Genomic DNA, 57,671 nt, shown 5'->3' on the forward strand with positions numbered 1-57,671 from the left:
CTAAGCTGCTCTCTTATCCATACACTTCTATTTTCAAGCGTATCCGTATCCTAGATTCAACTGCATTTCAACTTCCAGATCCTTTTTCATTTGTTTATCCAGGTGCAGGAGGATGCAGTCATACAGCTGGAATAAAGATTCAGCTTGAATATGATTTATTAAGTGGACAATTCCTTCATATTCATACAGGTTCAGGTAAACAACATGATCGAACCTTTGGTTCCCTGTGTGTCCCAACTGTAACAGCGAATGATTTATGTATACGAGATTTAGGTTATTTTCATTTGAAAGATCTTCAACATATACAAGATAAAAAGGCTTATTATATCTCACGTATCAAATCGAATACACGTATTTATCAAAAAAATCCTAACCCTGATTATTTTCAAGATGGCCGAATCAAGAAAGGTACAGAGTATATCCAGATAGATATGGAGATTGTAATGAACTCTCTTCAACCAGGACAAACATGTGAAATATCCAACGCTTATGTAGGAATGACTGATAAAGTACCAACTCGTGTGATTGTTCATCGACTTACAGAAGAACAACAAAAAAAACGTCTACAAGATCAAGCTGTTCGAGAGAAAAAGAAAGGAATGAAGTATTCCTCTCGTAGTAAACGCCTTAGTGGTATCAATGTATATATGACAAACACTCCTACAGATATTGTCCCAATGGGACAAGTACATGATTGGTATTCTTTACGTTGGCAAATCGAGATTTTGTTTAAAACATGGAAATCATTCTTTCATATTCATCATTGTAAAAAGATAAAACGAGAACGATTGGAATGCCATTTGTATGGACAACTGATTGCCATTCTACTCTGTTCTTCTACCATGTTTCAAATGCGGCAATTACTTCTTATGAAGAAGAAACGAGAACTGAGTGAATATAAGGCTATATATATGATTAAAGATTATTTTCTTCTTCTTTTCCAAGCTATACAGAAAGACACCCAAGAGCTATCAAAGATTTTAATTCGCCTGTTCAACCTCTTACAGCAAAACGGGAGAAAATCTCATCGATATGAGAAGAAAACAGTCTATGATATATTAGGTGTCGTTTACAATTGTACCATGTCTGATAATCAAGCCGCTTAATTCAAAAAGTGAAACCCGTTAGGGTTTATTTCGTATGCACATCTTTCAATCATCTACATTTGCCCTTTAGAAAAAAGAAACAATCTCACCTAAAATTGACTTTGCATAAGCTTAGCTTGATAGTGATGTGGTGCTACCCCAATAAAGATAAACGCTTTTTGATAGGAAATGTGTTGGTTTACGTAGACCGAATTTCATCTCTCAGCTAAAATTGGTGTTTTACACCTTCACATTTTTAAGGAAGGAGTCTTCTGTCGGAAAATGATGAAATAAAATGCAAAAAAACCATCGTACTTTTCTCTACGATGGTTTTCTAAACGGATGAAAGCCCTAGTTAATTAGTAATGAAGAAGTTATTGTAACATATGTTTTGTATTACGTAAAATATACAAGTTTTATTAATAAAAATGGATGAGTTGATACTACTCAAATTGCCTTCTTTCTAATCGTTCAATCGCCTCACGTTTCTTCTCATTATTGATGTTCATATAGATACTAGTAACTTCAACAGAACTGTGTCACAGTTGATCTCGTAGTAACACAAGGCCTTTATTCTCCTTATAATGATTTGTTGCATATGTGTGCCGTAGTTTATGAGGGCTACGCTTCTCATCAAATGCACTTGGATATTTATCACTTAACTTCTGTATAGCTCTAACAGTTAACTGCGTATATTTCCCTTTATAATTTGTTACGAAAAGTAAGTCCTCATCTTGAGGACAGTTATATTTACTAGTTCGAACCTTAATATATTCCTGAACATCATCTAAGCAAGAGCGAGTGGCTAATATAGAAGATCTTTTATTACCTTTTTGTCATTAAATATGATGTTTGCAATATCATATGCTCTTACAGTTGTAGAAGTTTTTATAGAGAAGGAGATAGAAAAAACTTAAATTTCCGACATAGTACAATTGGCTGGCATCGCTCAAGGTACTCTTTACCTATATTTTCCCTCTAAGTTATCAGTTATGCCTGCTATAGCAGAGGTCATGATTGAGAGGATGATACAAACAGTTAAAGGGAGGGTACAATAAAACTCCTTTTTATAGAAAAGCTGTCACAAGTAATAGATGCTATTTTTAATTTTATTAAGGAGTATCTTGAAATTCAAGCAATTATGTATGCTGGTCTTGCATCAACTGAACATATAAAGGAATGTGAAACAGTATATCAATCTATTTATATGTTAAAAGTAAAGATGATGAAGCTATGCTTCAAAAAGCAGAGGGGTTAAATTTTATATCAAATGCATTAATTTCTAAATAATAGAAATTATAGGTGTGTTTAAATCTCGCGATTCTTGTATACCACTTTAAAAATATATTTAAAGATATTTGGCATATAAGATTCGTGAATTAAAGTATTGAATTTAATTAGGAACTGTTATCCCAAGCTAATATGAATGATAGTATAATAATTTTAAGCGATATGCGATGGTTAAATAGTTTGATTTCCTTACAAAATTGTAATGTTAGTGTCATGTTATGAAATTTTTATGCTTTGATAAATAAGTTACAATTATAAGATGAGCTAAGCATTATAAGTGCTTTAGTCTAATAATAACGTATAAAAAGAAGCAAAAGGTAAGTTGTTTAAATGAGTTTTTAATTTATATTTAATAAAAATCAAAATATTATTCCTCATATAATATTTCTGGTGTGTTTTTAGGGGGATTTGAGATATTGCTGATTACAAGTTTCCCTAAAAAAACATAAAAAAGGAATGAATTGAAAATGTTAGGAACAAAATTTACAAGTTTTATGGGTAGACCACGTGTTTGGAATGTCTCTAGTGATGTAATGGGAGCCTCTAAAATGGGGAGTACAGAAAAAGGCGAGTTTGAAATCAAAAATAAAACTTACACAAATGAAAAAGATGAACTTTTAAAAGATAGACAAGTATATATAAATTTAAAATCAGAATTCAACTCTTTTTCACAAACCCTTAATGAAATGGCCTCTTTTAAAGGAGAAGAGAAAAAAGTAACAACATCACAGGATGGATATATTAAAGTGAAAGCAAACCGTGATGCAATTGAGGGAACATTCAATATGATGGTTACACAACTTGCAGAGCATCATCAAATTGTTTCAAATACCATTAATGTTGATGAAAAATTGAATATAAATGATGTATTGAAAATTGGGGATAAAGAATTAAAAGTAACCAGTGATATGACGTATAAGGATTTAATTAATCTAATTAATGATGGGGATTATGGAGTATCTGCTTACACACAGGGCGAGAAAATTTTTATGCATGCTAAAAAAGTTGGTGAATCAAATAAAATTGAATTAAAAGACGGTACATCAGATTTGTTTAAAAAGATGTTTTATATCCCAGTGAAACGTAGTCATATAGATGAATCTGATAAGAACGCACCAAATTTTGTACTTAATACCATTAACACAGCGAAAGATGCAAAATATATCCTTAATGATATTGAAGGATCAAGTACAAGTAACACAGTAAAACCACTCCCTGGTGTAGAGATTGAATTACTAAAAGAGACAGAAATAAATACAGAAAATATAAACGCGAAAGGGAAAGAAATAAAATTTACAGTAAGTAATTCTGGTGTGTCAGATGCAACTAAACTAATAAAAAAGATGGTTGCAGATTATAATAATATTGCTTCGTCCTATGAGGAGTTTGTTAGGCCGATGGTAAGTTTACAAGGTAACGCAATAATGGCAGATATCTATCGTGAGATGAATAATATAGTTAGATTTTCACAAGGTGGTAATTACTTATCTACATTTGGTATTCAACTTACAGATGATGGAATAATGAGAGTAAATGATACGAAACTAACAAAGGCTTTGGAAGAGCATTCAGGGGCTGCAAAACAATTCTTCTTTAGTTCCGAGGGATTAGGTAAAACGATAGGAAAGTCATTTGAGGAAATATTTGGTGATGATAGTATTATTAGTAATCGAATCAAAAATATAAATTCTCGCGTAAATGATTTAGATAAAAAAATTAGCTATATTGATTTTTATAATAAAGAAAAACAGGATGAAAATGTTGATAAATATCAAAGATTAGAAACTGCATCTTTATTGCTTAATAATCAGATGAATATGATGAGATCAATGATTAGATAAAGAAGAGAATTTATCTAATTTATAATTTTAACTATTATATAAATATATAATAATATTAGGTTTTGTTATGAGGGAGTGATTAAAAATGAATGAGAAAGTCTATGAAGAGTTTGTAAGTTCTATTTATGAACTTGGTGACTTAAAATTATCAGAAGAAATGTTTCAAAAGAAACAAGATAAATTCAATCACTGGCTTATATCTTTGGAGGAAGAGAAAAAACAAGAAGTAATAGAAAAGATTATGCCTATAATTATGAAAGTTTCAGAACGTATTCAATATAAACAGCAAGCTTTTAAAGAAATAATATTGGAGAATGAAGGAATAATAAAAGCAAATTCACATTATGATAAGTTTTAGTTAAAATAATATTTGACGGATCGTAGTCTAGATATATTTGAGATAAACAAATATGGATAAAGGAAATTTCTTAATACTTTAAAGTGTATATTGAAAAATACAAAAATAGATAACAATGATAAAATAGTAGTTCTTCATGGGTTTCAAAAACTCAAACGAAGAACTACTATGTTCGTTTTAACAAGATGTAATAATAATTTAGTACCTTACTACCAGTAATCTAAATGATAAGTAATTCAAGCATGCTTATCTTCATGTATAGCACATAAGCCAATCAATATTACAGTTGTTTGCTTCTTGGTTATCATAAGGATATGGTTTGGTATTCAACACACCGTTTGGTTTCAATTTGTGTTAGGAATGTGAACAATAGAGGAGGGAGTGTTGATGGTTTAATAAATTAAATAAATTTAGAAAGGAGAAGCAAAGTGAGCATAAAGTGTTTCGAAAATTACCTTTATGGACTACTCTACTATCGTTAAGACAGAGTCCATAGCTTGTGTTTGGAGGCAAATAGTATGACTTTTGGCAGTCTGCATTTAAAAATGTTAATCGTAATTTAAAACCTTATTTTGTAAATAACACGGTTTCTATATCTATATTTTTTTATTTGCTATATATTTATTTCATCTTGAATTAGATGCTTCCTCAAATCTATTATTCGTAGCACTAATGATCATTTCAAAAATAATCATTTTGGTATTTTCATTCTTTTTATCATTTTATTCTATTGGTACTTTTTTAAAAGAAAGAATAAAACATTTTGAGGTCGTGGATATTTTAAGTATATCAGAAAGGCAAATAAAAAGCTTATTTTAATTGAAAATATGTCAATTGGTATAATTTCTATCATTTTTGGTATTCAATTTGGACTTGTATTTTTACAATTTTTCTTATTAGTCATAGCCAAAATAACACATTCTTCATTATTGAAATTGTATTGGCCAAATTAAGTCCTCTACTTGCTAACATCAATCTAAATGAATTTTATTGGTGTATAACCAATAAATGGGAAGGGCGTTTCTATTAAGAACTAAAGGTCATCGTCAAAAAAGAAGGGCATGTAGACAAATATAATCGATATAAAAAACTCAGGAGAACAACAGTGCTGAAAGAAATGTATATTGTCCGCTATGCAGATGAATTTAAAAGTGCGAGACGTTCGTCTCAAAAGTTAGCCTAATAAGCTAGCGGGAAGAGACGCACTAATCGAAAGGTGCAAACCAAAGATATAGGAGAACTTTATTGATGAAGAAAGGAATGAAGGGGTAACGCCTCGAAACTTTCTCGCTTAAATTCCCTACACCTAGCCTTTAGAAAAAAGAAACAACCTCTACTATAATTGACGTTTTATGATCTTAGCTTGATAGCGATGTGGTTCTACCCCGATTAGAAAAATATAGTATAAAAGTAAATGCGGCTAGTTTATGTGTTTCAGAAGATAGCCGATATACGATTGAATAAGATAATGAAAAAAGTTCCCTAAAAAGGGAACTTTTTTGCACCAGAGCTGGAACGACGTCTGTTTTCTGATAATTTTTGATGAATAGCATATGACTCATGACCGTCACTTTGTCAAAGCAGTTTAGAATAAGCACAATTTTTCCTTCATTAGCGTGAGCATTGTTTGACTCAAAACAGTGAGTGAGGTATCTCTAGAACAAATCAGCCACAAAAAAGTTTGGAGAATCTCAGGATCATTTTCGATAGGTATCAGCTTTATCCGCTGATTGTCTTGTGAAAAAGCTTGAGACAAAAGATAATAAGGCCCAAAAGTAACTACCATATTTTCACAAACAGACTTCACAATGGTATTCATATTGTTCGTTGTAAAAAGAACATTTGCGGAATTATTAGCCTTGTTCTCCATATGGCTTACAAAATTGACCATAAAGTTATCAGGGTAAACAGCTAAGGGCTGCTGAATTACCTGTTTGTAAGTTAGCACATCATGAATAACAAGAGGAGATTGCCGGTTTACTGCAAAGTAAAAGGCTCCACCAATAAGTTTTGTTAAATTATAAGACAAGTGGTAATTAGTTAATGAATCAGTAAATCCCATGCAAGCATAATCTAATTTTTCTTCTCTCAGTTCTTTCAACAAGTCTTGTGTATTAAATTCTCTTATGTCGACCTCCAGAAATGGAAAGTTCTGCTGTAGTGTGGGAAGGAGATCAACAAATTGATTGACCATCCCCGGAATCGATCCGATTTTTATTTTTAAAGATCTCACGTGACGCTTATCCTGTATATATTCATACATCTCCCGTTGTTTTTGAAGAATAACGTGTGCTTTCCGTATCATGTATTGTCCGTCTGTTGTGGGATAGGTAGATAGTCGTGTGCGGTGAAACAATGTCACCCCCAATTCTTTTTCTAGATTAGTAATGGACTGGCTTACCGCTGACGGTGTTATATATAGCTTTTTTGCCGTTTTAGAAAATTGCCTTTCTTGTGCTAACGAGATTAATATTTTTAATTGATCAAAATTCATAATGAACGACTCCTTGATTAAGTTTTACTTAAACTTAAGATAACTAACATTAAATTTACTTAATTATGGGTGATATGTAAACTGTAGATACAACCATAAAAAGGAGTGAATCTTCATGTGTACAAGTTTGACATTACAAACAAAAAATTGCCAACATCTTTTTGCAAGAACAATGGATTTCACAGTGGATCTCAATCAAGAAGTGATGATAATTCCACGCCGTTATCAATGGAAGAATATAACTGGTGAAACCATCAAGGCAAAACAATCTGTTGTCGGGATGGGAATTAACCATCAAGGAAGAGTCGTCATGGCGGACGGGCTAAATGAAGCAGGTATGACTTGTGCAGCGCTCTATTTTCCAGGATTCGCTGCTTATAGTAAAAGTATAGATGATAACAAAACCAATTTAGCACCATTTGATTTTGTTGTTTGGAGTCTCACGCAATTCGAATCGGTTGAAGCTTTAAAACAAGCCGTTGATAGTATTTCTTTCTCCGATGTTCCATTCCCTGTTTTAGGGATTACCCCTCCACTACATTGGATTATATCCGATAAGTGGGGGGAATGTATTGTACTTGAACCAACAACTGAAGGCATAAAAATGTATGACAATCCGCTAGGAGTGATGACCAACAGCCCTGAGTTTAACTGGCATCTACAAAATTTACGACAATATATTGGACTTCAGTCACAGCAAATCACTCCTATGCAATGGGGGGATTTATCGTTAAGTGCTTTTAGTCAGGGTTCAGGCTCAATGGGGCTTCCTGGTGATTTTACTCCACCATCACGATTTGTGCGAGCGGCATTCGGAAAACAAAATATCCAGGGTGTGGATAATGAAGAAGAAGGTGTATCGGCCGCTTTTCATATTTTGTCAACTTGTGAACTACCTAAAGGTGAAGTGATTACGCCTGAAGACACAGTAGACTATACCGTCTATACAAGTGCAATGTGCATGGAATCCGGTACTTATTATTATCATACCTACGATTATCGACAAATTACAGCTATCAATTTGTTCCGTGAAAATTTAAATACAAATGAAATCAAAACCTATCCGATTCAACGAAAGCAGCGGATTTTTCACGAAAATTAATCAGAGACTGTAGCAACGTATAAAAAAACGGTTTTGTTGCAAAGTTAAAAAAGCAGAAACAGGTATTGATAAATAAGGGGAACCTTTTAGTAAGTGATTAATAATTCGTTTAATTCCTTGTACGTTGAAAAAACGCAGTTTATATATAAAATCCTGCGGATTAAAACCGTCGTTTGATATGTCTATAATCCTGTTCGATGAAATTATTGATATGTTTAACGATGCAATGTGTCGTATGCATATAAAAATCGTTATTTTTCAGTTTTTTGAACGCACAAAATAGGGCAGAAGCATTATCAGCCCGATATGATTTGGTTAACGGTAAAATAGTACCTACGGTACTTACTACCTCAGTTTTCGTGATGTAGTGGAAATGATGGAGGAACAAGGCTTATCCATTTCTCATACAACGATTATGCGTTGGGTTCATCAGTACGGTCCTGAATTGGACAAACGAATGACTCCTGGAGAGTTGATGAAACATATATCAAAGTAAAAGGTCAATGGATGTACCTGTATCGTGCTGTTGATTCGAAAGGAAATAAGGGGTTATGTAGCAATGGAACCAAATCACATAATAAGCATTAGTGGACATTAGAAATGATAAAACTGTCATTTTTTTTATAAAAACGGCTTGATTTTAGATACTTTTTCATTCACCTGAAACAGCAAAATACGATTTTGTGAAAATGATCAAGAACATATTTCACTAGGAATATCCTATAAGTATCATTAGCGGACATCATACTACTCGAATGGGGTCTTTTATGTCCGCTAACATACGAAATAGCCCTTAAAATGAATGTCTGCTAATACTTAACATGGGTTTCTTTGCCCATCCCCCGAAAACAGGGAATAAAACAGAACTTATCAAACAAGTTGCAGAACGAGCATCCTTATCACAAAAAGATGCTACCGCATCTGTACAAGCTGTTATGGATCAAATCACACATTCTCTTCGAAAGAGAGAATCTGTACAATTAATTGGATTCGGTACATTTGAAGTGCGTGAACGTTCTGCCCGTACAGGACGCAATCCTCAAACGGGAGAAGAACAGGAGGTAAAGTGCCTGGATTTAAAGCGGGGAAAGGTATAAAAGAGGCTGTAAAATAAGCGTTAGATTATATATGTGAAAAAGGAAGGGGGGATAAAAATCCTCCTTCCTTTTTCATATCAATCATGGATGTTTTTTCCTATCCCCCGAAAAGTGGGATTAATACAAAAGATTCCAAATTATATCTAGATTAAACTTTAAAATATGCATTTCAAATCTTCTACAATTGTATGGACATGTCTTAAATATAGATAAGTTGTATTTTTGAAATGAAAAATTCTACATTTTTAGCTATGTTACAAAGTACACTTTTTTGACATTATGTTTAAATTTTGTATGAAGTAAACTGATTCCCCTCTATATTGAATGAACAATCCTCTCATTATAATACTCTAATTAATGTCACATTTTCTTTTTTGATATGATGAGACCAAATAGTGAGTGCTGTACAACATCTGATATTGATCCGTCCATATTACCTTCCTTATTAAATTCCAACTATACTAAATGAATATGGAGTTCATCCTTGTTTTTGAATTTGTCCATAAAAAAGACCAACCTCATTTTAATTATTTTTTGACAATTCCTTTCATAACGTAGAAATCAACGTTATATTAAAAAAAGGGATCATAGTATCTATATATTTATAATGAGGAGCGAATGCACAATGGGAAATGTACAGGTAAAAGTAGCCGATAAAGAAGGACTCATTCAAGAATCTACAGGAGACTTTGTATTAGCTATCAATGTCAAAGAAGAGCAAAGCCAAGTAATTGTACAAGGGGAGTTTAATATTGAAAATTACATTAAACTGGTTCAAGCAACCATTAAAGCATTAGTACAAGTAGGGCATTCCAATCATGTCCCTCCAATTATGCTAGACACAATGATTCAAGAATCTTTTCGATTAGCTGTAAAAGATATATTACTTGAAAATGGTTATGATGAATTAGATATAGAAGAAATTGAAAAGAGAACCGACAGAATGTATGAAGAGGAAACTGAAGAAATATCTGAGGAGCATAAGGGATTTGATCTAGATTCCTATTTAGAACGATTTGATTTATTAAAAGATGACATTCGCTTAAAAGCATTTCGCAAGTTGTGTTCAAGCTACCATGTTTCAATGGGGCGTGTTGAAATACAAAAACAATTTGAGATAAATATTTTACCAAGGGCAAAAGAGATTATATCTATCATTTCTCCTGATCTTTTGGAATCAGATTTATTTATTAACCGTATAATAGAGTATGGAGTACAAACCATTGAATTAGAGACTATGTTAGAAGAAATGAAGGAAACACTAGTAATGATTCATGAATTGTCTATTGTTCTAGAGGTTTCTACATTGGCAGACGTTCTAACAATCCAAAAAGAATATCATAATGCTAGAAGTAGATAACATATATAGGCTTGCTTGATTACATAGTGAAGTGAAATGTAAAGAAGATATGTTATAAGAATACAAGAAGCCCACCTTATGATCTCGCCGGCGGAAGCGTAAAAAAGGCGTACATTCTTCTCTAAGCAAGAGTGTGCGCTTTTTCACGTATATTTTGACCAATGCATCATAAAAATCGATAGTATTTACGTCGCAAGCGTTTTCATCCAACTTGAATTGAGATGCTTTTTTAGATTACTTCGGTGCCATTTGATTAAAGAAGCTCATAATGAGGTTCAGCAAAGATATATGTGAATTTGGGTCACGTGATGTATTTTAATAATAATGTTACGTATTATTTTTGATACAGTATTTTGTTACAGCTACTTCAACGGTTAAGATACTTTATATTTTTAAATACAAAATGTAACAGAAACGAACGTTTATGTTACAAATCCGATTAGCCCAGTTAATCCTTCAAATGGATTAAGACCTCTTGCTATTATAATAAACAAGGTTGTTTTACCAGTACCAATTTGTCTAATTTCCCCAATAGCATTGAATTTTTAGGTGGGAGTCTTACTGCCCGTTAATGCGGGATAAATATATATCGTGAATATTGTATCTCTGTGACCTGATTTTACGCGTATCTCGGCTGAACCCCATTATAAATTATATAAAGAAAAGACACCCAAAGGAGCCTTCCTCCGACTTGAACTATCTTAATTTTAATAATATGCATTGGACTCCTATCCAAATATTATTTTTCTCAATGAATAATTGGAATATTTTGGGGATATTTTCGCTATTTTTATGTTAAGATATTTTAATGTTATTTGGATTATTTTGGGGGGTTGGAAGATTTGCTTAGGGCGTTTCATATGGACTTTATTTTCTATACAGAAAGTATAAAAGTTTTAGAGTTATTAGGGAATCCTAATCGATTATCAATTGTTTGTAATTTGATTACATATGGATCTTTATCAGTTTCTGATTTAAGTAAGAAAACAAGAATTTCGGAAAGTGTAATTTTACAGCATTTACGAAAATTAGTTCAAGGTAATATTGTGATAAGTGAACGTAAAGGCAAAAGATTATATTGTAGATTAGAAGATAATAAAATAGTTGAGATGGTTAAGGTGTTGGGGTTAGTAAGTTAATTCATTCATATTGGTGAGTTTGTCTAAGTGTGATAGAATAAGAACAACTGTATATTGTAGGGTGGGAGGTTATGACTGTCCTTTTCTCATTTGATGGGGAAAGGAGGTGTATCCGAATGGAGATTCTTTTACTGATCTTATTATAAATCATAAAGACTATTGCTAGAGAAGTAGTGGTCTTTATGATTAAGAAATTGTACCGTAGGTACCATCTTACTGTTTGCAAAATAATATCATGATGATAATGCTTACACTTGAATAAATTTCGCTTTTCCATACTGATCACGCACCTTTTTTAGAGTAATAGTATCAGTATGTCCAAGATTTAGGGATTACCTGCAATTATCTTGAAGTTTTCGCACCAGAACCCTAATTATTTAGACTTACATGTTCTTTATTTAATGACAAAAAATATTAACTTGATGAATGTACGATGTATAGTTGTCAAACTAATAAAAGAGTCGTATAAACAACCACTATTTATCTAAGACATTAAAAAATGTGAGAGTAGTTTTTAAATATTATAAGAGAGGGGGAGTTATGAAACTGAAAATTATTTTCATCCTATTAATAGCAAATATTAACTTTACATTAAATCCGTGTTTAATTGATAATTGTACTTGTGATAAAATTGGTGTATAATAACAATGGTAAAATTCATGTTCATTCTCAATAGTATAGATATTGATATTGATATTAATTTTAATGATGTGTAACTGAATATTATAAAATAAACTTAAATAAATGAGGTTCTCTATGTCAAAAGCCATAATAAAAAAAGGTTATTGGGATCATTTCGTTATGTTTGAAGCGTTTAAACATAACGATCCTCGAAAAGCACTTAATAAATATGAAGATTTAATTAATAAATTAATACAATCCGGATTAATCATTTCTGCAGAAACCCCGGATAAGAAAGTATCATTTAACAAAAAATTCGAAGATGAGCTAGCAAAGAGACGCGATTTATACCTGCAAGCCATCGGAAATAATAAAATAGTGCCCGCCCATTTACGCGGAGATATAAAAAAGGTGGCAGAGACATCAACAGTTTTTGTTGGGTCAGATGACCAATCTTTTACAATTGATGTTGAAGATAATATTGTCGATGAGTTAAGTGTTTCTCAATCGAATGCTTTATACCAATTAACTGGTTTGTATAACTTAGAGCATCAACAAACAGGATTTCTACATACATCTTTTAAAAATAGATTTCTATTAATGCCAGTAAAAGTAGTGATTGATGAGAAAACTTTCTTTATAAATGTAATTTTAACGCTATTTAAGCACGGTTATTGTATGCTTCATTTTTCGATTAATGTAGCAAATGTTGATATAGATGTTCTAAATACAAGTATATGGAATATGCATTTTGATAAAATAATGTTGCCCGAAAGAATGATAAATGATGGCATATCTTTGGAATATAAAAAGAAAGCTAGATGTAACAATGTGAATGACATTACATCAGTATTCTTAGATTACGTATCAAAGCACTTCGGCATACAAGAACAGTCCAATATTACAAAATATAATCATTTAAACTTAATTGATTATGCATTTAGGCCCAAAAACTTTGAAGATAAAGATATTTCAAAGCCGTTGAAGGCCAACCTTTTCCAACTATTATTTGCTCCAGTTTCAGAGTTTACTATGAATAGCGATAAAAATATAGATACATTGTTGGATAGCAAGAAATACGATTTAAATTTGTATTTTCGTTCTTATGCAAATCACAATCGTTTAGTTAATATATATAGCAGTCGAATTGATCAACCATTTAAGTCTATTAGTGAAGATCCATTTTCAGAAATTTCACTTCATAACACTGCAATTGGTGGTTCTATAAATTCGATAGAATTACTTATGCAAAAAAACTTCAAAATGATAAAACAACCTTTTTAAACCTTAATTCTACAATGACAATAAATGATCTAATTAAAATTAAAACAAATAATAACCTTGAATATTTCCATGAATTTTCACAGTACTATTATTCATATGCTTCGGTAAATGCTTTTACAGATTATCTTGAAAATGCTTGCGATGATTATTTGAAAAATGAAATGGTAATTGAAAGAAATAAAAGAATGGAAGAACTAATTACTTTAAGGAAAGAAAAATATGTTTCGAAGTTTACTGCCTTAAGCCCAATATTAACAATTACTATTACCTTGCTATTTTCTTTACCAACTTTAGATCAATTATTAAAATTGTTAAATTTTCAAGGATATCTTCTGCCTATATATACTATAAGTAATTTTATCTTTATTATTTTTATCTGTATTCTATATCGCGAACTAATTAAAGAGAAATCAATAAATCTTTTCAATTATATTAAAAGAAATTTATCCCTAATATATAAATACGCAAGAGAAAGACTTTTAAAGGTAAAAGATTATACCGTTGTAAAATATGACGAATTATATCTTTTCTTGAAAAGTAAAATATATAAGTTACAAAAGAAAGTGTCTGCAATATTTGATTATTTTAAGCGTCGAAAAAAATGATTATATTACTTAATACAATTTTTTCTGTAAATTTGATCCACATTCATACATTCATGCTTTTCTTGTTCAATTAAAATAGTAGGAGCTCTACCCTCTATATTTCAATTGAAAATAGTACATATCTAGGAATTTTAGATTAAAATTGTATTTAATGTAAAATTAGACAAATTTAGACAAAATAGTACATTGATTATAAAAAATCAATGTACTATTTTAAAGTTTGAGGTGAAAAAATTGAGCAATAGAGAAAAACAAGTGTATCAAGTACGTGTAGAACGTCATAAAGAAAAAATGCCCTGGTATATCATTGAATATATTGAAGAGAAAACAAACCTTTCCCCTGCTACCTTGTATGGATATTTAATTGAATACGAAATGTTTTTACAATGGTTGATCTCCTCTCGTCTTGCTGTCGTAGATGGAGAAGTTGTAACGAAAATACATGAGGTGCCAATTGAAACGTTGGAACACCTTCCTCTTAAACAAGTAAAAAGGTTTAAAAGTTATTTAGAGAGACAAGGTAATAAAACTAAGGCAGTAATACGAACATTTTCAGCTCTAAAGTCATTATTTAACTACCTAACAAGCAATACTGAAGATGATAATGGAGAATGTTACTTTTATAGAAATGTTATGGCCAAAATGGAAATTCATAAGGAAAAAATTGACGCTGCAGCGAGAGCAAAAGAAATTTCTGAAGTTATTTTCCACAATAATGATGACATTAAATTTATGCGCTTTTTATCCAATGAATATGAGCAAATGCTGCAAGAAACTGCTCCTGGTAAACTAAGATTCTTTAGACGTGATAGAGAGCGTGATATTGCTATTTTAAGTTTAATCTTAGGTACAGGCCTCCGGGTATCAGAAGCAGCTAGTTTAACTATTTCTAGTATTAATTTTCGTACTCGTTACATCAAGGTTATACGTAAAGGAGATAAAAAATCATCTATTTTGGCTACACAAACGGCTCTAGATGATGTTCAAGAGTACCTTAAAGTACGTACTAATCGTTATAAGTGTCCTGATGATGAAAATATTCTATTTGTAACGAATTATAAAGGCTCATACGCGCAAATTTCTGTTAATGCAATACAAAAGCTTACAGAGAAATATACTAGAGCATTTGACGAAAAAAAGAGCCCTCACAAGTTGCGGCATACATACGCAACGAATCATTATAATGAAAATAAAGATCTGGTTTTATTAGCAAATCAAATGGGACATAATTCGATGGAAACAACATCTTTATATACAAATATCGATGATTCTAAACGCCGTGAAGCAATTGAACGATTAGAAAAGCGTCAATTTGAAGGGGAAAGATGATTTTATGTATAAGAGATTTGTTTAAATTGAGGGATTAGAACATTTGATATTAAGCTAAAATAGCGAATGGGCTTTTAACTAAAGTCCATTCGCTATTTTAATATTTTTCTCTTTGCAAGACGGTTATTCAAGAGGTATTCTAAATCTTGTTGAAATAGGTTTATGCTACAATTCATTTGTAAAATTTTTAGAGTGCATAATATGAAGTCTTCGTCCACCATTATTTCTTTATATACATCATATATTTTACTAATTAAACATATTTTTTCTTCAGATATATTTATTTGTAGCCTTTTGTCAGTTATCATCAGTAAGTAGAGGGTACTTGGATAACTATTAGGTGTTTTCATAAGTTTCCTCCTAAAAAGAAGATTGGCTATCCATTTTTAATTTAATTGTACGGTTTCTGCTACGATAACTATGAGGTAATTCGAGGCAAATAATCTGTTCGTTAGAAATTCTATTAAGCATTCTATCAATTTCTCTAGATTCAAACTTTTTATTTAATTCATTGGGATGGAAGTTGGAAGTGAAAATAGTACTCCTTCCTTGTCTAGAGTTAAGGACATTATAGATGATTTCCGCCCTCCATTCATTTATACTTCCTACTCCTAAATCATCTAAGATTAACATCTCTGATTCATAAATCGCTCTGTATAAATCAGACTCAGAAAAAGGAGTTGCTTTGTCATAAGATTGTTTGAAAAGGCTAAACATAGTGGGGAAATTTATGAATAAAGATGAGATGCCCCTCTCCAATAATAGATGGTGTGCAGCACTTGCTAAATGACTCTTTCCACGTCCTACTTGCCCATATAAGTAAAAAGAATCTCCCCTTTTAAAACTTGTAACCAATTCAATAAATTTAGCGGCAGGCTCTCCATAAGTTTTTATATCTCCTTGATAAAAATCAAATGAATCTATAGTTGCATCTTTAAGTTCATCATTAATAATAGAAAATTTATTAATAGCTAACAATCGAGCTTTTTGATCGTTCTCTCGAACTTGTTTAATTAGCTGGCAATTGCAATCTTGTTTAATTTCTTGAATTGTTCCTTGTTTAAATACCCCAAAATCTCTAGTATAAGTGAGCCTAACATTTTTTATTTCTCCACCACATTTTAAACAGCTTCTATAATCAAGAAATTCACTTATAGCTACATTTTGGAAAAAACTCATATCACCAATCTTTTTCATATTCTGCTCTTCCCTTCTCTAAAATCTTGCACAAACTTAAGGGCTTGTTCTTTTAATTTTCTTTTTTGGATTTGTTGACGTAGTAATTCGTCTTCTATTTTTTGCTCTTTTTCTTTTTCTAAGATATCAACTAAATTATTGGGGAAATATAACCAGCCAGCAGTGTTAACGATGGCGGTTGATACAATTTTAGAAAGCTCTTCCTCTGTAAAATGATCTTCGTATACAGGAAGTATCCTGTTTACACAACTTCGTATATATGCTTCTCCTTTACCAAACCTAGCAAACTTTTTCCCGTGAAATTTTATGGCATTTTCAACAGTCTTTATATTCATCATATTTCTCCTTTAATTTGTTTTTTGAAAAATCTCATGAAATATATGTAATCCATTGTTTCGAGGAATATAAATGAATTTCAATAAAGCTATAATATAGTTCGTCTTTGTTCTATTGATGACACATTGCATTTGTTTATATCTGTCTATTATGTATCGATAAGAAGGTAATATTAATCTTTCCAATACATAAAATAGTGAATTAGATAACTATTTGCGCTAAGTATAATTTAAATTTTAGCATATAAAGGGGTAGTGACAGGGTTGCTGTCATAGACCGCAAAGTAACTTTTTGAAATATAAAATTTAAAGCCTGAAAGAAGGCTTTTTTTATTACTAATTTTTCCTTACACTAAATATAAACAGACAAATAAAGTAAGGAGAAAAATGATGAAAAGAAACTGGACTGACGATGAGCTCATTGAATATTTTATTTTAGTTCCAATGGAACGACAGTTAATTGGTAATAAAACAGGTGCTAGCCGCCTAGGTTTTGCGGTCCTTTTAAAGTATTTTCAACATGAAGCTAGATTTCCGATTAAAAAACAGGATATTCCTAAAGTAGTGATTGCATATATTGCAAAACAATTAGATCTTTCGCCAGATTTATTCGATAGTTACCGTTGGGGTGCGGAAGAACGAAATTTTACCTATCATCGCAAGCAAATAAGGGAATCTTTTGGTTTTCATGAATTCACGGCCAATGATATGCCTATATTCCAAAAATGGTTAGTAGACCAAGTGAACTTTACTCATGACACAGATTATTTAAGAGCAAAAGCATATGAACAATTTCGCAATTGGAAAATAGAACCTCCTACTCTCGGTCGCTTGAATCGAATGATTGATTCAGCAATTAACACCTACGAGGTCAACTTCTTTGAATCAACATGTCACAACTTATCAGAATCCACACGATCTAGAATCGATTCTTTTCTTGAATCATCTATTGATATAAATAACGACGAACAGTTAGAAGAAAATGAACTGTTAACATTTCGTGATTTACTTGCTGATCCAGGTCGTGCCAGTTTAAAAACCCTTCATCAAGAAATACAAAAATTATTGGCCATTCGCCATCTTCAAATACCATTAGATTTATTTCAACATATACCTTCCAAACTATTAAAAAAATATCGATTGAGGGCTGCGACAGAAACGTTAACTGATTTACGTGCCCATCCTGAGCCAATTCGGTACACCCTGTTATCTATATTATTTTGGTGCCGACAATCAGAAGTGACAGACCATTTAGCTGATTTACTTATCGATATTACTCATAAAATCGGTAAAAGGGCTACTAAACAAACAGATAAAGAAATTATTGAAGAAATGAAAAAGGTCCAAGGCAAGAATAAATATATTATTAATCTATTAGAAGCTATGATTGAGCATCCCGACGGGATTATTAACGAAATTTTATATTCTGTAGCGGATCCTCAAACTCTTCAAGATATTTTACAAGAACTGAAACGGAATAAACGTATATACAGGGAGAAAGTTTATATAAAAATGCATGCATCATATGGAAATCATTATCGTCGTGCTATTCCTCAGTTATTAGACATTCTTGAATTTCGATCTAATAACCAAATGCATCAACCGGTTATTCATGCTATTCAAGTAATACGAGAATATGCCAATAGTGGCCAAAGATATTTTGCTTCGAAAGATGATGTTCCAATCGATGGTGTAATTCAACCAAAATGGAAGGATACGATTATTGAAACAGATACCAATGGAACTCGACGGATGAATCGAATTAATTATGAAATCGCTGTCTTACAATCTTTAAGAGGTAAACTCCGTTGTAAAGAAATTTGGATTCAGGGAGCAAATAGATATCGTAATCCAGAAGAAGATTTACCTCAGGATTTTGATGATTATAAAGAGGAACATTTTCAAGCACTAAAATTGCCCCTTGATGTAGAACCATTTATTTCAGAACTAATTGAACAGATGAAGAAAAAGCTTTCTCTTTTAGATGAAGGATTGTTGTCTAAAAATAATCAAAAGGTAAGTATACTCTCCAAAAATAATGGATGGATTCGTCTTTCTCCATTAGAAAAACAGGATGATCCTATTCATTTATCTCAAATAAAAAACGAAATCAGAAACAAATGGCCAAATACAAACTTACTAGATGTATTAAAAGAAGCGGATTTCCTTGCTAATTTCACGAAACATTTCAAAACAACTGCAGACCGAGAAATTCTTGATAGAGAAACCGTTCAACGAAGACTCATCCTTTGTTTATTTGGACTAGGAACAAATACAGGTCTTAAAAGAGTCTCTTCAGGAAATACTACTGATAGCTATCGTGAACTTTTATATATCCGTAAAAAGTTTATTCATAAAGATAATCTTCGGAAAGCAATTGCTGAAGTTGTAAATCAAATTATGTATCAACGATTAAAAGATATTTGGGGAGATGGAACAACAGCTTGTGCTTCAGACTCAAAAAAGTTTGGGGCTTGGGATCAAAATCTTTTAACAGAATGGCATATTCGTTATCGTGGACGTGGTGTCATGATTTATTGGCATGTTGATAAAAAATCTACTTGTATTTATTCTCAGTTAAAATCTTGTTCATCATCAGAAGTAGCTGCCATGATTGAAGGTGTTTTACGACATTGTACAGAAATGTCTGTGGATAAAAATTACGTAGATACGCATGGACAGAGTGAAGTTGCTTTTGCTTTCTGTCATTTACTTGGTTTTAAACTGATGCCAAGGTTTAAAAATATTTATTCACAAAAACTTTATCGACCTGAAACTGGAATGCAAGATGCCTATTCTAGTTTACAACCAATATTAACTAGACCTATAAAATGGGATCTGATTCGTCAACAATATGAACAAATTGTTAAATATGCAACTGCCCTTAGATTAGGTACTGCATCTGCAGAGTCGATTTTAAAACGTTTTACTAAAGATGTTCAACACCCTACTTATCAAGCATTAAGCGAGCTAGGGAAAGCAATTAAAACCATCTTCCTGTGTGAATATTTACATTCCGAAGAAATTCGCAGAGAGATTCATGAAGGATTAAATACCGTAGAAAACTGGAACTCAGCAAATAGCTTTATTTTTTACGGAAAAAACAGTGAGATTCAAACAAATTCTTTAGAAGGACAAGAAGTATCTGTTCTAGCATTACATTTATTGCAAAATTGTTTAGTGTATATTAACACTTTAATGTTGCAAGAAGTTCTTTATGATCGTGATAAATATTGGCTAAAAAAAATGACACAAGAGGATTTTCGGGCATTAACACCTTTATTTTATACTCACGTAAATCCTTACGGAACTTTCAAGCTTAATATGAATAAACGAATTCCGATTAAGTTTGAAGTTTCATAAATTAGATTTCTATGTATGGAAATACAGAATTGTACTTTAGATTTGAAAAAGTACAAAATTGATGGGAGGATTTCATATTGGATCACTCTTTGACAAGATACGTGATACGTTCTAAAGAAGAAGGAAAATCAGAAGAAGAAATACTTAAGAGTATGTATAAGTGGGGAACACAAGCTGATATAGCTAAAGCATTGAATATAAGCACTAGAAGAGTGAAATACTTGTCTAATAAATATGGATTAACAAAGAACGAAAGCTACAAAAGTACCAAAATTTGTCCGGTATGTGGATTGGAAACACATATATCCTGTTTTGATGTTTTTTGGGTAAACGGTAAATTGAAAAATAAGCATGTTTGCTATAGTTGTGAACGTGAATATCATCGCTCTCGATACATGCATAGGGTGATTACGGAAAAATGGGAACAAGAGCAAATCAAGAAAGAAATTTTCATACTTAAATACAAACTGGAAGTTTTAGAAAGCTTGTTAAAGTAATTTCATATGGAACTCAATAAACGAATAGTTATATAGGTCAAAATAATGTGAATAAAGAAGTGTACGGCACACTTTTTGATAGCAGAGATTAAATGTGCCGTACACTTCTTAATATCCATATACTAACTTCTTTGATATAGCACGTGAAATGGAGAAAATGATAGTATCACGATTTTTTGCAGAGTGTTCAATTGCTGTTTCAGAACATACTTCTATTGTATTCCCATATTTCAATAAAAAACCAGCATCTGTTTTATCGTCTTTACTATGTGGTATGAGCTCCCAATCTCCAAAAAAGTAAAATTTATCGCAGTACAAAAGATATTCTTTCCATTTCTTATCATTTTGAAAGTCCTTATCAGATGCTTTTACTTCAACAAATATAATTTCTCTATTTTCATTAAAACCAGCTACATCAACACGTCTCCCATTAGGTAGGGTCACTTCAAATCCAACTACATATCCTTTTGAGTACAACCATTTCCCTGCTTTATATTGTAATTCACCATGTTTTTGAATTTCCTTAGCAGATAACATATTAGATGCAAGAACGGCTTCGGAAAATGATTTAACACTAATTTTTCTTAAATCTTGAATTTCTTTTTCAGTTTCTTTTATTTGTTCTTCAGTCTTTTTTAAATCTTCTTTTGTTTGTTCTATTTTTTTTAAAAGGCTTTCGCCAATTAACTGAACGCCTTTTTTATAGTACGGTGAAGAAGGAGCAAAATACGTCTTATTTTCAGCTCTTCTATCTTCTTTTTCGAAGTCCCAAATGATACCTCCCCGCTTATTTTTCCGTTCTAGATAAGCTCTTACAAATTTGTCTAAATCATTGATTTCATGAGTATATTTCAAGTCATTATATGTGATGATACCCATATTTTTTAGCTTTTTTTGAAACAAAGAATCAAGGCGTTTTATGAGAATTAGAGTATTTGTTGCTCCATTTTTCCCTTGTGATGTTCGTTGATAAATTCCAACATGTTCTAATAAGAATTCTCTTGTTATTTCATCGTATTTTTGAAAATCATTCGTTAAGACTTTGATTTCACTTTGAATAGATTTTAGTTGTTCTATTTTTTCTTTAGCATCTTTTCTACTTTCTTCTAAATATTTGATTTTAAATTTTGTTTCTTCTAGGAATGCCTGTATTCGTTCACGTTTTTCTTCTAAAGATAATACCATTTGTTTAAGCTGGTCTCTTGTAATATTTTCATTTACAGAAGATAAAATTTCTTCAAGTCCTTCCCAGTCTTCATTCTTAAACAAATCTGCGAGCGCTAGTACTTTTAATCCCATCAAATGAACTTTTCGATTTACTGATTCACTTAAATGTTTATTCGCAGCTAATGTGATTTTTAAATAACGTGATAAACGTTTGGCTTGATCTAATGAGACATCGTATCGTTTTGGAACATCCTTAACTTTTATGGTTTTATCAGTAAGATCTTTAATAATTTCTTGACTCAATTGATCACGACCCGTAATCATATCTATCCTCCTTGAAAAAAAGTGTGCCGTACACTTTTAATTCTTATTATAAATTTGATTTCCTGCAAAAACTAGATTACCAAAAACCAATATTTTTGTAACATTTCTCATCCTGCTTCTATTTCTATATTTATAAGGTTTTTCAGGTTACAAAAAATAGTTACCAAAAGTATTACAAAATACCTTTACAATAAATGAACCTTCAGTACAATGAAAGTATATGATTGTACAGGAGGAAACAAATGATTATTGGTTATGCACGCGTATCTACTCTCGATCAAAATTTAGATCGTCAAATCCATTCACTTACTGAATACGGATGTGAAAAAGTCATTCAAGAAAAATTCACTGGAACAATCCGAGAAAGACAAGGTCTTATAAATTTGTTTGATGTGATAAGAAAAGGAGATACTGTTGTAGTTGAAAGTATTTCACGTTTAGGACGTAAAACATTAGATATCCTAAGTATTATTCAACAGTTCGAAGAAATAGGAATTCAATTTGTATCATTGAAAGAGAATATGGATACAGGAACTCCTACAGGAAAAGCTATGTTGCAAATGATGTGTGTTATCGCAGAATTAGAAAGAAATTTGATTGCAGAACGAGTAAAAGAAGGATTAGAAGCAAGTAAGAAGCGTGGAAAAAAGTTAGGTAGGCCAAAATTAGAAAAAGAAAAGCTCTCGATTGCATTACGCATGTATGACAGTAAAGAATACTCAATTAAAGAAATTGTAGAAGGAACTGGCATATCACAAGGCTCTCTTTATCGAGCAATCAATCAAAGAAAACTTGAAGAAATACAGAGGTGACAAATCTCTGTGTTTTTACTTTGCGGTCTATGACAGCAACCCTGTCACTACCCCATAAAGACATTTATTTTAAAGTTTATTCTGAATAATTTTGTTTTTTGTTAAATCAGAAAATAAACTTCTACTCCTATCTCAGTTAGATGAAAAAATAGAGGCGTATTTTACAATTGCTGATCTTCTTCATTCTAGGGATAAGTTTGTAATTAAAATATTCAAAATATCAGTTCATTGAAAGTTACACTATATTAGAACCTTTATTTTTAAAATTTTAAATCCTTTTTTGTACCTGAAATATATATATGTTATATACTAATATATATATTAAGTGTTTATTTGCGATTTCTAATTTTAATTAGTAGTTAAATATTATAGTTATGGATGGTGCGAAAATGGAAGAAGTTAATAATCAATTAGGATGGGATATTAGGCTAATAAATATCCCTCTATTAGAAGCTGAAGAAGTTATAAAAAAATTTAAAAATCAATGGATTTATATTAAATTAGTTCACAATGATAACTCCGATTCTTCTCGATCGAATCAAATAGGTCATTACTCTAAGTTCAAAGTAAAATCTGTTAGTATAAGTAATGATATTATATTTATTTATGGTTCTGAGGATGATGATCGCTTAATAATTTATAAGAATGACTTAGTACGTATAGAAGTTTCACCAACAAAAGATGAAATTAAAATTTATTTAATGAATCAGAATACTGATTCGGAAATCTATATAAAAAAATATTTACCTAAAATGAATACAAGGTTAAATGAAATTACTGATGATATAAATCATTTGATTATTACTGAAGGCAAGACGGATTGGAAGCATTTGAAAAATGCCTTAAGTAACTTTAAGAGTTCTCATAGATATGAGAACTTAGATGTGGATTTTTTCGAATATGAGAATGATGTTGATATGGGATGTAATACTTTGGAGAAAATGTGTGATTATCATGCTCTCTTTAATAATGAAAAATTAAAAATTTTTGTTTTTGATGCAGACATTGAAAAGATAAATAAAAAACATGCCGGAGTTCCTTACATATACCATGGAAATAATGTTTATTCCCTTGTATTGCCTATTCCTAAACATAGGAAAAATACTCCTTTAATTAGTATTGAACATTATTATACAGATAAAGAAATGCAGACTTTAGATACTAAAAAAAGAAGATTATATTTGGCTCGGGAATTTGATGTAAAAAGCAGGAAACATAAAACTCAAGAAAACACTTATGCTCTTAAAGTTAAGCCTAGTACAGATTTAATACATATTGAAGAGAAAGTACTATATGTAAAAAATGATGTTGGTAATTTTGAAGAAATTGCTAAGACGGGGGAAAACATAACAATTTCTAAAAATGATTTTGCTAATAACATTTTATTAGGTGTTGTGCCTTTTTCAACTATATCTACAGAAGTGTTTAGTATCTTTTTTGATATAATTGCCGATATTTATCAAGACTATAATAAAAATAATAATCCGTTATTAAGTGAAAATTCTATTTCTCTCAGTAAAGGGATAAAAATAAATCAGATTAATAATAATTTTGATACTTTATTAATTAGTTGTTTATTTAGTGAAGAGCAATTAACTATACTAAAACAAACTAATTTATTTGGAAATAAAATGGAGTTATCTGCAGATAAAAAAATATTACATTTATACATTATTCTTGGTAGCTATGAAATTAAAATTCCGATACCAATCTCAGATGAATTAATCGAATTTCTTATTAAAAAACAAAATAATAATTATAATAGAATAGAACTATTAATATATGATGATGCGAACTTGTTATATAGTAGTATTGAACTATTTGCCACAGATATCTCTTCAGTTCTTATAGAGAAGATTATAAGTCAATTATAAAATGTATAATAATATGATTTTATTATTTCATAGAATTTGATATAAACTCAGTACCTTAGATAAAATAACAATTATTTATCTTTTAAAATCATGAACCACCATCCAAGAGTTCGTTAAATGTGAATTTAACGAACTCTTGGGGATTTGAGTTACTACCCCCTTCTACTTGTAGAAAGACATGAAACTGGATACTTTTCAGACAAGAAAATGGGTACTAAATGAACTGTCTCCATTGAAAATTCAGCATTTCACACTATAAAGTAAGCTCATTCTTTTATTAAGTATAAATTCTTTTTATATAGATCTACTCATGAATAAGTTGAGTGTATGGAAGTATTCTTTTTATATTAATATAACCAAAGGTATCTATTAAATAAAAACCTTTAGATTTTAATTGTGTAGATATTGAATTAATGTTTTCTTACTTATTCAATTGTGATAACAATAGAAAGCTCATACTATAAACACTGTCTGTTAATGCTTTATCCAATACAGCCATTTCAAAATAAGTTAGATTTCCTTTATGTTTATAAGTATTTATTAGTCTATCTATTAATAAATTACTAAATTCAATTACTCTTTCGTTGTTTGTAAATATCTTTCTACCTTTTTAGATAGCAACAATTAATATTTTATTTTTATATTCAAGTGTAAAAAGCTGTTCTTCTAATGTAGGTTTGATAATGTTTTTAATCCAGCTAATCATCTTATATCCTTCTTTTGTGGTGATTTCTTACAATTGTGATTGTACAATGATATAAATGGCTAAACTATCACGACCAGAAAATCTATATATTTAACATTTCACAAATCCTTACTCTACGGAAAATTAACCAATCTTCTTATTTAAAAGACTTAAATTTTATAACATACGCTTTAAAACTTTTAATACGTTGAACAGGGACTATAATTATAGAAATTATACTATAACGTTTTTATGTTTTTTATAAAATAAAAAATAGGTGAATTGTAATCCGTGTTTTGGTATACATCCACCTATTTTTTCAATTTAATTAGCATGACCTAGTATTTGTATGATTTTATCAGCTTTGGAGTTTTGAATATGATAGTATATCTCTAACCCTTTTCTTTCAGCCTTCAGTGCTTTCCCTTTCATTTTGGATAAATGTTGCGATACTGTTGATTGTGGAATATCCAAAATATTAGTTAATTGTGTTACATTTAATTTCTTGCTCTTAGCCAATTCACTAACAATTTGTAGACGTATTGGATGAGCCATAACTTTTAATAGTTCAACGTTTTCTTCAGAAACTAAACCTTGTACATTATCATTATTAAATTTGTTCATAATACAACCTCACATTCAATTTAAATTTTATTCGAATCATTTAACGTATATTCATAATATTGTTATATTTAAATTATTTATGTATTCAAATATAAGTTTATTATATAGTTTCAACTTGTGCTATGTGTGGAGTTAATATGTGTTTGTTGTGAAGTTTTTTTAATATTTTTAGTAATTAAAAAATCTACAAAGAAATTTTATCTCTTTGTAGATTTGAATTAATGAATTATGCAGTATAAAAATACTAATGTCATCAATATACCCATTTATACTATAGATAAACTAGCTTAGGATATAAAAGGTAATTATTACCTGGATAAAATTCATGCCTTTAAGAGGTAGCACCAAATGCCCATCAACTAAATATCTTGAAGTATCCCCAAAACAATAAAAATGAACTTCCTTGCTATAAAAGACATGAATTTTTCGTTTGGGAGCATTATAAATTAAAAACATGATGGTGATGCTGCAGGACCCCTACTATAAGGGGATTCTTATAGTAGGGGTCCTTATTACTCCCTGTTTACTCATCTTTTATTTTAATAGATATTATATATCAATAAGTTGCGAAGTTTTTTGATCCATATAATTTTAAATACTCCTGAATTTTAGAAAGATGAACATAGGTTTTACCATGCTCTTTTTCCATATAACTCATTACATCAGAGATTTTAGCTACTGCATATATTTCTACACCATAATTTTTGGATGCCTCTTCTAAGGCTGACAGTTGAGACTCTAATGCCTTTTCCTCTCTATCAAGAGCAACAAGAAAAGCGGATAGTTCTCCACCTTCTCTCTCGATAATTTCTTTTGTTTCTTTGATTGTTCTGCCCGATGTAATAACATCGTCTACTGCAAGTACTTTTCTTCCTTTTAAAGAAGTCCCAACAATATTTCCACCTTCACCATGGTCTTTTGCCTCTTTACGATTAAACGCATAATTAACTCGTAATCCATGTTTATAGAATAAAGCCATAGACGCAGATAAGGAGATTGGGATTCCTTTATATGCAGGGCCGAAAATAACATCAAATTCGATGTTATTTTCTATAATACTAGAGGCATAGGACTCTCCTAATTTAGCTAATTTAACTGAATCATCAAATGAACCAAAATTAAAGAAATAGGGACTGTTACGGCCTGATTTTAATTTAAAATTTCCAAATTTAAGAATTTCCTCCTCGTAAATGAACTGTATAAATTGATTTTTATTAGTATTCATTTCACTATTTACCACCTTTTATTAATAGAAGATACACATATATATTTATGATAATTGGAATCTCTTTTCTGTTTACAATTTATATAACCAAGCAGCAAAATTAATATAGACTGCGAACTAGACGTCTATATTTCCTAGACTAAAGTTTTACTTTCTATATTGTCTGGTTTCATAAACTTCTTAGCATCTATTCTTTGTTGAAGTTGTTCTTCTTCTAATAATATTATTCCTTTTTTCTCTAACCAAACATCATCATAAATCTGATCCAAATAATTTATCCCTGTATCTGGAATAATAGCCACAACTGCCTTTGCATTACTATTATTAAGCCAGGCCAATGCTGAGACGACTGATAATCCTCCAGAACCGCCTATCATAATTCCATACTTTTTAGCTAATATACGACAGGTTGAAATCGCTTCTTGATCACTTGCTATACAAACTTGATCTATAACTTCTAAATTTGTATTTTGGCCTCTCCAACTCAACCCAACTCCGTTAATTAAATAGGGATTAAAGTGATTTTGGAATACAGCAGAACCTTGTACATCACAAGCAATAACATTAATTTCAGGATTAAATTGCTTAATAAATTTGCCGACTCCGCACAAATGTCCACCTGTACTTACTGCACCCACAACAGAATCAATAGGTAAATCGACAATTTCTTTACCAGTAGTTTCAGCATGAAAATTGGGATTATCGGGATTATCATATTGATTTGTCCAATATGCATTAGGATATTGGACTATAAGCTCTTTCACACGTTGAATTCTTGCTTTTTGGAAACCACCATTTTCATCTGGAGTTTTTACCATTTCAACCCGGGCACCATATGCGTTATACCACTTTAATAGGTTAGAACTAATCTTTGGATCCACCACAATGATTACCTGAAATCCATAAACAGCTCCTAACATCGCTAGAGATTTACCCAAATTACCTGAAGTTGACTCTATTAAAATATCACCTTTCTGAATTTTCCTGTTTTTCATAGCAGCTTTGACTAACCCAAGAGCTGTTCTATCTTTCACACTAAAATTTGGATTAAAGTAATCTAGCTTTAGATATAACTTTTTACCATAAGGTACTAAATCACTTTTAAAATCTACTACGGGTGTATTTCCGATGCATTCTGTTATATTATCATATATCATACATTTATCACTCCACGATTTTGATATGCCCTTTAGTACTAGTTAGCAATTTATTTCCACTAGAAGAAATTAAAACCGGATCCTCTACGTGTAATGCTCCTAATCCAAACTCATAATATGGTGTTTCTACGGATAAGACCATTCCTTCTTCAATTACATCCTCATTATTTGGAGCGAGTATAGGTAGTTCATATGGTTCCAACCCTATACCATGCCCTACGTGATGTCTTCTGTATTCTTTGAAACCAGATTTATACACTGCATCCATCGTTAAATCAAAAACATCTGATCCCTTCATGCCAGGTTGAATTTCTTGCATAGCTATACATTGCCCTTTATAAAGTGCATTAAATTTATCATACTCTGGTCTAATATACTTATACGATAAGACTCGTGCAATATCGGCCCAATATCCGTCACAAACAATATCACAGTCAAACCAAATTAAGTCTCCTGGCATTAATTTAATATCCTTACTTTGCCTACGCTGACCACCAACAGCATGTCTTCCGACTTTAATCATTGGTAAAACAGGTAATGCTCCTTTTTTAGCAATAGAACAATTGAAAATATTGGCTATTTCATATTCACTTATACCTTCAAATAAATTAGTAGCTACATCTGCAATTGCATTCTCTATACATCTTGCTGAATAAGCCAATGCTTGAACCTCATGATCTGTTTTCACTGATCTAACATGCCTTAAAATATTAGATGCCGAAACTACCTTACTTTTTTTAAAATTATTACTAATAGTATCGATATGATATGGCTGCATTCCATCCTCATCTATACCTATGTTACAATGTTCAATGTCTATATCTTTTAAAAGAGCAATAAGCGCCTCTATCCCATTAGAATGGCTCGCATCGAAATTGGATAATAGTTTCAGACGCTCTTCTTCTTCAGAAAGAAGAACATTATTTTTATGTTCTCTATAAAAAACCCCATAAGTATATATTTTTCCTACCTGCACTCGTGCATCTAATACTTGATCAATTTCCCCAATAGAATGGACAATATGAACAATTTCAGGATTATCTATTGTAATAACTGAATAACATTGTCCAAAATATGGATTTAATGTCTTTACAACTGGCTGGAATCCTGTAAAATAACGAATATTTTCTTTTGTAGAAGCAATAATTGCATCTAACCCATTTTGTTTCATCTTATTAACTAAACGTTCTATATTATAAATCAATGTAATTGTTCACCTCAATATCCATAGTCAATCCCAGTTCTTTATTAGTTCTAATACGGCAGGAGCTAATAGATTTTTATCTTTATATTCAATCCAACTTACTTCACTAATCTCTGCCTTAGGTTGAATTTTCCCTTCCCAATCCGCGGAAAAACATACAAGATCAACTACTGCTTTTTCATTATAAGCTGGTCCTGTGACTGTATATAAATATTGAATACTCTCTGGAATTAATTTAATATTTAACTCCTCAAGTAGCTCTCTTTTTAACGTTTCACTGGCCTTCTCGTCTTGTTCAATTTTCCCACCTGGTAGATACCAATGTTTATTATCTCGTACTCTTACTAATAATAATTTATTGTTTTCTTTTTTAACGAGACATGCACACTTTATCCGTTTCACTTTTCAATATCCTTTCCACCATATTGTACATTTTGCCTTTTTCGTATGATAAATAATGACCAGCAGCTATACGCATTGGGTCACCAGCATGATAGTACTCATATACCAATTGACGTTGTCCAAAAGCATCTCCTGAAGCATCCCATGCTAAGTTAAGTAGCATTGTTCTTTCTTTTGCATCAAATTCACCTGTTGAAAGAGCGGTCATTAAGTAATCTCTATTTTCATTGAAAAAGTCTTCATGATGAGGTGTCGCAAGCATAGAACCAGCAGCTAGTGATTGAATGCATTTTACCATTTTTTCATACATTTTTGGAAAATTATATCTAATTGCTTGGATTGCATTAATACTTGGTGTTATTACTCCCTCATTACTCATATATGCATCTTGTTCACTTAACACGATACTTGCCTTTAACAACTCTACATAGGATGTTAACTCTCCTAATTTTTCTTGAATGTTTATAAATTGATTCAGTTTTAGCATCTCAGCTAGCTTAATAGCAATGCCAGTTAAAAGCTCAGCTTTTGCCAGTCCTCTTACAATTCCTTGATGCCCTGTATGGTGCCTTGCAAAAGTCTTATCATAAAACTGATTAGATTTTTCTACATCTCTAAATATTAGAACTCTATCCCAAGGAATAAATACTTCATCTAATAATAAATAAGCATCTATTTCATCAAATTGATTTGTTAATGGATGATCAAACGTATCATAACCTTCTTTGACCAAAGGTTTTCTGCATATTACTTTTAAACCTGGAGAATTCACAGGTAGAGTAAATGCTACAGCATAATCTTCATCTCCTGCCTTAAGGCCCGGCATATTAAAAATTAGGAGTTCATCTGCAATTGGAGCTAATGTAACAATCATTTTTGCACCTTTAACCACAATTCCTGATGCATCATAACTCACCACATGTACTCCTGCAAAATCATGTTCTTGTGCACCTAAAGCTTTTGAACGGTCAATCTGTGGATTAATTGATCCATGTGCTATAAATAAATTATTTGCCTTTACATGTTTATAATATTCTTCTGCATTTTGAGTATAATTTGCATATTCATCTCTTCCAAAAAAGCTAGCATGAGCTGATAGTGTAGCTACTGCTGCATTAATAAAGTCTGGTGTTCTACCAAGCATCCCATAAGAGATATCAGCTATTTCTTTATAAGCCTTTCTTTTTCGTTCTAAATCTTTTATGCTTCTCGGAATTAGCAAACTAATTGAGGATCGTTGGCCATCCGTATCTACAAAACTATGCTCTTCTGGTTTTTCATTTTGCAAGCTATAATACTCTTCCACACAATGAATTGCACCTGAAAACGCTGAATGTTTTGTTACATCTTTAACTAATTCACCATTTAAATATACTGTTCGATTATCATTAATTCTTTCTCTATACACCATTTTCTGTTTACCCCCAACGTTAAGAATATTAAGTTTTCTAAAACTAATTAATACTTATTTAAATTTCACATAAATAGATTGGATCCGTATATAATCTAATGGACTCTCTCCATAGTTTTAGCATCTCTTGCCAATCTTCCTCTACATAATCCTCACGGATTATGAAGCTTAAAGGTACATTTAAATTTAAAAAACGTCCACAATTTATTGTAAACTTCGTAACACCAGCAGGAAGTAAGACACCTTCATCAACAACTTGAGCAATTTGTTTTAAACTTAAAGATGGATAACGAATAACAATTCCATCTTCTTTTAACTCATTATTAGAAATACGTTGAAATTGATATTTATCTGTATATACATTTACAATTTGTTTCCATGTCTCTACCATTGAAAACAAATCTAATTGATTCATAAGCTTAGAATAAACATAATGATTATTCCCATCAATTGTAACGATTGCTAAATAATTATGTTCCTGAATAGGAACGTCGCTCCAATATAAATTAGTATTTTTTTAAAATCTGCAATGAAATTTCTGTCATTTGGAATATAGTGCGCCCAGGAATCAATAGATATCAATTCTGATTCCACTACTTGAACAACCATTCGTTTGCAATTTAAGGCTTGTAGAGACGATGTTCTATGTGCACCATCAAGTATTAAATACTTGTCCTTACTTATTTGAAAAGCAATAGGTGGATTCTTTAATTTTTGCTCATCTTTAATTTTTTTACAAATTGATTTTAATCTCTTTACTTCATACTCTTCATGTAAAAATATTTGTTCGATTGGCACTACCTTTAATGCAGATAACACAGATTTCCCTCCCTAACCTCTTAAATATCCTACTGATAAAACCACAAATGTATAACCTGTACTTTAGAAATGATGCAATTCGTCCAATCTATTAATTTATGATATTAATCAGATTTTAATAGTCTGAGAATTCCTAAACTTCCAATGATTAATAATATATCAAACCAAAAATGATTTTTCAATAATATATGGTAAAATTTATTATTTTTTTACAAAAAAGTAATCATCTGACATCACTCTTCGGATTTCATACATTTCATTTCCGTTATTTCTTAAAAATCCCTAGCACTATCATGGATACACATCGTTTCTTTATTAAAAGTATGGTTTAAATTTTAATAATATCTACTGGAGAACTTAAATAGTTATATATTCGTAAACTATTATCACTAGAAAAAAACTTGATAAAATTTTATCAGAAAATTTTATCAAGTTTTTCCGTTTCATCATCTTGTAGTTATTACATACAGGAGATATCATATCCATATCCGATTTTTTTGTTTTAAGCAGAAAAAAAGAGGGCACTTATTATAAGTTTCCCTCTCTATTTATTATAAACTATACTATTAATCTTTTTTATCAACCCATTTATTTACAATAACATGGTTGTAATCTTTCATTTGTGCAAAAAGCTCCTCTATATTTGTTGAAGATAGAATTAGATTAAGATTTTCTGGTCTTGCAAATCCTTTATCAACTGTATGTTGTAACATTTTAAGTAAGGGGTCAAAGAAACCATCCACATTAATTAACCCAACTGGTTTTTTATGTATACCAATTTGTCCCCAAGATAAAACTTCAAACATTTCTTCATAGGTTCCGTATCCACCAGGCAATACAATAAACCCATCAGCCAGTTCACTCATCTTTTGTTTACGTGAATGCATAGAATCTACAACTATTAAATCAGTAAGCCCTTGATGTGCAATTTCTTTATCTCGTAAAAACTCAGGGATAATCCCTACTACATTTCCACCAGCTTGTAAGGCAGAGTTTGCTACACTTCCCATTAATCCGACTTTACCTCCACCATAAATTAATGTGATATTTTTTTTACTTAAAAATTCCCCTAATTTTTCTGCTGTGTTTTTATACTCTTCACTTTCTCCATAATTCGATCCACAAAATACACATATTGAATTCATGATTTCGACTCCTCATTTCTAAAATATATTTCTTTGTCAATACCATTAATAATCATATCAAATTTCTTTGTTATTTTTTTATGAAAATATTAAGAAATAACTCTCATGTCTGAAAAAACAACTTAAAAAACATTTGAATAACATTTACCTATGGAATATAATGGGTGAGGCGAGCTCGCTATATTCATAAAATACTATTAATTTTAACAATATTATTATATTTTTTTATTTCTAACAATTCTATATCAATGGGAGATATTTTATTATGTGGATTTTATTTTTAATATTTGCCTTTTTGGCTGGACTTGCTTTACCGATTCAATTCAGTATTAATGCACAACTTCGTACTGTTGTAGGTTCACCTCTTGTTGCTGCAACTATTTCTTTTATAGTTGGTGCAATCACTTTATTCACCGTTTCATTATTTAAGGCTGGTTTTAGTTTTAATAAAGGTATTGCATCTGCACCATGGTGGGTGTGGACTGGAGGCGTTTTAGGAGCTTTTTATGTACTAGCTACCATTATTCTTATTCCAAGAATTGGAGCGGGAACAACCGTAGCTTTGGTGCTCGCTGGTCAAATCGTTGCATCTGTATTAATAGATCATTTTGGTTTAATTAATGTTCCTATACATCTGTTATCCTTACCACGTATTCTTGGCGCTATTTTAGTAATTATAGGTGTTATACTCATCCAAAAATTCTAGTTTTAAATTATTACCTAGAATACTTTACATTGTTCATTTTAGATAAGGTGTTTTTAACATTCTTTTAACTTTAATAATTTGAAGGGAAGATTCTAACGATGTATGCAAATATCCGCAATTTATTATTTAAGATGGACCCTGAAAAAGCTCATACACGAACTATTCAAGCTCTAAAGGTTATGCAATCATTTTCATTAGCTAGAGATTTATACAATACAAATATGAGCTTGAATGATTCTAGATTAGAATGTAAATTACTAGATATTACATTTCCTAATCCAATTGGTTTAGCAGCTGGTTTTGATAAGTTTGCTGATGTATATCCAGCTCTTGCATCCCTTGGTTTTGGCTCAGTTGAAGTAGGTTCTATTACACCTAACCCTCAGCCTGGAAATCCTAAACCTCGCCTATATCGTTTACCCGAGGACACAGCACTTATCAACCGTATGGGGTTTAATAGTGAGGGATTAAATAAAGCAAAGCAAAACTTTATGACTTTACCACGTCCAGCTATACCTCTAGGAATTAATTTAGGAAAAAACAAAGATACTCCAAACGAAGACGCAAATTTGGACTATCAAAAAGGACTGGAAACACTCTATACTCATGGCGACTATTTCATCATTAATATTAGCTCGCCAAACACTGAAGGTTTAAGAGATTTACAATATGTCGATACTTTAAAGCCATTATTAACTTCTATTTTAATTAAACGTGATGAATTATGTAAAAAACATAGTCAATATCGTCCTATTGTTTTAAAGATTGCTCCCGACTTAACTCCAGAACAACGTGAAGGAGTTATTTCAATAATTTTAGAAGTAAAAGTTGATGCAGTTATTGCTGCAAATACAACTATTTCTCGTACTAATCTAACTTCTAAATATCAAGAGCAAAGTGGCGGCTTAAGTGGTAAACCATTAAACTCACGTTCTACAGAAATTATTTCTAAAATCTATCAACAAACTCAAGGGAAATTACCTATCATTGGATCTGGTGGTGTTTTTACTGGAGAAGATGCATATGAAAAAATTAAATCTGGTGCTTCGCTCGTACAGCTCTATACTAGTATGATTTATCGAGGCCCCTCTGTTGCAAAACAAATTAACCAAGAAATTTTAAATTTACTAGAAAAAGATGGACTTTCTAATATTACTGATGCTATTGGTCTATATCATAAATGAGTTCTGCCCCACTTCGAAAATTGAAGCGGGGCAGAATTCATTTATGATAACATTTTTTATGTTGCCTTTACATTTTTCATGAGTTAATAACTATTTTATTGAAGCTTGAAGTTCATTCCAAGTCATTGGTTCTTTATTTGTAGTTTCAATCATATCAATTGCTCCATCAACAAGACAGACAATAGAACGTAGGTTACATCCAATGCAATCCTCTTCGCGAACTTTAAGAAATTTACTTCCGTTATTGCTAGTGAGTATTTTCACAAGAAATATAACATTTATTAAACTTTATACAAACATCATTATTTATTCTTGCAACCACGTGATAATTTAAATTAAGGTCTCCCCCTCGATACAGATGTTCCTACTATATCCATCACTGAAGGAACTCCCTTCTTATCTAAATAATTATTTAAGCCGTCTATCATTTCATCATCTAAGTGTTCGTTAAATCGGAATTTAACGAACAGTTGGGGATATAAGAGTTATCCCCTTCCCTCATTGTACAAGGATATGAAAATGGATACTTTTTAGACATGAAAGTAGATACTTCATAAATGTCTTTTGTTACTTATGTAGAATTAAATTAAATTTTAGTTAAATTTTACAGTTAATTAGGTTTTACTGTGAAGTAAAAAAGAGAGCATGGCTCTCTTTTTTAATCATGCGTTATCTCACCAACGCTTTGGAAATTTAATGTATAGGTTAATTGATCAAGTTGAACCCGTCCATTACTTATAATTTTTTCTCCTTTAGCCGCCATACCTGACATAGTTTCTGGGATTTGCCAGTATCCTTCTTGTCTTGTTGGTGGTAACTGTGCTTGTAAAGTAGAAGGAATATAGAATGACAAAATCTTTAATCCAAATGTGAAACGAACCATTACAGGATATAATGAGTCTTTATTAGTCAATTCCCAATACTCTAAGATACCTTTACTATATCCATTACCCGGTACAAAAGCTGTATCAAGGTAAAGTGGGAAAATATCTTCTTCACCTAATAGCCAGCTCGGTATATGTTTTAGTTGTTCTCTCTTTTCTGCCGATAGAAAGGGCCAGATCATATGAGTGAGTGCTTTGCAAATGTCAGTAGCTCTATATTTGAGAGGATCATTAATTTGGTAAGTAACCTTTTTATTTTCTAAATCCGGGATAATTTCAAATCTACCTTCAAGGTCATTTATTTGAATATGCACTGTATTACTGTCATCTAAATGTTGAATTGATGAATCACCTTTTGAAATTGGCTTATATTTAGGCATGCCATTTCTTTTTCTTGCACCGATAAAAATTCGATCTAACATTAAAAAATTAGCTAACTCGTTTTCGTGATTACTAAAATGATGTTCATTACATCTATCACATTCATCGTAATTAAATAAAATTCGGTTGCCTAAACCAGCAGGAATTACATGGGCATCTTTTTTAAAAGTGGTTTCTCTCTTAGTTTTTCCACAATACATGCATTTTCTATTAGTCTTATCTCCGAAAAAAATATTTTCTTCCTGATTCTGATCATGATTTGAAAATGAGTATAAAAAAGGTTTAGCTGCAAGCTCATATATTTCCATATAATACCCCTCCGGATTAAAAAATTGTCAGTCATAAATTACCTAGTAAGACTCCTTTTTTGATAGTCATAATAACTTTCATAAAGGTTCATGTACCTGGGTGAATTATAAACTATGTCATTACCAAACTTATTTTAAATAAGTTTAAGCAATCTCAAAATTTTTTAAAATACTTTCAACTATATTATACGATTCATTTCTATGCTTTGTATGAAGATACGATGTATTTATTTAAAAGTTTTCATAGTGAAATTCATATCTTAGAGATACATATAGAACACTAAGCTCTACTACATTAAGGAGGGTTTAGTGTTCTGATAAATCTAATATTTTATTGTAGCGGTCCTAATAGTCCCATTATTAATCATCCTCTCTTCTACTTCAGTCACTTAATTTTAACTACTGCTTTAATGAATGCATTGAGAATAGATAAATAGTACTAACTAAAATTACTATTTACCGCTTTTTCTTAATGTTAGTATCTATAAATATATTATATATAAGATATATGTGTTTTGTATGGAGGTACTGTAATCTTTTTAGGAAGTTTTCACAAAAAGTTATCTATATAAAGAAGGTCGTAACTCTAATTTTTATAATTATGCTTATAGTTTAAAAAAGATAAAAGTCCTCCTTACTCTGTAAAATAAATAAGAGGGCTTTTATCTTTCATATAAGTGAATCCGATTTTATGATTTTAAAAATGAATGTCGTCTGTTATACCCCATTGCCATCAACCTAAGAAAACAGGTTACCCCCAAAACGATAAATAAGCTTTTTTCACAAGAAATCCTAAAAATTTCGTTCTGGGAGTGTAATAAAACTTTAGCTTGATGGACATGTGGTGCTATCCCATTTCGAATTACAAGGGTTGCATAATAATATAACAATGCAAACCTAAATCCCCTATGTTTTGGGTAACTTTTCAACAAAACATACTCAAGCATATCTTGGAAGAAAAGGTTTTTTCCAAAATAAACTGTGGAAATCGGGTTAGTTAAAGGTGATTAAACCATTTTCCGTATCGTTCCACTCAACTACACAATTAATAAATCCCGTACTCTCAAGAGCTTTTTTAAGAAATTTACGGTAATAATGCGGAATGTCAGTATTATCTTCAAATCCCTCAACATCTACCCATTCAGGAATTACTTTATCTTTCTCTTTAGCTTCTAATTCTCCATTATTATGATCACTAAAATATACAAAACAAATTGCGTGATCATTTTTAGGACGGGTAATGAACGAGATAACCCCAACAAGATTTATTTGATCTGCTATGATTCCAGTTTCTTCATATAATTCTCTAGAAGCAGCTTCTTCAAGAGTTTCACAGTTTTCTATATGCCCCCCAGGAGGTATGAGTTGCATATATGTGTTAGCCTTGGCTACCACACGACGAATTAAAACCATTTTATCTTCTCGAAATGCTACACAACAAACTTGAGCTTTGGGACGTATCATGAATATTGCTCCTCTTTAATCGTAAATTCGTTTATATTGATTTCTAAATCATTAAAATATTGTTCCCAAACTTCTTTTTCGAAGCTTATAGTAGTTTTAGCAGCCGAGACGAAGTCTGGCTTACCTTCTAGTATATACTGTGTATTTCGAAACGTAGCTTCCCATGTACTATCAATCACCTTTTCTGGAATAAAGAAAGGCGTATCAGCCAAATGTGCTTTCTCTTTATCTTGGTTTGATTTTGAATAGACATCATCAGATTTCGGCTTAACTCTGATGGCTAATTCCATGATAGGTGCCTGTCGTGTGTTGGGGAAAAATGTAAAAGGTGCAAACATCATTAACCATGAAATTACACCTGAATCTTCTAAGTCTATTCTTAAGGATAAACAAATTCGATCCTCATACTTAGTAGCGCTTTCTAAGAAAATTAATTTTGAGTCTCTTATCCACTCTTTTAATATTGTTGATAATTGTTCGATTGTAACAACATTTGGGAAAAGGAGACTTAAAACCTCAATGTCTGGATTCTTAATCGCACGCTCAATTGTATCATCTAACTTTGATACAGTATTCATTCCTTCAAGAATCACACTTGAATGCCAACCTGTTTTTTTATTTGATTCTTTTGCTAAATGTTGTGCGAAAAGGCAACCGTTTTGTCCGCGCCCATGCCAATGTTTGTGAACTAATTTTACCATTTGTTCTTGAGACCAAATATTATTGTCTCCAAAGTACTGCTCATAATTTTCTCTATTTGGGAACTTTCTTTTTTGAATAACTCTGCTTTTTGACAATTCTTCATTTTTTATTACTGGCATGTTTCTTCCCCCTTAAATAAGTGTGACCACACATGATCAAGTGTTTCAAAACTTGGAAATCCATAATGAGAATGAACGCTATCATATTTCCATTCTTTTTCTCTTTTAATGTGAATTCCAATAAGCCCAGCTTCTATTGCAGGTAGAATATCATGAGGAATAGAATTACCAATCATGATTATTTCTCCTTGGGTTTTTGCTTTTAAGTGTTGATACAACGCTAAATCCTTGTGCCCACTAATTACCACATCATCAACCCATTGTAAATTAATATCCTGAATACGTTTGGTCTGTACTTTATAATCCCCATGAGTAACAATCCAAACTTCAAATTGATTCATTTGCGAAATCTTCTCTAGAAAACGTTTAGCATCAGAATGTAAATCGATTTTTTCTATAAAAATATTTGCTGCCTCTTTATAAATAGCCTCTTCCGAGAAAATCTGATTGCCTAAAAAGTACTTGAAGGTTTCTAACCAACTATTAGGAAACCTATCTTTAGATAAGCCCTTTGTCTTAATTTGTTCAATATCTATTTCATAAAGAATTCCCAAAATTTTTTCCTTTGATATCGAAACCTTTGACTGCAGTAAATAAACTAGTCTTTCATTAATTTTTTCGTAACTTTCTTGAGTTTGAATCAATGTGTCATCCAAGTCCAAACATACTACTTTTTTCATTTTTCCCCTCCGTAAACTTATAAATCTGAACCAACATTTGAACTACCCGAATATCAATATACTTCCTTCTGAATAAAAAAAGGATTTTGCAGAGATTAGTTAAGCTTGCCAAAAGAAAGAAGATGATTAGCCTCAAAGTAGCTAAAAACTTCTTGTGATAGAAAATAATAATAGTTATAAATTTTCCGATTAATTTTCATATTGAATTACCATCTCTACATCAATTTTGACTCAGATAATACTAATGAGGGCATCAATTTTTTTATTATGAAAGTCTCCCTTTTAAAAATAAAACATGTTACAGTTGCATATGTTATACTAAAAGTACATTCATTTCAATATTTTTCCTTGGTAATAAAATCTTTTTTTTGAAAAACAAGCCATATAAACCGTGAATTTATAGGGTTAATGAATTCTTTAATATATATTTTTTTGACAGAGGAAATATAAAATTTGACATCTTAGATATACGAATATAAAATTGTTTTGACAATTATTATTTAAGCAAGTAATTTGGAGGGTACATATGAAGTTAGAAGAATTTCTTAGTGTAATGATTCATCGCACAGATTTAAAATTAAATAAGTACTATCAAAAAGTTGTTACTCCCTTTAATCTTTCAATAGAAAGTTGGGATATTTTAGTTATTTTGTGGGAAAAAGATGGAGTTACCCAAAAGGAAATATCGCAACGTAGTGGTAAAGATCAACCTAATATTGCACGGATGCTGTTCGCTTTAGAAAAAAAAGGGTATATATATCGAATTCCTCATGAAACAGATAGACGTTCTTTACGAGTTTACTTGACTGAAAACGGGAAAAAATTGAAAGATGAGTTATTCCCTCCTTCTGTTGAGGCCTACAAGTTTGCTTTTAGGGGATTAAGCGAAGAAGAAGAAAGACAATTCAGAAAAACGTTAGATAAAATTTACAACAATGTTAAAGATATGTAAACACTTATAGTGCATGTGATTATCATGCATTATTTCTTTCTCATAAAGTTGTTTAGACAATTATATATTAGACAACTTTTGAGAGTACTATTTTAGGAGGTTACTATAACATGAATCACAGAAATGGAATTTTTGGTCCCAAATATTTCACTCTAACAATAGGAATTATTCTTACTATTACAGCTGTTGCTTTTGAGGGATTAGCGGTTACCACTGTTGCACCACTTTTAGCAAGTGAATTAAACGGCATGGAATTATATGGATGGGTGTTTAGTGCTTATTTACTAGCACAACTGATTGGGACTATTTTAGCTGGGCAATATGTTGATCAGCATGGTCCTACCCTCCCATTTATTATTGCGTTACTTTTATTTGGTTTAGGCCTTTTTGGGGCAGCGGTTGCATCTAATATGTTGATTATGATAGTTGCTCGAGCATTGCAGGGATTAGGAGCAGGTGCACTTATTAACTGTATTTATACAAGTATAACAATTCGTTATCCAGATTCACTTCGAGCACAAATTTTAGCTGCCTTTTCAAGTGCATATGTTTTACCTGCACTTATCGGTCCTTATATCGCCGGAGTCATTGCAGAGCATCTTTCATGGCGGTTTGTCTTTGGAGGTATTATACCAATCTTATTAGTCTCTGCTATTTTGACAATACCTACTTTTAAAAAAATTATCTCCAAAAGAAATACTGATCGTAAAAGTCAATTTTTATTACCCATTGTACTGACTATTAGTACAGGTATGTTAATTACAGGACTAGGATGGTTACCCAAAATGAGTGGCGTTGTCCTTTCAATTATAGGGTCTGTTATATTATTTTTCCCATTACGTTCACTTTTACCCCCTGGTACTTTTATATCGCGATCTGGTTTACCTGCAATCATTGCATCTCGTGGTTTATTTATGGCTTGCTACTGGGGAACACAAACATATATAGTTCTGATGCTTACATCCGTAAAAGGTTTTGCAGTTGACATAGCTGGACTTGTGGTAGCATCTGCTTCGGTTAGTTGGTCACTTGCTGCATGGCTTCAAGCTAAATTTGATGAAAAAGACCACGGAGAAGGGCGAAGAAAACGTGTAATAATTGGTGTTGGATTAATGACATTAGGCATTAGTGCAGTTATGCCTATAGTATGGATATCTAGTACAACTACTAGCATTATTATTGCTGTTACAAGTCAAATCGTGATGGGGTTTGGTATTGGTTTAGCTAATCCTACTAGTAGTGCAATAGCATTTGGATTTGCAAGTAGTGGAGCTGAAGGGAAAATATCGGCCGATTTACAGATTGCTGATACTTTCACTCCAGCCGTGGGAATTGGTATAGGCGGAGCACTTATTACTATAAGTCAATCTGTAGGATTGGAATCTTATATAGGTATAACCATATCCATTGGACTACAGCTAATATTGATCTTATTTAGCTTAATGGCAGCTTTCAAATTACCCAAAAAAGCCAGCTCGGCATCAAAGTTGTTCTAAAATATTTAAGCTTCAATGTTACTCAAATATCGATGCATTTATTAAATCCATGGATTTGGAAGATGAATTATTGCTATTTTTAAAAGAAGAACAAAATAAATGTTGTTGAAATTCTTGACTCTGCTTTAAGAAATCTATAAAATTTGGCCAGACTTTAATTTGTAAAACTAGGAGGCTTAAAAATGAATCTTTTAAGAAAAGTAGCTATTATTGGAGCATTGACTATTGGAGGAAGTGTATTTTCCTATACTGTAGGAAGCATTACACCTGCTTCTGCTGAATGTCAATTTATACAGAAAGTATCATCGGTTTTCGATGACTGGCAATGCAAAACTATTTTTTACTTCACCATAATGCAGACTTCTTACAAAAATTAGCTGTTGGTGATTTAAAGCATGGAGATACTTTGGACATTAAAATTTATACAGGCGGTAAAGATAAAGGGATTGTAAAGATATATCGATTAAGTGAAGATGAGAATGAAGTAGTAAATATGCAAAGATATAAAACAATTTATGATACTGGTACTGAGCATAATTATGGTAGATTTGTAACACCTATTACATCAGTTTATGAGCCAGGATCATATGTAGCTGTTATGAAACTTGGAGAAAATTATTATTACGGTGGCAGCTTTAAAATTAAAAAATAATAGAAGTTAATTTCACTAATGATAATATTATTGATATGATCAATGTATAATAAAAACATAACTCATGTAATAGTCTAGGCGGTATACTTGACCAACGGCCGCTTAGCTAATGAGTTATACCCCTTAGAAAAGGTACCTTGCAGCAGGGGTACCTTTTCTTTTATTTTCAGTACTAAATTATTTTAAATAGAAGCTATATAGCTAAAAAGTATAATGATTAAATTGTAATTGAAGTGAAGTATGTATCCCATATGAATATTTTTAAATATTAGAAAGAAAATCATTTGAGCGATAGCCGGTATCCCAATGATAGTTAAACATTGTACCCAATTATAGTTATACGTAGAGAGATGGAGTAACCCAAATGAGATTCCGGACAATATTAAAGAGGCTGTAATTGAAGATATGGGGCTTATTATAAAGGAGCGTATGATCTTATGCCAAAAGAACAATATAGATACAAATATAATGTTCTCTCCGATTAATTGAATTGCAATCCCAGGTGTTTTGTAAAACAAATTAGTAATTCCTTCATTCGCAATAGGATTAGATGTTCCTTTGAATGTTGTAAAAGAAATTAGTACGACTAAAAATAACAACATAATAGCATAAATAATGAAAGCACAGAAAAAAGAAATTTTTAGTTGCTGGAAAGTGATTTTTTTAGAAAACAAAAACCTTTGATCCCTCATTATAAATAAGAAAACTAATGAAATAGGAAAAGAAAAATAAACAGATTTAATTATGTATTGCATCAGTATATCTAATTCATTTATATAATTAAGCATGAATGAGGGAAAAGGTATGTAAACAGTAATAATACAAAATATGATAAGTATTAGAAACTGCAGATACGTTTTAGTTTGTACTAAGCAATCTAAATATGTGTTGGCAGCACTTAATGCGTGTATGGTCTGCTTAAACTCTTTAGAAACTGCGTTCATAACACTCCTCCATTTGTATAAAAGTAAATGTTTTTCTTCCATCATCTTATAGGCCATTCTTCCCTAATTGTATTAAATGTAATCTTATCTCTACACACATTATAAAATTTCACGTACCGTATTTATTAATTATATTTAAAATATAATCACCAAGGGGATTTCTATGCCAAAAGAAAAAGCATCCCTCTGGATGCCTAACTTACCCTATTTATTAAATACATTTTCATCATGATGATATACGGCATACTTCTAAAGGATAAATTAAGAACTATTTCTTCATCCTCTTTTCAACCCAACTAATAAAACTGGTACTTAGTTGCTGTTCTTGCAACCAGTCTTGTAGCTTTCTATATTCATACTAATATGTTTCCTGGTTTTCTTTTACAGACTCCAATTGGTTTAATGTAGTTGTAAAATATATAAATTGTTCTTCAGTATATGCAGCCATACTTTTTACTTCCTTTTTTGTTTAGTTTAAAGTTACTTAATATATGGTTTTGTAATATCTATTCTAGTTAAAGTTAAGCATTAATCCTTTATATTAATCTTAAAATATCTTTTGGTTCTTCTAAAATATAATCAGCGTCTTTAAAAGCATCTTTTGTTTTTGATCCCCACGAAGCAAGAGCAAATTTCACACCAGCACTTTTTGCACATTGCATATCATATATAGAATCTCCAATGTAAATTGCCTCGTGACAAGGAACGTCTAATCCTTTCAAGCAGGCCAATAAAGGTTCAGGGTGTGGTTTATGCTTATCCGTATCACATGCGCAAATTGTATGTTCAAAATAACTACTTAAGCCAAATGGCTCAAATTCGTCTATTAATTCCTGTTTAGTTTTCGACGTCACAATACCTAGTTTTATATTACTTAGTGACAACATACCAATGATATCTTCAAGTGACTTGAACACGGAGACTTCATGATTATAATCTAATACAGCTTTACTCCATTTTTGATGAATAACGTCTATATTAGGCACATTCAATTTTTTTAAAGTTTCCTTCCCAGGGATACCCAATGCAAAGTCCAACGCATCTAATGTATAATCTTCATTTAATTCTTCTTTCAAAATCTTTTGTAACGATTTTAATATTGCTTTTTCTGTATCTAAAATTGTACCATCAATATCGAAGATAAGAGTTGTAAGCAAATTAGTCCCTCCATTTTCAATTCTATTCCAAGCGATTTTTTCACGCCATTTAAAGCTTTCTTCCTACATGTTCTCAGGCTTAAATATTCTCTTAATGTCCATTGTAACAAAGTTCTAAATGAACTATCATTATTTTTAGTAAATGGAGGGAATTTTTTGAAAAAGGAAAATTTGAGGGTGTTTACTAAAATTTCATTCTTAACAGCAATAACTTCAATTACAATTCTACCAATATCCTTATATATGTTAGCAATGACTTCAAATGAAAATATAGTATCTATTTTAAAGGCTTTTATATCAGTTACATTTTTTGCTTCCTTATTTGCTGTTCCTTTAAGCGTCATTTCAATGTTCAGTAAAGAGAAATTAACCAAAAGGATTTTTGTTTTATTGGGTAATTTATTACCAATCGGTCTTTTAACTTATGCTATAATTTTAGAATTTGTAGATGAATTCTTCCAGACTACACCTTAAAACAAAAAATACCGATTTTAGGTTCAATAACGTTTAACTGCATTCAGATTACTTTTAAAGGGTTTGATGAGTTTCATGACTTATTGTATTGTCACATCAAATTAAAACTCTTATGAACGAATCTGAGCGGTCTTTTTTAGGTTCTTAAAAATTTTTTTAGTTTTTGTAAATAAAAGGAAAAAGATTCATCTTTGGGGACCCTTTTCCTTTTATTTTTAATCTTAGTGTAATCTGTATTGTCCTGTTAGTTGCTCTTCAGCCATTCGAACTAAGCGCTTTGTAATTTCTCCACCGACAGAGCCATTTGCACGTGATGATGTATCAGGTCCAAGTGTGACTCCTAATTCACGGGCAATTTCATACTTCATTTGCTCAATAGCACTTGCTGCAGCAGAAATAAGAATTTCCTTTGTATTACCTTCGTGTCTTTGAATATTCATAATTGCACCTCCACTATATTTGTATATAACATGTGCTTAATTATGATATTTATACGTAAGTAGACTATTTTTTTCTAGTATTTTTAGGAAAATTCTTTTTCGTTCTCTCCTTCCCGTATTCAACTAACTGAATTTGAAACACATCTGAATCCTGAATTCCTAACACATTCATTTCTTCTCGAAATGAACGCCAGGGCTCTACCTTTATTGGTTTTTCTTGGCCATTTCTTAATGTGTAGATTCTTGAGTTATTCTATAATTAGCCCTCCTCACACGTTCAATAATGTACATTTAATTATGTAAAAAAGACATAATTGAACCATTTTTTATATTAAAATTTCACACCAACATATCCGCAAAAGAAGTACCCACATTATTCTTCCGTTTCATATGTTTCTCTAAATAAATTTTTGTGGTTTGGATATTTTCGTGACCCAGTGTTTGCATTAAATGATATAGATCCGCATTTCCTTGTTCAACTGCCATAATTGCAAATGCATGACGGAATGTATGTGCCGTTACAGGATTTTCACGATACTGTAGAAACTCTAAATTTGTCTTTTTTATCATATCTGTTACCTGGTTTGATAACGTTTTGGGATTATAAAAGTTTCCTCTTTGATTGATAAATAGAGGACTTTCATCTCCACGATTCAATACAGTTTGGAATCCTCTTCTCCGTCTCATTTCGCTAATACATTGGAATAAATGCTCAGGAATGAAAAGTTCACGTACTTTATCCCCTTTTCCTGTGACTTTTAACCAATACTTTCCGTCATAATGTAAGTCTTTCACTCTCGCGGTGCACAATTCTTGAATTCTTGCACCGGTACTTGCTAGAGCTAGTAAAATTGTATAGTTTACTAAATGCCCTTGACCTTTATAAAAACCTAAAATTTTCATCACTTCATCATAGGATAGGTCTCGATTTGGCCGATCCTGTTCATTTACATTAGCACGCTGTAGTTCTTCATGAAGAGGCTTTTCAATGTAAGAAAATACATGAAGATGTTTTAGAAAAGAACGTATAAGTACTGATTTTTTTGCAAGTGTTGCGACCGCGTACGTATCTCCATTTCTACCGTTCTCTACCTGCTTTAACCAAGCATTATATTTACGAATATGCCAAGGTTGCAATGTTTTCAATAAAGAGTCCTTTTGCTGTACCTCTTCCCCATTCAATTCAAATTCTTCTGCATGCTGCACCATGCACTGACAAAATGACAAGATTTCGGACACATAACTCTTTTTCGTATCCTCTTTTCGATTCTTCTTTTCATCCATATCTTTTTGTAAATGTACAAAATGATAAATGACTTCTATATCACTTAAATACGTATATTTACTCTTTCCCTCTTTTTCTGCAACCTCCATCTTCTCTTCCACTTTATCTACATAACGATTGTTATGCAGAAATGAAATGATACCACTTATATTCTCTACATATGTATCCATATACTCACTTTGATTGTTTATAATAGGTATATTTTCCTTTGTATTTTTATTATCCATAATTCGAATTCACCTCTCCTATTGAAGATTATGAATATAATTCTCTTTATTACCTATAAATATTATTTTATTTCACTTCTATCTATTATACAAATGATAAATTACTTTCTTTCTGTAAGAATCCTACATTCTTCTCTATTTACCTATGTTTATATTTTTTTATAATTTATTAGTAAATAGATATAGTTTAATCACTTGCTATTTAACATTAAAATTACTTTTATATTAAAACCAACTATAAAAACCAATTAAAACATAAAACAAATTACATGTATTTTTAAATTATAAAAATGTATTGGAACTTTAATAAATTCTATTTCTTATTTTAAATATAAATCATATTCTGATATGATATATACATATCTAAAATATTAGCAAACAATAGTTATGGAGGTGTCCTTTCATGACACAAGATTTATTGTTCATTACAAAACCTACTGTAACGACAAAAGAGGCAGCCGACTTATTAGGAGTAACGGTACAAACAATTTTAAAAAAAGAAAAAGATGGATTAATAGAATGTGTATATAAAGATAACTGGAAGCAATTCGGTAGTAAGATTTTCTATTTAGAGGATATTGAACGTTTAAAAAATATCGAAGAGGTTGAGGGCTGTAGCACAAAAGAAGCAGCTGAAATTCTTAATGTAGCACCATCTACTGTCTTTACATATATAAAATCTGGAAAATTGCCTGCTTCAAAGATTGAAAAACGCGGAAAAGAAGTATATGTCATTGACAAAGAAGACCTTGAAACTTTTCAACTAACTTATGAAAAAACTACATCAAAAGAGCGAAAAACATTCATTACTAAGATTCAAGATGAAGATATATATTTATATCAATTATTAACACATCAACATACCGGAAAAACAGCTAGGGTAATAGAAATCAATGGAGCAGATGGCAAAATTCTTACAGAGGACGAAGAAATTTTCCCTCTATCCACTTATAAGGAACATGATTATTCCTTTGAACCTTTCCAGAAACACGCAGTGGTTACGAAACGAGGGTATGTATCTTTTTCATTTAAAAAACCCCAAATATTTAATTCCATCACCTATAATCTAATAAACTTATTTTATAAAGAGCTTGGTGTCACAAATATGCGATTGAATATTTCATCAGATACTATCAGATTAGAAATTAAACCTTTCGTATTACAAGTAGATCCATTACAATTTCAAGAGGAGATTAAATACTTACATTCTCAAATGGAATCCGGCACGATACTTCCACATGTAGAAGGGATTTACTTTAAAAGTAATTTAGATCCATTAACTTTTCATGCAGATCATGAATTTAAGCAAAAAGTAGTTAAAATGGCAACGGATGCTGGTATGGGACAGGAAGAATTCTTATTGCAAGCAGTCAAAACTTATATAACAGAAGTAGAAAAATTGTAACTCTGCTTTTCGTAAAACAATATTTTATGTGAATTTAAAATGATTTTAATTTTTGGGGGATATTAATTATGACTAAAGTTGATTTAATAAAAGAAAAAATTATTGATACATCTTTATGTTTGTTTAACACACGAGGTATAACTCATACATCTATCCAAGATATAATGACAGCAACAAATTTGCCTAAGGGAGCGATTTATCGTAGATTCAAAAACAAAGAAGAAATTGTACTTGCTTCATTTAAAAGGGGCACGGAAATCATGTGGAATCATTTTTATAAAGCAATGGAAAATAAAGAGCATGCAGTCGATAAAATTATTGCAATTTTCCTTGTATACCAAGATGCTGCCAATAATCCACCAATTCCTGGCGGATGCCCTTTACTTAATAATGCAGTTGAAGGTAGAGGTCTATTCCCAGAGTTACAAAGCGCTACTAAAAAAGGCTATAATGATACAGTAATACTACTGGAATCCCTTATAAAAGAAGGGATAGAGAAACAAGAATTCATGGAAGATATAGACACTTTATCGCTAGCTTCCTTTCTTGCATCATCAATGGAGGGAGTTATTATGGCTAGTCGAGTATGTAATGATAATATTCACCACTATTATTTTATTGAGCAAGTAAAACACCTGCTTATTTCTTATTCTAAATAATGATTTGAATTAAATTACCTCAGCTCTAGTATAATTTAAATAGATGAATTTACTTACTGTAGCTTTGAAATAAAGTCGTACTATTAATGATGTACTGTTTTAATGAGTTTTATACCGTGTACAAAAGTTGCACAGTTCTATAATTTTTCGAATTTACATCCATTAGTTGAAAATATATTGTTAACGACTATTAAATTGAATGGAATCTCTTTACCCAAGATAGACTACAAAGAAAGACGAAGCCTTCAAAACAGACTCCGTCTTTCTTTGTACAATCTATCAAAACACTTATTAAAATTCTCATGGCATCTCTATATGTTACAAGTTCAGCAATATAACTTTCTAATTTACCGAAAACATATACTTTTTATAGGTTTTCCTGACTGACAAAACAAGGCCCATCATAATCATATTCGAGAACAAGGAACTCCCACCATAAGATAAAAATGGAAGGGCAATCCCCTTAACTGGCATTAACCCAATAATCATACCAATATTCTGGAAAGTTTGTAAGGCTAAAACACCTATTGTTCCCACACAAATTAATGTTCCAAATAAATCAGAAGCTGAATAAGCAATGAGACTTATACGATAAATAAGTAGTAAAAACACAAATACGACACAAGCAGCAATGATAAATCCACCTTCTTCAGCAATAGTAGCAAAAATGAAGTCAGTATGTTTCCCTGGGATATAGACGTTACCATATCCAAAACCTTTCCTCTCCACTCCCCCGCTTCCGACAGCTAAAAGAGATTGTTGTGTTTGATAACCTTGGTCGGTATGCCCAAACGGATCTAACCAGCCCAAAATTCGCGATTGTTGGTGTGGTTTTAACAAAGGGATTAATTTATTAAAAATAATGTCTGGATACCTAAAATATATAAATATTAAAGCAGATAAAATTGTTACCGGTATCGCTGTACATATTGCTATTAGTTTTTTTTGAATTCCGGACATAAATAAAATACAAGCAATTGATGCAGCATATAAGAAAACCATTCCTGTATCTGGTTGTATATACACAATTACTACAGGAGGAATCGATACCAATATAATTTTCCCCACCAATATTAAATCAGTTTGAAATGTACGCACTAAATATTGTGCATTATGTTTAACCGCTAAGCTTGCAACTAGTAAAAGTAATGCAATTTGGGTTTCTTTGCCCATCCCCTCGAAACGGGGGAATTAGTAAAAAAACCCTTATAAATAAAGGATTTTAGAATGGTTGCCATACCCCTAGTTGTAGTTTTTTACAATTTACTTTAACGGTGTATGGTGTGAAGGTTCATAACCTCTATTAAGATATCGGCTATTAATTTTCCATTTTCGAAAATAATTTGGTTTTTAGTGTATGGATCTATATACTGTCCCAATCCTTTACTCAACATAATTTCCAGTTCATTATTATCTAAAATACGACAAAATAAAATGGTAGGGTGTTTACTAAAAGCTCGATAAAAGTTTAAGGTTTGACTTAAAGAAGCGGCCAACGGTCTAAGCATTTCATCATAGTAAGGACTCATATCTTCAGCTATTTTTTCGTTTAAGATAAAATCCATTCCATCATCTTTTATGTCAAATCGAAATAAAAAAATCAATATATCTCCCTCCTTTTATAGCGTACAATCATTTTTTATATAGCTTGTTTATAAATTAATTGTTGTTTACCGTTAACCATCATAAGTACAGTAAAACGATCTACTCCAACAATTTTCCCTGATATTCTGACGCCACTTCTTAAAAATAGAGTAATATTCTTTTTTTCTTTTTTTAATCGCTCATAGTTTTCCTCTTGAAAGTCCCCCATCTATTTCTTCATCTCCTTTAAATAAACAACCATTTTATAATAATAATTGTATCAGTTTAATTCCGACCGTGGCCACTAGGAATTAAAAATAACATGATGCTCCATTTCTATTGAAAAACTATCCAAAAGAGTGAATCCAAGTACTATATTTGGTGTGAAATTATCCAAATACTCATTTGCATGCTCCATTTCACTCAAAAGTCTATCCACTACCTGTCACCGTATGCTGATTTGGATTTTTTTGTATTCCCCCCCTTTTTCGGGAGCTGGGCAAAAACATCCAAAACTAAAAAACAAACCTCCTGGTTTGTTTTTTAGTTCATTTTAATTCTTCTTTCTTTTTTTCAGCTCTTTTTATTGCTTCCTTTAAACATTTCATTGCAAAATCTTCACTTTTATATCTAATCGCTTCACAATTACCATGACCTATATTCTTAGGTAATAACCTTACCGCGAAATAAAACCCACTAAATAACAGTTCTAGCTCGTCTGCTGTAAACTCATATTTCTCTAACTCCCATGGCGATTTATATGCACTTTCGCTTACAAGCAATTCCTGTGTTACATCTAACAAATAAGTTAAATAATCATGTAAACTTCCATTCTCTTTTATATATTCAGCGACTTTTAAATAATCACCTTGAAACTCTTGAACTGCAGCTAACCTAACTCGCCTATATTCAAAATTATTTTCATGATTATATGTTGAAAATTCTTCATTTTTCATAGTAAACCTCCTATTGACGGAAAATTCTAATTATATGTATTAATTTTAACATACCAAGTATAAAAGGGGTACAGCAACGATTCGTTCTTTTTCGGGCCACTTGTAAAAAGCTTTGAAATCTATGATAAAAAGTTAACTTTAAGGTACTTAGATTTGAAGTATGCAAAACGTTCTCTTTAAATATGTTCCGTAAGCTTATTTTTTCAGTAATATTTACAGAGTTCTGTAAACTAATCTTATTAAATTTATCTCGAAAAATTAACGGAATTCCAGTTCTGTAAACTTAAACTTGCGAATGGCCCCTAAAAGTAGTAATTGTTGTCGTGCCCCTGATATAATTGTATTTGATTCGCATACTATACATATTATTAAAATTAAAGTGGTCAAGTCGGAGGAAGGCACCTTAGGGTGTCTTTTCTTTATGAAAAAACGCATTAGGCGTCATTGTTTATAACATAAAAATATTATGTTAACAAACTCTCTAAAATATGTGCATAAAGCTAATTCTCCTATTTGATAAGACAAGTCCAGTATAAGAAGTTAGTTTGTGGTAGGCTTTTAATACATTAATATTTCAGGAGGTTTTTATGATGGTAGATACTAAAAGAGAAGATATTGTTTTACGAGAAACCATTAACGATAATTGTTATGAATTGCTCGTTGCAAATAATGGACCAGGATTCAATCATTTTGTATTACATGTGGATCACGACAATAATTTATTCCACATCTTTGATCCTATTACCCTCGCATACTTAGATTATGCCCGTGGTACAGCTGCCGATCAGCATTTTTATGGTAATAACCTAAGAGAAAAGATTTGTTCTTCTTTAGAATTAGATCCTTCAACATATGATAAAGTATTGATCTATACACCAGATTCAAACACTGATGGGTTCCATATTCAACCTCACGGATTCGGAGTTCATGTTCCAAAGAAATATGATACATATGAACCATTTGTTATGCTGGCAAAGACTACAAGGTAAATTAGAATCTAAGATAACTTACAATTAGTACGTTACTAATTGTAAGAACACTAACATGTCGCATGAAGGAAAGAAGGGTAATTACCGAAGAATTACTCTTCTTTCCTATTTCCCTATGGATCTATTGAAGCAATCTAATGATGGATTATACACGAAAGAAAAGATAATCGGCTTAAAATCGCAATCTCGGCGACTTTCTATATCCAAAATTCAGTACGTGAAATTATATTTTACTATGAATGGTTAATTTCAACTCCTTCCAACTAAAAATCAATAGATTGAAAATTCAATTTATAATGTGCATAATATGAAAAAAATGTTAGAATTAACATGTCTTGTTGTGTAATAAATTGTAAATTAATCAAGATTCGTAAAATTTAATATCTTTTTTGCGAGGAGGAATTTTTTTGACTTTTATACGTGACATTATTCAACCTATTTTATTTTTAGTTACTTTTGTTTTACTCTTTTTTATTCTTGTATTAGCAGATAAACTATCAGGATTAGGACTTTCTAGTAATAATCATGCCTTGGAGTCCCTCTATTCATTTTCAGTTTTATTAGCAGGAATTTTCATCTTCCCGATAATAAGAAATGATTTTAAAAACCGCTTCATTCTCCATAAAAACAAGCTATATTTAACCATAGGTCTCCCAATCATAATTGGCATACTCATGCAATTTATCGTCACTTCCATTCGCTTTATCCCTACTTTGCTAGGTCAAGATATGATTGGCATAGGATCAGATCAAATAACATATACATCAGATCTAACCAAAGCAGGATTTCTTTTCTTGGTTTCTGTAATTGGGCCATTTCAAGAAGAATTTTTTTTCAGATATTTGCTTTATGCTGGAATATTTTTAGCGCTTGCTGATTTTAAAGTAAAGTTTGCATGGGTTGAAAAAGTTTACAATGAATTGTTTACATATAAAAACCCCTTATATATATGGGGATGGATATTAGTAACTAATTTAGGATTTGCATTATTACATGGACCTGACATAACAAATTTCTATGCATACTTCATTCCAGGTATAATTGATGCTTTATTGTTTATAAGATTGGGATTCCTATCAGCTTGGTTAGCTCATGGAGTTTTTAATTTATGCTCACTGACCATCTTCAGCATCGTATCGATTATATTTTTAAAGTAAGCATATAAATAAAAATCTATAATTATGAAATGGATGGTAAACAAAAAGTCCCTCTAAAAGCAATAACTAAATGCTTAAAATCAGCTGTAGATAATAGTAATAAAAAGGAAGGCCCTTCAATTTAGAGGGCCTTCCTTTTTATTACTATTACTTATAGATGCTCATCTGCTAATTCTTTTATAACTTGTATTTCAGCTTCTTGTTGTAACTCTTGTAACTTTTTAAATGTAGCTTCTTTTTTAATTTCTGTTTTAGAATCTTCCATATCCTGAATCCACTTTTTCATCATATCCAAAGACCGTTTCTGTGATTCTTGAGGTAGCACCAACAAAACGCGAATTTCGTACGATAAGATAAGGAAATGCCAATATAAAAAGCCTTCTATTATTGGATATATAATTTATTTTGGGATAACAGGGACCCAGAGTTCGTGTCTTGGTTTATGCTTCGGACCATAATAACATTCTATACACGGTAAATTTGCAAGTTCATACTCAGAGGTTGGGACCCACTCAGAATATAAACGCTTCCATGTATCTACTATGTTCGGAAAAACTGCCCATGTACTTGCAGGAATAATAAGCGTCTCCATATCTACTGGGGATTCCCCCTCGTATCTTACGCCCATAAAATAGGAAAACTCTTCATCTGTTATGGCGGCTTCTTTTCCGCAAACCCCCAAAAGGCTTTCAAGCGTGCATTTTGGATTTTCCCAAGACATATCTATTAGTTCTTGCATAAATCCATCTTTTTTCGCAGTGTTCCAAAGTTTAGGGATTGTTTTAAAAGCCCTGCTTGTTTTTACTGGTTTACTTTTTCCTACAATTCTTAATTCAAAATCAAGGTTTTCAATTCTGTAATCCATCTCGGTATCTCCTTTAATAGAAATTTGAAAGGAAATTCTAGGAAAGGCTTTTAACTGTACCCCTCTATTACGAGCATTGGAAGGGGTTACTCCATGAATTTTTTGAAAAGCACGTGAGAAAGTATCAGAAGAAACATAACCGTATTTAATTGCCACATCGATGATCCGAATATCACTTTTTTGAATTTCAAATGCTGCGAGTGTTAATCGTCTTCGTCTAATATATTCTGATAGCGATACACCTGAAATTGAAGAGAACATTCTTGAAAAATGAAACTCAGAGCAATTAGCTGCTTTTGCAATCTCTGTGTAGTCTATTTCTTCATCCAAACTATTTTCAATGTAGTCCAACGCATTATTCATTCTTTCTAGCCAATCCATAAGTTTACTCCCTTTCAATATTTACTTTAAAACATAATAGATAATAATTGTCGACATTTCATGCCTAAAAATGTTGGTACAAAAATACAACTTTTGATAGAATCAGGATAAACTATTTGTACCCTTCTGATAGCTTTCTATATAACGAAGCACTAATTGGTCTTAAAAACCTTATAATTATTACTATTAAGGTCTACTAACCAGCACCAAATAGACCAGGTAGTTCTTAAAACGGTCGTTTAAGGTACTTTATTTACATCTATGGAAACTGACTAAAATATGTTGAAATTTAGTTCCAAAACCCATTACCAAAAACAAAGTATCATACTAAACAATAAATACCGTTTATGGAACTTTCTTAACGTACGGAAAAACCAAGTTTTTAAATGAAAAATTCCTTAGCGTACGAAATTCGCGTTATGTTGGCGGGACCCCTTCTTGAAGAATATAACTTTTATGCTCTTCGATCATCTTATTTACATCTATTTCCCATTGTTCGTCTAAAGACTTTTGAATTCTCCCAGGAGTTAAACCAAGATGTTCTAATAACCCAACACCTTTATCCCCCAAAACAAAACGTTCCATGGTATTAGTTATTTCTTTAATTTCAGGATTTTTATCCATTTGCTTATATTTAATATCAATAATTTTCTTATTCTCCTCCAAAACGCCCACCCTTTCATATACCCTTTATTAAATTTTATCTTTGAGACAGATTGTTTTTCACTTTCTGTTCAACCCAGCTAATAAAGGCAGTACTCAATTCTTGCGTTTCCAACCAATCTTGTAGCTTTTTATATTCATACCAATATGCATCTCTATCATCTTTGATGAACTCTAAGTGAGTCAGCGCTGTTGTAAAATACACAAATTGTTCTTCAGTATATTCTGTCATCATTTATCGATTCCTTTTTTCTTTTATTATAACAGAGAAGATAGACTTTACATCTCGAAAAAATTGAATAATATTATTCAATTTTGGTATAATAGAATTAACATTTTTTGAATAATATTATTCAAACGGAGGGAACTATGACTACTATAAACGCTGTAACCCAAGAGTTACATAAAGCATTCGAATTGTTTAACGAGCGATTCTTTGAGAATAAACTCCCTATACCAGCAATTACGATTCAAACCTCTCGGCATAATAAGTTAAGTATGGGATGGTGTTCGGTTTATCCTATATGGAGCGACAAAAAAGGGGAGAACAAACGATACGAGATCAATATTAGCGCCGAATATGTCGATCAAGATTTTTTTGAAACAATGGATACTCTTATGCATGAAATGGTAGTGCGTCCATAAGGATGTGTTTGGGATTGCTGTCGTAGCAAACAGTTGATGTGGTCATAACATCATAAGGTCAAAGACTTATTGATATCCCTAATATATCAAGACACTCATGACGGGAAACCAACATGGGGACAATAGCATGTCTATAAAGCCATAAGTTACTGGCGTGTTACAGTACGACTGAATGGTAAGACCAAAGTAATAGATAAGGATGAAAGCTACACTGCTTGAACGATAGCCAAAGGGGTTATATCGTGGACCATAGCAAACAACACGTGAAATGCTATGCAAGTGGGAATTTTAACGGATGGACCATACGTTAAAATATGACCTCCCACTGACCAACGCCTATAAGGTGCTAAATGGCGAAAGTCGCATCCGATACTATTACAAGCTTCCCTACAACATCTAAATGGAGATTGTCTAAGTCGATACGCTCTTACAGGCTATGTCCACTTGGGACTGAAAAATCGATATG

At 31.4% G+C, this 57,671-nt stretch carries 48 protein-coding genes and 11 pseudogenes; 26 read left to right on the plus strand and 33 right to left on the minus strand.

Features of this window, described 5'->3' with window-relative positions:
* A partial coding sequence (locus JFU02_RS01740; RefSeq protein WP_201069504.1) for an IS4 family transposase occupies positions 1-1,106 on the plus strand: 1,106 nt, incomplete at its 5' end.
* 422 nt (positions 1,107-1,528) lie between these two features.
* Here JFU02_RS01740 and JFU02_RS01745 read toward each other — a convergent pair.
* Positions 1,529-1,921, minus strand: a pseudogene (locus JFU02_RS01745) (tyrosine-type recombinase/integrase); the annotation flags it as partial.
* An 81-nt stretch (positions 1,922-2,002) separates the two neighbouring features.
* On the opposite strand from JFU02_RS01745, the pseudogene JFU02_RS01750 reads away from it, so the two are divergent.
* From JFU02_RS01750 to JFU02_RS01760, 3 genes and pseudogenes are all read left to right on the plus strand, one after another.
* Positions 2,003-2,295 (plus strand): annotated as a pseudogene (locus JFU02_RS01750) (TetR/AcrR family transcriptional regulator); the annotation flags it as partial.
* Positions 2,296-2,842: 547 nt separating this feature from the next.
* Positions 2,843-4,216 carry a flagellar hook-associated protein 2 gene (locus JFU02_RS01755; RefSeq protein WP_201069505.1) on the plus strand — a complete coding sequence of 458 codons (1,374 nt, stop codon included), beginning with the start codon at positions 2,843-2,845 and terminating at the stop codon, positions 4,214-4,216.
* 85 nt (positions 4,217-4,301) lie between these two features.
* Positions 4,302-4,574 (plus strand): flagellar biosynthesis protein FlgG, encoded by a 273-nt coding sequence (locus tag JFU02_RS01760; protein WP_201069506.1) that lies wholly within the window; start codon positions 4,302-4,304, stop codon positions 4,572-4,574.
* 1,585 nt (positions 4,575-6,159) lie between these two features.
* Here the strand turns inward: JFU02_RS01760 and JFU02_RS01765 are convergent.
* On the minus strand, positions 6,160-7,068 hold the full coding sequence (locus tag JFU02_RS01765) for a LysR family transcriptional regulator (protein WP_201069507.1): 909 nt from the start codon (positions 7,066-7,068) through the stop codon (positions 6,160-6,162).
* 115 nt (positions 7,069-7,183) lie between these two features.
* Between JFU02_RS01765 and JFU02_RS01770 the strand changes: the two genes are divergently transcribed.
* A complete protein-coding gene (locus tag JFU02_RS01770) occupies positions 7,184-8,170 on the plus strand; it encodes a choloylglycine hydrolase family protein (protein WP_201069508.1) in 987 nt (328 codons plus the stop codon).
* Between the two features lie 163 nt (positions 8,171-8,333).
* Here the strand turns inward: JFU02_RS01770 and JFU02_RS01775 are convergent.
* Positions 8,334-8,468: pseudogene (locus JFU02_RS01775) on the minus strand (IS6 family transposase); the annotation flags it as partial.
* Between the two features lie 8 nt (positions 8,469-8,476).
* Between JFU02_RS01775 and JFU02_RS01780 the strand changes: the two are divergent.
* The 4 genes and pseudogenes from JFU02_RS01780 to JFU02_RS01795 form a co-directional block, all read left to right on the plus strand.
* Positions 8,477-8,713, plus strand: a pseudogene (locus JFU02_RS01780) (DDE-type integrase/transposase/recombinase); the annotation flags it as partial.
* Between the two features lie 278 nt (positions 8,714-8,991).
* Positions 8,992-9,284, plus strand: a pseudogene (locus JFU02_RS01785) (HU family DNA-binding protein).
* A 608-nt stretch (positions 9,285-9,892) separates the two neighbouring features.
* A complete protein-coding gene (locus JFU02_RS01790) occupies positions 9,893-10,627 on the plus strand; it encodes a hypothetical protein (RefSeq protein WP_201069509.1) in 735 nt (244 codons plus the stop codon).
* A gap of 860 nt (positions 10,628-11,487) precedes the next feature.
* Complete coding sequence (locus JFU02_RS01795; protein WP_201069809.1) at positions 11,488-11,766, plus strand: ArsR/SmtB family transcription factor; 279 nt, start codon at positions 11,488-11,490, stop codon at positions 11,764-11,766.
* A gap of 193 nt (positions 11,767-11,959) precedes the next feature.
* Here the strand turns inward: JFU02_RS01795 and JFU02_RS01800 are convergent.
* Positions 11,960-12,043: pseudogene (locus JFU02_RS01800) on the minus strand (IS6 family transposase); the annotation flags it as partial.
* A 479-nt stretch (positions 12,044-12,522) separates the two neighbouring features.
* On the opposite strand from JFU02_RS01800, the gene JFU02_RS01805 reads away from it, so the two are divergent.
* Positions 12,523-13,671 (plus strand): hypothetical protein, encoded by a 1,149-nt coding sequence (locus tag JFU02_RS01805; RefSeq protein WP_242488014.1) that lies wholly within the window; start codon positions 12,523-12,525, stop codon positions 13,669-13,671.
* Positions 13,672-14,510: 839 nt separating this feature from the next.
* Positions 14,511-15,605, plus strand: a complete 1,095-nt coding sequence (gene xerS, locus JFU02_RS01810; RefSeq protein WP_201069510.1) for a tyrosine recombinase XerS — start codon at positions 14,511-14,513, stop codon at positions 15,603-15,605.
* Between the two features lie 92 nt (positions 15,606-15,697).
* On the opposite strand, the gene JFU02_RS01815 is transcribed toward xerS, so the two are convergent.
* From JFU02_RS01815 to JFU02_RS01825, 3 genes are read right to left on the minus strand one after another with little or no spacing between them, the layout of a single operon-like run.
* A complete protein-coding gene (locus JFU02_RS01815) occupies positions 15,698-15,955 on the minus strand; it encodes a hypothetical protein (RefSeq protein ID WP_201069511.1) in 258 nt (85 codons plus the stop codon).
* A 10-nt stretch (positions 15,956-15,965) separates the two neighbouring features.
* Complete coding sequence (locus JFU02_RS01820) at positions 15,966-16,802, minus strand: ATP-binding protein (RefSeq protein ID WP_201069512.1); 837 nt, start codon at positions 16,800-16,802, stop codon at positions 15,966-15,968.
* On the minus strand, positions 16,799-17,137 hold the full coding sequence (locus tag JFU02_RS01825; protein ID WP_097926862.1) for a hypothetical protein: 339 nt from the start codon (positions 17,135-17,137) through the stop codon (positions 16,799-16,801). Before JFU02_RS01825 ends, JFU02_RS01820 begins: the two co-directional genes overlap by 4 nt.
* A gap of 390 nt (positions 17,138-17,527) precedes the next feature.
* Here JFU02_RS01825 and JFU02_RS01830 point away from each other — a divergent pair, with 390 nt between their 5' ends.
* On the plus strand, positions 17,528-20,500 hold the full coding sequence (locus tag JFU02_RS01830) for a Tn3 family transposase (RefSeq protein WP_201069513.1): 2,973 nt from the start codon (positions 17,528-17,530) through the stop codon (positions 20,498-20,500).
* A 77-nt stretch (positions 20,501-20,577) separates the two neighbouring features.
* Entirely contained in the window at positions 20,578-20,997 is a 420-nt protein-coding gene (locus JFU02_RS01835) for a hypothetical protein (protein WP_207193670.1), read from the plus strand.
* A 108-nt stretch (positions 20,998-21,105) separates the two neighbouring features.
* Here the strand turns inward: JFU02_RS01835 and JFU02_RS01840 are convergent, their stop codons facing one another.
* A complete protein-coding gene (locus tag JFU02_RS01840) occupies positions 21,106-22,467 on the minus strand; it encodes an MmcB family DNA repair protein (protein ID WP_242488015.1) in 1,362 nt (453 codons plus the stop codon).
* Between the two features lie 263 nt (positions 22,468-22,730).
* Here JFU02_RS01840 and JFU02_RS01845 point away from each other — a divergent pair, with 263 nt between their 5' ends.
* Together JFU02_RS01845 and JFU02_RS01850 are read left to right on the plus strand one after the other, a co-directional pair.
* Positions 22,731-23,300 carry a recombinase family protein gene (locus tag JFU02_RS01845; RefSeq protein WP_000583547.1) on the plus strand — a complete coding sequence of 190 codons (570 nt, stop codon included), beginning with the start codon at positions 22,731-22,733 and terminating at the stop codon, positions 23,298-23,300.
* Positions 23,301-23,689: 389 nt separating this feature from the next.
* Positions 23,690-25,174 (plus strand): hypothetical protein, encoded by a 1,485-nt coding sequence (locus tag JFU02_RS01850; protein WP_201069515.1) that lies wholly within the window; start codon positions 23,690-23,692, stop codon positions 25,172-25,174.
* Positions 25,175-26,183: 1,009 nt separating this feature from the next.
* Here the strand turns inward: JFU02_RS01850 and JFU02_RS01860 are convergent.
* The 8 genes and pseudogenes from JFU02_RS01860 to JFU02_RS01895 all read right to left on the minus strand — a co-directional run bounded on the left by JFU02_RS01860 (position 26,184) and on the right by JFU02_RS01895 (position 33,846).
* Positions 26,184-26,483 (minus strand): ArsR/SmtB family transcription factor, encoded by a 300-nt coding sequence (locus JFU02_RS01860; RefSeq protein ID WP_002016873.1) that lies wholly within the window; start codon positions 26,481-26,483, stop codon positions 26,184-26,186.
* A gap of 556 nt (positions 26,484-27,039) precedes the next feature.
* Positions 27,040-27,708, minus strand: coding sequence for an orotate phosphoribosyltransferase (gene pyrE, locus JFU02_RS01865; RefSeq protein WP_201069516.1), 669 nt, complete (start codon positions 27,706-27,708; stop codon positions 27,040-27,042).
* 134 nt (positions 27,709-27,842) lie between these two features.
* On the minus strand, positions 27,843-28,865 hold the full coding sequence (locus JFU02_RS01870) for a PLP-dependent cysteine synthase family protein (protein ID WP_201069517.1): 1,023 nt from the start codon (positions 28,863-28,865) through the stop codon (positions 27,843-27,845).
* A gap of 7 nt (positions 28,866-28,872) precedes the next feature.
* A complete protein-coding gene (locus JFU02_RS01875) occupies positions 28,873-30,069 on the minus strand; it encodes a M24 family metallopeptidase (RefSeq protein ID WP_201069518.1) in 1,197 nt (398 codons plus the stop codon).
* A gap of 27 nt (positions 30,070-30,096) precedes the next feature.
* On the minus strand, positions 30,097-30,471 hold the full coding sequence (locus JFU02_RS01880) for an NUDIX domain-containing protein (RefSeq protein WP_201069519.1): 375 nt from the start codon (positions 30,469-30,471) through the stop codon (positions 30,097-30,099).
* Positions 30,440-31,882, minus strand: a complete 1,443-nt coding sequence (locus JFU02_RS01885; protein WP_201069520.1) for a 4-hydroxyphenylacetate 3-hydroxylase family protein — start codon at positions 31,880-31,882, stop codon at positions 30,440-30,442. The genes JFU02_RS01880 and JFU02_RS01885 overlap by 32 nt, the downstream gene beginning before the upstream one ends.
* A 58-nt stretch (positions 31,883-31,940) precedes the next feature.
* Positions 31,941-32,701: pseudogene (locus JFU02_RS01890) on the minus strand (ParB N-terminal domain-containing protein).
* A 566-nt stretch (positions 32,702-33,267) separates the two neighbouring features.
* Positions 33,268-33,846 (minus strand): LOG family protein, encoded by a 579-nt coding sequence (locus JFU02_RS01895; RefSeq protein WP_201069521.1) that lies wholly within the window; start codon positions 33,844-33,846, stop codon positions 33,268-33,270.
* A 265-nt stretch (positions 33,847-34,111) separates the two neighbouring features.
* Between JFU02_RS01895 and JFU02_RS01900 the strand changes: the two genes are divergently transcribed.
* Both JFU02_RS01900 and JFU02_RS01905 read left to right on the plus strand, forming a co-directional pair.
* Positions 34,112-34,552, plus strand: a complete 441-nt coding sequence (locus tag JFU02_RS01900) for a DMT family transporter (RefSeq protein ID WP_000264902.1) — start codon at positions 34,112-34,114, stop codon at positions 34,550-34,552.
* Between the two features lie 98 nt (positions 34,553-34,650).
* On the plus strand, positions 34,651-35,736 hold the full coding sequence (locus JFU02_RS01905; protein WP_201069522.1) for a quinone-dependent dihydroorotate dehydrogenase: 1,086 nt from the start codon (positions 34,651-34,653) through the stop codon (positions 35,734-35,736).
* A gap of 90 nt (positions 35,737-35,826) precedes the next feature.
* Here the strand turns inward: JFU02_RS01905 and JFU02_RS01910 are convergent.
* From JFU02_RS01910 to JFU02_RS01930, 5 genes and pseudogenes are all read right to left on the minus strand, one after another.
* Positions 35,827-36,170, minus strand: a pseudogene (locus JFU02_RS01910) (4Fe-4S dicluster-binding protein); the annotation flags it as partial.
* 224 nt (positions 36,171-36,394) lie between these two features.
* On the minus strand, positions 36,395-37,309 hold the full coding sequence (locus tag JFU02_RS01915; protein WP_201069523.1) for an HNH endonuclease: 915 nt from the start codon (positions 37,307-37,309) through the stop codon (positions 36,395-36,397).
* A gap of 993 nt (positions 37,310-38,302) precedes the next feature.
* Positions 38,303-38,773 carry an NUDIX hydrolase gene (locus JFU02_RS01920; protein WP_201069524.1) on the minus strand — a complete coding sequence of 157 codons (471 nt, stop codon included), beginning with the start codon at positions 38,771-38,773 and terminating at the stop codon, positions 38,303-38,305.
* Positions 38,770-39,594, minus strand: coding sequence for a hypothetical protein (locus tag JFU02_RS01925; RefSeq protein ID WP_201069525.1), 825 nt, complete (start codon positions 39,592-39,594; stop codon positions 38,770-38,772). Before JFU02_RS01925 ends, JFU02_RS01920 begins: the two co-directional genes overlap by 4 nt.
* Positions 39,585-40,274, minus strand: a complete 690-nt coding sequence (locus tag JFU02_RS01930) for an HAD family hydrolase (protein WP_201069526.1) — start codon at positions 40,272-40,274, stop codon at positions 39,585-39,587. Before JFU02_RS01930 ends, JFU02_RS01925 begins: the two co-directional genes overlap by 10 nt.
* Positions 40,275-40,800: 526 nt before the next feature.
* Between JFU02_RS01930 and JFU02_RS01935 the strand changes: the two genes are divergently transcribed.
* The 3 genes and pseudogenes from JFU02_RS01935 to JFU02_RS01945 all read left to right on the plus strand — a co-directional run bounded on the left by JFU02_RS01935 (position 40,801) and on the right by JFU02_RS01945 (position 43,374).
* Entirely contained in the window at positions 40,801-41,226 is a 426-nt protein-coding gene (locus JFU02_RS01935; protein ID WP_201069527.1) for a MarR family winged helix-turn-helix transcriptional regulator, read from the plus strand.
* Positions 41,227-41,336: 110 nt separating this feature from the next.
* Positions 41,337-42,722: an MFS transporter gene (locus JFU02_RS01940; RefSeq protein WP_201069528.1), complete on the plus strand. Its 1,386-nt coding sequence runs from the start codon at positions 41,337-41,339 to the stop codon at positions 42,720-42,722.
* A 182-nt stretch (positions 42,723-42,904) separates the two neighbouring features.
* A pseudogene (locus JFU02_RS01945) lies at positions 42,905-43,374 on the plus strand (DUF5065 family protein).
* Between the two features lie 182 nt (positions 43,375-43,556).
* On the opposite strand, the gene JFU02_RS32535 reads toward JFU02_RS01945, so the two are convergent.
* The 3 genes and pseudogenes from JFU02_RS32535 to JFU02_RS01955 form a co-directional block, all read right to left on the minus strand.
* Positions 43,557-44,318 carry a hypothetical protein gene (locus tag JFU02_RS32535; RefSeq protein ID WP_346656150.1) on the minus strand — a complete coding sequence of 254 codons (762 nt, stop codon included), beginning with the start codon at positions 44,316-44,318 and terminating at the stop codon, positions 43,557-43,559.
* Positions 44,319-44,586: 268 nt separating this feature from the next.
* A pseudogene (locus tag JFU02_RS01950) lies at positions 44,587-44,766 on the minus strand (hypothetical protein).
* 88 nt (positions 44,767-44,854) lie between these two features.
* Entirely contained in the window at positions 44,855-45,475 is a 621-nt protein-coding gene (locus tag JFU02_RS01955) for an HAD family hydrolase (protein WP_098973287.1), read from the minus strand.
* A gap of 156 nt (positions 45,476-45,631) precedes the next feature.
* On the opposite strand from JFU02_RS01955, the gene JFU02_RS01960 reads away from it, so the two are divergent.
* Positions 45,632-45,949, plus strand: coding sequence for a 2-acyl-glycerophospho-ethanolamine acyltransferase (locus tag JFU02_RS01960; RefSeq protein WP_201069529.1), 318 nt, complete (start codon positions 45,632-45,634; stop codon positions 45,947-45,949).
* A gap of 221 nt (positions 45,950-46,170) precedes the next feature.
* Here the strand turns inward: JFU02_RS01960 and JFU02_RS01965 are convergent, their stop codons facing one another.
* Together JFU02_RS01965 and JFU02_RS01970 are read right to left on the minus strand one after the other, a co-directional pair.
* Positions 46,171-46,389, minus strand: a complete 219-nt coding sequence (locus tag JFU02_RS01965) for an alpha/beta-type small acid-soluble spore protein (protein WP_201069530.1) — start codon at positions 46,387-46,389, stop codon at positions 46,171-46,173.
* A 339-nt stretch (positions 46,390-46,728) separates the two neighbouring features.
* Positions 46,729-47,901: a tyrosine-type recombinase/integrase gene (locus JFU02_RS01970; RefSeq protein WP_201069531.1), complete on the minus strand. Its 1,173-nt coding sequence runs from the start codon at positions 47,899-47,901 to the stop codon at positions 46,729-46,731.
* A gap of 403 nt (positions 47,902-48,304) precedes the next feature.
* Here JFU02_RS01970 and JFU02_RS01975 point away from each other — a divergent pair, with 403 nt between their 5' ends.
* Positions 48,305-49,306: a helix-turn-helix domain-containing protein gene (locus JFU02_RS01975; protein ID WP_201069532.1), complete on the plus strand. Its 1,002-nt coding sequence runs from the start codon at positions 48,305-48,307 to the stop codon at positions 49,304-49,306.
* Positions 49,307-49,374: 68 nt separating this feature from the next.
* On the plus strand, positions 49,375-49,965 hold the full coding sequence (locus JFU02_RS01980; RefSeq protein WP_201069533.1) for a TetR/AcrR family transcriptional regulator: 591 nt from the start codon (positions 49,375-49,377) through the stop codon (positions 49,963-49,965).
* Between the two features lie 342 nt (positions 49,966-50,307).
* On the opposite strand, the pseudogene JFU02_RS01985 reads toward JFU02_RS01980, so the two are convergent.
* The 4 genes and pseudogenes from JFU02_RS01985 to JFU02_RS31895 form a co-directional block, all read right to left on the minus strand.
* Positions 50,308-51,123 (minus strand): annotated as a pseudogene (locus JFU02_RS01985) (FtsW/RodA/SpoVE family cell cycle protein); the annotation flags it as partial.
* A 110-nt stretch (positions 51,124-51,233) separates the two neighbouring features.
* Positions 51,234-51,569, minus strand: a complete 336-nt coding sequence (locus JFU02_RS01990; RefSeq protein ID WP_201069534.1) for a hypothetical protein — start codon at positions 51,567-51,569, stop codon at positions 51,234-51,236.
* A gap of 35 nt (positions 51,570-51,604) precedes the next feature.
* Positions 51,605-51,778, minus strand: a complete 174-nt coding sequence (gene hfq / locus JFU02_RS01995) for an RNA chaperone Hfq (RefSeq protein ID WP_201069535.1) — start codon at positions 51,776-51,778, stop codon at positions 51,605-51,607.
* 319 nt (positions 51,779-52,097) lie between these two features.
* On the minus strand, positions 52,098-52,505 hold the full coding sequence (locus tag JFU02_RS31895) for a hypothetical protein (RefSeq protein WP_242488016.1): 408 nt from the start codon (positions 52,503-52,505) through the stop codon (positions 52,098-52,100).
* Between the two features lie 590 nt (positions 52,506-53,095).
* Here JFU02_RS31895 and JFU02_RS02005 point away from each other — a divergent pair.
* Together JFU02_RS02005 and JFU02_RS02010 are read left to right on the plus strand one after the other, a co-directional pair.
* Complete coding sequence (locus tag JFU02_RS02005; RefSeq protein ID WP_201069536.1) at positions 53,096-53,494, plus strand: hypothetical protein; 399 nt, start codon at positions 53,096-53,098, stop codon at positions 53,492-53,494.
* A 407-nt stretch (positions 53,495-53,901) separates the two neighbouring features.
* A complete protein-coding gene (locus tag JFU02_RS02010; RefSeq protein WP_201069537.1) occupies positions 53,902-54,651 on the plus strand; it encodes a CPBP family glutamic-type intramembrane protease in 750 nt (249 codons plus the stop codon).
* Between the two features lie 400 nt (positions 54,652-55,051).
* Here JFU02_RS02010 and JFU02_RS02015 read toward each other — a convergent pair whose 3' ends face one another.
* The 3 genes from JFU02_RS02015 to JFU02_RS02025 form a co-directional block, all read right to left on the minus strand.
* Positions 55,052-55,897, minus strand: coding sequence for an AraC family transcriptional regulator (locus JFU02_RS02015; RefSeq protein WP_201069538.1), 846 nt, complete (start codon positions 55,895-55,897; stop codon positions 55,052-55,054).
* Positions 55,898-56,314: 417 nt separating this feature from the next.
* Entirely contained in the window at positions 56,315-56,563 is a 249-nt protein-coding gene (locus JFU02_RS02020; RefSeq protein WP_201069539.1) for a hypothetical protein, read from the minus strand.
* 34 nt (positions 56,564-56,597) lie between these two features.
* Positions 56,598-56,792, minus strand: coding sequence for a hypothetical protein (locus JFU02_RS02025; RefSeq protein WP_201069815.1), 195 nt, complete (start codon positions 56,790-56,792; stop codon positions 56,598-56,600).
* A 137-nt stretch (positions 56,793-56,929) separates the two neighbouring features.
* Here JFU02_RS02025 and JFU02_RS02030 point away from each other — a divergent pair, with 137 nt between their 5' ends.
* On the plus strand, positions 56,930-57,205 hold the full coding sequence (locus JFU02_RS02030) for a hypothetical protein (protein WP_242488017.1): 276 nt from the start codon (positions 56,930-56,932) through the stop codon (positions 57,203-57,205).
* Positions 57,206-57,671: the final 466 nt, after the last annotated feature.

Source organism: Bacillus sp. TH13, assembly GCF_016651175.1.
GTDB lineage: Bacteria > Bacillota > Bacilli > Bacillales > Bacillaceae_G > Bacillus_A > Bacillus_A thuringiensis_S.

What these genes read in the sequence shown, in the direction of transcription:
- JFU02_RS01900 (WP_000264902.1), top strand. Translation starts at nt 34,112, where the DNA reads ATGTGGATTTTATTTTTAATATTTGCCTTTTTGGCTGGACTTGCTTTA.
- JFU02_RS01935 (WP_201069527.1), top strand. Translation starts at nt 40,801, where the DNA reads ATGAAGTTAGAAGAATTTCTTAGTGTAATGATTCATCGCACAGATTTA.
- JFU02_RS01870 (WP_201069517.1), bottom strand. Translation starts at nt 28,865, where the DNA reads ATGATATATGATAATATAACAGAATGCATCGGAAATACACCCGTAGTA.
- JFU02_RS01755 (WP_201069505.1), top strand. Translation starts at nt 2,843, where the DNA reads ATGTTAGGAACAAAATTTACAAGTTTTATGGGTAGACCACGTGTTTGG.
- JFU02_RS01925 (WP_201069525.1), bottom strand. Translation starts at nt 39,594, where the DNA reads ATGCCAGTAATAAAAAATGAAGAATTGTCAAAAAGCAGAGTTATTCAA.
- JFU02_RS01895 (WP_201069521.1), bottom strand. Translation starts at nt 33,846, where the DNA reads ATGAATTCAATATGTGTATTTTGTGGATCGAATTATGGAGAAAGTGAA.
- JFU02_RS01980 (WP_201069533.1), top strand. Translation starts at nt 49,375, where the DNA reads ATGACTAAAGTTGATTTAATAAAAGAAAAAATTATTGATACATCTTTA.
- JFU02_RS01860 (WP_002016873.1), bottom strand. Translation starts at nt 26,483, where the DNA reads ATGAACAAATTTAATAATGATAATGTACAAGGTTTAGTTTCTGAAGAA.
- JFU02_RS01805 (WP_242488014.1), top strand. Translation starts at nt 12,523, where the DNA reads ATGTCAAAAGCCATAATAAAAAAAGGTTATTGGGATCATTTCGTTATG.
- JFU02_RS01765 (WP_201069507.1), bottom strand. Translation starts at nt 7,068, where the DNA reads ATGAATTTTGATCAATTAAAAATATTAATCTCGTTAGCACAAGAAAGG.
- JFU02_RS01885 (WP_201069520.1), bottom strand. Translation starts at nt 31,882, where the DNA reads ATGGTGTATAGAGAAAGAATTAATGATAATCGAACAGTATATTTAAAT.
- JFU02_RS01830 (WP_201069513.1), top strand. Translation starts at nt 17,528, where the DNA reads ATGAAAAGAAACTGGACTGACGATGAGCTCATTGAATATTTTATTTTA.
- JFU02_RS31895 (WP_242488016.1), bottom strand. Translation starts at nt 52,505, where the DNA reads ATGAAAAATGAAGAATTTTCAACATATAATCATGAAAATAATTTTGAA.
- JFU02_RS01770 (WP_201069508.1), top strand. Translation starts at nt 7,184, where the DNA reads ATGTGTACAAGTTTGACATTACAAACAAAAAATTGCCAACATCTTTTT.
- JFU02_RS02025 (WP_201069815.1), bottom strand. Translation starts at nt 56,792, where the DNA reads ATGACAGAATATACTGAAGAACAATTTGTGTATTTTACAACAGCGCTG.
- JFU02_RS01920 (WP_201069524.1), bottom strand. Translation starts at nt 38,773, where the DNA reads ATGATACGTCCCAAAGCTCAAGTTTGTTGTGTAGCATTTCGAGAAGAT.
- JFU02_RS01930 (WP_201069526.1), bottom strand. Translation starts at nt 40,274, where the DNA reads ATGAAAAAAGTAGTATGTTTGGACTTGGATGACACATTGATTCAAACT.
- JFU02_RS01905 (WP_201069522.1), top strand. Translation starts at nt 34,651, where the DNA reads ATGTATGCAAATATCCGCAATTTATTATTTAAGATGGACCCTGAAAAA.
- JFU02_RS01940 (WP_201069528.1), top strand. Translation starts at nt 41,337, where the DNA reads ATGAATCACAGAAATGGAATTTTTGGTCCCAAATATTTCACTCTAACA.
- JFU02_RS01845 (WP_000583547.1), top strand. Translation starts at nt 22,731, where the DNA reads ATGATTATTGGTTATGCACGCGTATCTACTCTCGATCAAAATTTAGAT.
- JFU02_RS01850 (WP_201069515.1), top strand. Translation starts at nt 23,690, where the DNA reads ATGGAAGAAGTTAATAATCAATTAGGATGGGATATTAGGCTAATAAAT.
- JFU02_RS01795 (WP_201069809.1), top strand. Translation starts at nt 11,488, where the DNA reads ATGGACTTTATTTTCTATACAGAAAGTATAAAAGTTTTAGAGTTATTA.
- JFU02_RS32535 (WP_346656150.1), bottom strand. Translation starts at nt 44,318, where the DNA reads ATGAACGCAGTTTCTAAAGAGTTTAAGCAGACCATACACGCATTAAGT.
- JFU02_RS01815 (WP_201069511.1), bottom strand. Translation starts at nt 15,955, where the DNA reads ATGAAAACACCTAATAGTTATCCAAGTACCCTCTACTTACTGATGATA.
- pyrE (WP_201069516.1), bottom strand. Translation starts at nt 27,708, where the DNA reads ATGAATACTAATAAAAATCAATTTATACAGTTCATTTACGAGGAGGAA.
- hfq (WP_201069535.1), bottom strand. Translation starts at nt 51,778, where the DNA reads ATGGGGGACTTTCAAGAGGAAAACTATGAGCGATTAAAAAAAGAAAAA.
- JFU02_RS01915 (WP_201069523.1), bottom strand. Translation starts at nt 37,309, where the DNA reads ATGGAAATATATGAGCTTGCAGCTAAACCTTTTTTATACTCATTTTCA.
- JFU02_RS02030 (WP_242488017.1), top strand. Translation starts at nt 56,930, where the DNA reads ATGACTACTATAAACGCTGTAACCCAAGAGTTACATAAAGCATTCGAA.
- JFU02_RS01790 (WP_201069509.1), top strand. Translation starts at nt 9,893, where the DNA reads ATGGGAAATGTACAGGTAAAAGTAGCCGATAAAGAAGGACTCATTCAA.
- JFU02_RS02015 (WP_201069538.1), bottom strand. Translation starts at nt 55,897, where the DNA reads ATGGATTGGCTAGAAAGAATGAATAATGCGTTGGACTACATTGAAAAT.
- JFU02_RS01760 (WP_201069506.1), top strand. Translation starts at nt 4,302, where the DNA reads ATGAATGAGAAAGTCTATGAAGAGTTTGTAAGTTCTATTTATGAACTT.
- JFU02_RS01970 (WP_201069531.1), bottom strand. Translation starts at nt 47,901, where the DNA reads ATGGATAATAAAAATACAAAGGAAAATATACCTATTATAAACAATCAA.
- JFU02_RS01965 (WP_201069530.1), bottom strand. Translation starts at nt 46,389, where the DNA reads ATGAATATTCAAAGACACGAAGGTAATACAAAGGAAATTCTTATTTCT.
- JFU02_RS01825 (WP_097926862.1), bottom strand. Translation starts at nt 17,137, where the DNA reads ATGAATATAAAGACTGTTGAAAATGCCATAAAATTTCACGGGAAAAAG.
- JFU02_RS01975 (WP_201069532.1), top strand. Translation starts at nt 48,305, where the DNA reads ATGACACAAGATTTATTGTTCATTACAAAACCTACTGTAACGACAAAA.
- JFU02_RS02005 (WP_201069536.1), top strand. Translation starts at nt 53,096, where the DNA reads ATGGTAGATACTAAAAGAGAAGATATTGTTTTACGAGAAACCATTAAC.
- JFU02_RS01820 (WP_201069512.1), bottom strand. Translation starts at nt 16,802, where the DNA reads ATGAAAAAGATTGGTGATATGAGTTTTTTCCAAAATGTAGCTATAAGT.